Raw genomic sequence first — 57,671 nt, forward strand, 5'->3', positions numbered from 1 at the left:
TTTCCAATCGGACGGCGGCCGCTTGTCACGACGCCCCAACTCCCAACGCCCGTCGCCTGAGGCGTCGCGGGCGCGCCGTCGTCCGAACCTTTGAAGTCATCGTTAGCCGGCGCGCGCGAACGTGCCGGCGTGCGGCGTGGTGAACAAGCCACGGCCGCAAGCGGCCCCTGTAGCAGGGATACGGTTCGCGCCCGAAATGATCGCACGGCAGCGATCATGCCGCACTTTTTATTCCAGCGATAAGCCGATGACCGCGTATCGCTCGCGCTGATCGGCCTGATTGGAATCGCCGTGTGGTCCCTTCATGAGCGCCGATGTCATCCGTCCCGTACCTCAGGTAAACGGTTTCCGACAGCCAAGACGCCGGACTGGTCGTGTCGGACAAGCAGCCTGCACAAAATATCCTGAAATTTTCAGCGGAAGCTAATGAGAAAGCGCGCGGAAAGAACCAGGATAACCCCTAGCAACTCTGTCGAGTGACTTTTACTCGATCACTGTCTGCTGCGTTGGGAGCCTGACATGGCATTCGAATCTCGAACGCTTATCCCGCTAACTGTCGATCAGATTATAGTAAGAATAATCGTCTTGCTGGCCGTTTATGGAACGGTTCTCGTGTTCGGATTTCTTCTGTATTCTTCTTATCGCGACAGCAATGTCAGCAGGATATCGGTTTCGAAGTTGTCGGATCTTGACGAGGAATTCGAGGTCGGCGTTTCGAGTCTTCAGGTAAAGAATCCGAAATTCCTCAAGGTGTGTTTCGCTGGCGATTACGTTCATGCCCTGAAGGATGCGCAGCAGTGGTTTGCCGCCAAGGACACCGAATTCAAGGTCGCGCTTCGGGCTGCCGGCGGGCCGGCGGATGTGTTCAACGACGACGAACATTCATCCATTGTTCTGCTCTCGCATGATTCTGCGCTCATCCTGCAATTGAGCTGGCGGGCGGGTTTGTCCGTCGCAAATTTCGGATGCGCAAGCGTCGATGGTGCAGATATCGAACTGAAGCGCTACGAGACCAACTCCAGCGTAAGGCTATTTCTTCCAGGTGCAACGCCGAAGTCGCCGCGAGGACCGGGACAAGCGCGCGCCACATTGTGTGCACAAAAACTGGAGCGGTTCGTCGAGTCGATCGATGAATTTCTTGCCCAGGACCCTCCAACGCGATTCATGTCGGCAGCGATGAGGAGGTACCTGCCCGAAACGGGATGTCGCGTTGAAGAAGTGATCCGGATCGTAAGGGCGTCAAAGTTTCTTGTGCCGCTTCCCGAAAATCCTGCGAAATACAGCATCGCTTTTGACAACCTCGACTGGAGGATCGGCTTCGTGTTCGAAAAAAACACGGGGAAGATTACTGATCCTTACATCGGCTCGCGTCACCCTCCTCCCCCTCCATTTTCCTGACTAGAGAATCATCAAAGGCGCAGCTGGAGAAATTGTAGTTATGGCAGATCGAATCTATGTCACCTATACCCCGACCGGAGCTCCGGGAAGCTTTCACACGGCGATTCACTACGAGCGCACGAGTCTATCCGGCGAGTTAATCAAGCACGTTGTTGTCGAAGTAGCGCCGGAATTTGACAAACTGAGTGGACTGGAAAAGGCGGGCAACGTCATTGGAGAGATATTTCGGACGGGAAGCGCCCCTTCAAGCTTCGGTAGAATGAACGCGATGGTTCGCGACCTGAACGTGTTCGACAAGCAAAAAAGGGAAAGCGACGATCCAAATGCGCCTTATGAAGTAATTGCTGAGGGCGATGATCTCAGCGGTCATCTCGCGCGAATGCGCCTCTTTGCGGATGGCGTGAACCGCGCGGGGATCGCCTATCGTGGTCAGCATCAGAACAGCAATTCGTTTGCTGCCGCGGTCTTGCGAGCTGGTGAGCTCCCACCCGCAACGGGTGTGGCGCGTGATCCGCTGGGTCCTGCGGGGGAACTTCTGGATTACTTTACCCCAGGGTTGAACGAGCCGTTCGAAGCTCCGATTGGTCCTCGTTCAGCTGATCCGCCTGTTGATGTTTCGGAGGGCAAGGGCAATATCTTAGGGGGCCGTCCTATTCGCCACCTCGAACGGATGATTGCTGATGAGCCGCCGAGCGACCGCTTCGGAAACTGGACCTCTTCGCCTGTCGGCATGACGCCGCGTAATCCGAACCTGCCTCTGCCGCAGGCTGAACCGGGCTGGCCGCCTGGGATATCCAGCGGCAAGCCGATGCCGTTGTGGACGACACCACCACCGATCCGGGGATCGACAGACTTTTCCGAAGCGCCTGGCATCGGCACCAAGCCGATGCGGTATGTCAGCCGGCGGGATGGCAATCCGCCGCCGGCGTCCGTTTTCGACACCGGCGCTCCGGCCGCGCAGTTCGTTCTTCCCGATCAACTGAACGCCTCTAGCGGCCGCACCGACTGGGCCGCGGCTCTGGCGGGCCTCGATCCGGTACATCCGATGCGGGCGGCGCCGCCGCCGCAACGCCGAAACGCCTTCGTCAGCGGAAACGATGCCTTGTCCCGCGCAGCCGGTGGAAGCAGCTCTTCGTCCAGGCCGGGGCAATCCCAGGGTCCAACGGCCTCCACGTTGTTGGAGTACATTCAACATCTGAACCAGCTGAGCGCCAACGAACCGCAGGCTCCCATATTCGAGCGTGGCGCACCGGGAGCATCGCTCGCTCCCTCGGACAGTCCAAGCCCGATGGGTGGCCTTGCAGGTCGGATCGCGGCACTTACGGGCTTCGATCCCGACAATCCGGATGCGCCGCCGCCCGGCGGGCTGCTCGCGCGTTTGCTTGCCGCGCAGCAGCGATAGTCTTGAAGATCAAAATTCCCGTCGGCTCGCGCCTTATTGTCAGGCGAGTCCTGTCGCATCGATGTTCCCTGATTTTTCGCAATTGATTGACGGCCTGAAAAAGAATTTGACACGTCGGGCAAATCACCGGCTGAATATCATCATCGCGAAAATCATGCAGAGCCCGGGCGGAGAAATCCGCCGCGGGCTTTTTGTTTGAAATTTCCAATCGGACGGCGGCCGCTTGTCACGACGCCCCAACTCCCAACGCCCGTCGCCTGAGGCGTCGCGGGCGCGCCGTCGTCCGAACCTTGAGATCATCATCAGCCGGCGCGCGCGAACGTGCCGGCGTGCGGCGTGGCCAAGGTCACGACCGCAAGCGGCCCCTGTATCAGGGATACGGTTCGCGCCCGAAATGATCGCACCCCAGCGATCATGCCGCGCATATATTTTCAGAGAGAAGCCGATGACCGCATATCTGATATCGCTCGCGCTGATCGGCCTGATTGCAATCGCGCTATGGGAGGATCCCTCATGAGTGCCGAAATCATCCAGTTCATCCCGCGCCCCAGGCATGATCATGAACAGACCGATTTCCCGACGATCGCGTTCCGCTCCGCGGTGCACGAGCCTGCGGCGGACCCGACCGACCTTACGCGGTGCGAATACGTCGCGGCAGATCATGACGAGACACGGTGAGGAAACCCTTGGCAGACATCCGCTCACTGGCACGGAGCCAGACCAAGACGGCCATCAACGTCCTCGTCAAAATCATGCAAAGCAAGGATGCGACGCCTGCGGCGCGCGTCTCGGCGGCCAACGCCGTCCTCGATCGCGGCTGGGGCAAGGCCGCGCAACCACAGGAGAGCGGCAATGAAGTCCCGGGCGGGCCTCCCCAACGCATCGAACGGCACATCGTCAATCCTGAAAATCCCGACAGCGAAGGTATTTGAACCGTTGCTTCGGCCCAGCAGGTACCGCGGAGCCTTTGGCGGCAGAGGCTCCGGAAAATCGCATTTTTTCGGAGAGCTGCTGGTTGAGACGTGTCAGGCCGAACGCGGCACGCTCGCGGTCTGCATTCGCGAGGCGCAACGGACATTGGCGCAGTCGAGCAAGCGGTTGATCGAGAGCAAGATCGCCGCACTCGGCATCGGCAGCGGTTTCAAGCTCTACAGCGACAAGATCGAAACGCCCGGAGACGGCATCGTCATTTTTCGAGGGATGCAGAGCTATACATTCAAAGCAGTGATCACTGTAATTGTCACCGGATTTGTCGGTGCGGTCTGGCTCGGCATCAAGGCTACGCTTGGCAAGTGATCGCGGAGCTGCGCCACGACCGGGGTATCTTGAGCGTATGTTGCGTAGCCACGCTCATCGATGTGGTGTCCAGATTCATTGCTGACGGTTTGCTGAATGCGATCCGACGATAACTCAAATTTCAGCATCAGGTGGGTAGGGCCAATGTACCGGATTCGTGAGGTTGACGGGCACGACGATGAGATAGCTGACACGCTCCTGGAACTTCATCGGCTGACATTCTTGGATTGCGCCCCCATACCAAAGTTCGATCATGGGCATTGGTGGCTCGCTCGTGACGAGACGGAGCCGGTTGGCTTTGCGGGAGTTGTCCCTTCGACTCACGTGTCCAATGCCGGCTATTTCTGCCGGGTTGGAGTGCTGAAAAAGCACTGGGGACGCCGGTTGCAACTTCGTTTGATGGGCGCCGTGGAGGGGCGTGCGCGGCTCAACGGATGGTGCTCGGTTATTTCGGACACGACTGACAATCTGTCGTCTGCCAATAATTTCATTCGCGCCGGCTACCGGCTGTTTCAGCCGCCAGTCCCATGGGCTTGGCCAAATACGCTTTATTGGCGCAAGCTCATTGGATAGCCAGCGTCCAGCGTTCTTTCGAAGTACTCCTCGCCCGGTGGCCTGACGGCCGCCGGGTTCTTTTTCGTTTCTAGCGTTGGCGCAGAGGTTGCCGCAGCCCAAATTGGCGGAAGAGCCATGTTCCGCGCGCCTTGATCATTGGCGGTGAGGCGATAGACTGACCAGGCTCAACCGCTTTAGGTTCGCAACGACGGATTGGGCAGGGAAGCGCTAATGGCAGGGGACGGCCGCAGGCCAGATGCAAGTTCGCTCGCGGGACCGGGTACGGACAGCTATGCCGCTGTGGTTGCCCGCGCCAGAGCACTGATCCCGAAACTGCGGGAGCGTGCCGCCCGGACTGAAGAACTGCGGCGTTTGCCACCGGAGACCGAGCGAGATTTGCACGATGCCGGCCTGTTCCGGATCGTACAGCCCAAACGCGTTGGCGGCGCCGAACTCGACTATGTTGCCCTGGTCGATTGCGCCGATGCGCTGGGGCAGGCGGATGCTTCCGTAGCGTGGAACTTTGCCAACCTTGCCAGCCATCACTGGATGCTGGGCATGTTTGACCGGCATGCGCAGGACGCCGTCTGGAACAAGGGTGCCGATGCGTTGATCGCCTCGTCATTCATCTTTCCAGCCGGCCGGGCCAGAAAAGTCGATGGCGGTTATGTGCTCAATGGCCACTGGCCGTTTTCCTCAGGCGTCGAATCCTGCGATTGGAACATGCTCGCCAGCGTGGTTTCGTCCGACGACGACGCCGATGGCATCGAATACCGGCTCTTCCTGCTCAACAAGAGCGACTACAAGATCAACGATACCTGGAACGCGACCGGCCTGTGCGGGACCGGATCGAACGATGTCAGGGTCACGGACGCCTTTATCGCGGAGCAGATGACGATCGCCGTCAGCGATCTTGGCGGCGGGCTAACCCCGGGGAGTGCCGTCAATCCAAACGCCCTTTATGCGCTGCCGGTATTCTCGTTGTTCCCTTATGTACTATCAGGCGTCGGTCTGGGTAATGCACAGGCCTGTTTGAATGATTATGTCGAATTCGCACGTCATCGTGCCTCGACCTATAATCGTGCCAAGCTCAGCGATATGCAGACGACCCAGATCAAGATCGCGGAAGCCTCCGCCAAGATCGACGCGGCGCGGCTGGTCATGCGCACGAATTGCATCGATGCCATGGCGGATGCTCGACGTGGCCACGTTCCGGACATAGCAGACAAGACGCGGTTGCGGCGTGACGGCGCGTTTTCTGTCAACCTCTGCACTGACGCCGTGTCGCTGCTGTTTGCTGCAAGCGGCGCACGCAGTCTGTTTACGTCAGGTGCGTTGCAGCGGCAATTTCGCGATGCCCACGCGGTGAATTCGCACCTCGCGTTCAATTTCGATGCGGCGGGAACCAATTATGGACGTGTAGCGCTTGGTCTGCCGTCCGAAAACCTGACGCTCTGAGGCGAGGTGGATGTCCGACGCACCCAAACATCCGGCCGATCCCGCTAACGAACTCGCCAGCGACAACTCGGCGATCGATCCCCGGGATTTTCGTAATGCGCTCGGTACGTTCGCTACCGGCGTCACGATTGTTACAGCGATGGCGGCGGACGGAAAGCCATACGGCGTGACCTGCAACTCCTTTGCCTCGGTCTCGCTGAATCCGCCGCTGGTCTTGTGGAGCCTCGGCATGTTCTCGCAGGGCTTGACCATCTTCCAGAACGCCAGCCATTTCGCAGTCAATGTTCTCGGTGCTTCTCAGCAGACGCTGGCCTCGCAATTCGCAAAATCCTCCGGCGACAAATTCGCCGGCGTGAGCTGGGCGCCGGGGCTCGGCAACGCGCCGGTGCTTGCTGACAGCGTTGCAAATTTTCAGTGTCGTGCCGCCAATCGATACTACGGGGGTGACCACATCATCTTTCTGGGAGCCGTCGAGGCCTATACTTATAATGGGCAGGAGCCGCTGTTGTTTGCACGCGGCGGATTCGGCCGATTCCTTGCCGGCGACGACGGCAAATCCTGATGAGCAGAAAAGGTCAGCCCAAACGTGCTGGCACCAAGCAAAGGCGCCTCTCACCCGACGATCGTCGCCGGGAAATTGTTGCGAAGGCGACCGAATTTTTCTCGGAAGAAGGATTTGGCGGTGGAACGCGGGCACTGGCGCGGCGGCTTGGTGTAACGCAGCCGCTGCTCTATCGTTACTTTCCAAGCAAGGACGACTTGATCAAGGAGGTCTATCGCACGGTCTATCTCGACCCGCTCGAAACCGGCTGGGAGAAACTGCTGACCGACCGCTCGCGGCCGCTTCGCGACCGGCTGCTGGAATTCTATTGCGCCTATACCGACGCGATCTTCACCCGGAAATGGCTTCGCATCTATCTCTATTCGGGCTTGAAAGGTCTCGACATCAATCGCTGGTATGTCGGCATGGTCAAGGACAAGATCCTGACCCGGATCATCCGGGAGTGCCGTCATGAGGCCGGGCTTATCGTGCAAAACAAGCCGAGTGCGACCGAACTCGAACTGGCCTGGGTCTTTCACGGCGGCATCTTCTATTATGGCGTCCGCAAATACATCTACGAATCGCCGGTGCTCGAAGACAAGGATCGCATCATCAGCGATGCGCTGGATGTTTTTCTGGCCGGCTTCGAGTGGGTCAATGAAACCTCGCCGGACGTCCGCCGCGCACCTATCAAGGTGGTGGGATAAGCCCGCCGTTATTTTCCGGCTGTTTCCGCGCGATACCAGTCGCCGATCTCGCTTGCGGTCATCAGTGCCACGCCGTCATGGCTGATGACGTAGTCCAGCAGCGCTTCCAGATATTTGATGCGATGCGGAACCCCCGTAATATAGGGATGGATCGAGATCGCCATGATCCGCGCGTTCGATTCGCCTTCGAGATAGAGCCGGTCGAACTGATCCATGCCACGCTTCAGGAATTGCTCGGAGGGCTGATGTTGCAGCGCATGGACGACGATGTCGTTGGTTTCGACCGAATAAGGGATCGTCGTGATGGTGCCGTGGGGCGTGGCGATATCCTGCGGCAGATCGTCGATGACCCAATCCGCCAGATATTCGATGCCGTTGAGACGCAGAAGATCGAGAGTTTCCTCGGTCTCGGTTAGGCCAGGGCTCTCCCATGATCGCGGTGATTTGCCGGTAAATTTTGCGATTGTTTCGACGGAGCGCTTGATCGCATCGGCTTGATTGTCGAGCTTGTGCATCGGCCCCTGCAGGAATCCGTGGCCCATAAACTCGAAGCCGGCTTCGAGCGCGGCGGACGCAACGCGCGGATAGGAATTGCAGACATTGGCATTCAGGGCCAGCGTTACCGGCATCTTGCGGTCGGTCAGCGCCTTGAACTGCCGCCAGAAGCCGGCCCGCATGCCGTATTCATGCCAGGACCAGTTCGGCACGTCAGGCAGCAGCGGCTGTCCCATCGGCGGGCTCAGCACCGTCCGCGGCATCGCGTTCTCGATCCGCCATTCCTCGACATTGAGGATCACCCACACTGCGAGCTTCTTGCCGCCGGGAAGCGTCAGCTTTGGTCGATCGATTTGGGCCTGATAGGGGATACGATCACTAAGTGCCACGGTGGATTTTCCCTGTATGAATTGATCTATCCGGACGGCTTCCCGGACATATCCGTATTGATGCGCGGCATGACTTTTTCGGCCATCAGGATCATCGACTGGCGTCCGAGCTCACGATCCTTCCAGTCCTTTCCGGCATAAAGGAGCGTGCCAAAGGGCCCGGTCTCCTCTTGAAAACCCAACAGTTGGTCGGCCACGCTATCGGGCGTGCCGTAAATGATGAGTTTGTCGCAGATCGACTCGAGCGTCACTTCCTCGTCGGGCTGATCGCGGCGTGTTTTGAACAGTTCGATACGGCCGCCGCGCTTCAACTTGGTGAATAGCGAACGGTAATAATAGACATACGGCCCGTTCGGATCCGTGGCATAGGCTTTTGCCGTGGAGGCGTCCTTGGCGACAAATATGCTTTTGGCGACCCGCCAGTTCGCCGTCTCTGCGGGGCGGCCGGCGCGTTCGCAGCCTTCAACGTATTTCGGCCAATGGCTGTTGACCCAAGCCGGCATCAGAAAGTTCGCCGAAATCGGATCCCAGCCGCGTGCGGCGGCTTCGGTCACACCTTTCGAGAACGGCGCCACCGCCGTGACTACGATCGGCGGATGCGGCCGTTGTAGCGGGCGGGCGATAAACCCCTGACCAATGTCCTCAATCAGCGTCTTCTGCACCGATACATTCCAGTACTTGCCCTGGAGGTTATACGGTGGCTCGCTTGCCCAGATATCAAGGACCTGATTGATGGCCTCCAGGAACATCGCGTTGCGATCTGCGTCGAGATTGCCGAAGACTTCGGCGTCCGACAGTAGCCCACCGGGGCTGATACCGAAGATCAGGCGGCCGTCGAGCATGTGATCGAGCATCGCGATCGAGGCTGCAAGCGCCGCCGGATGGATGTTAGGCATGTTGATGGTGCCGGTTCCGAGCTGGATTTGCTTGGTCGCCGCGGCAAGCCAGGCGATGAATGCGATGCAGGATGTGATGTTCTCGGCTTTGTCGGTGACGTGCTCGCCGACATAAGCTTCGCTGTACCCGAGTTCGTCGGCCAGCAGGAAGGCTTCGCGATCCTCCTTGAGAGACAGCCGCCAATCCTTGTCGACAGGATGGATGGGCATCGTGAAGAACCCAAGCTTCATGGTCTGCTCCTCCCCAAGGGCAGGCGTTTCGTTTGGTGGGAAACGTGCTTCGACCGCAACATGATAACAAGTCCTAAAGTTGCAGGCACCGAAATAATCACTCGATAAACAAACTTGACCTTTGAAAATTGTCGCCGTCTAATCCAAAGAAAATGCCGATATGCTGCCGGGGGAGGTTGCGTCGAAATGAAAGCCTCGGCTTTCGCTTACGCCCGCGCTACCAGCGTCGTGAATGCGCTGGAATTGCTGGCTGTATATGGCGACAAGGCCAAGGTGTTATCCGGCGGCCAAAGCTTGATGCCGGCAATGAATCTGCGCCTGATCTCTCCCGAATTCATTGTCGATATCGGTGAATTGGCTGAGCTTCGCGGGATATTTGTGAAAGGCGACGTCATAACAGTTCGTGCGCTGACGCGTCACGTGGACGTCCTGAGATCTCCCGAAATTGCGACCCATGCCCCTCTGTTGAGGGACGCTACCTCTCATGTCGCGCATCCGGCGATCCGCAACCGCGGCACGCTCGGCGGCAGCCTTGCGCACGCGGATCCGGCCTCTGAATTGCCGGCTTGCATGGTGGCGCTGGGCGCAACCGTCATTGTTTGCGGGCCACAGGGCGAGCGACGAGTCCCTGCTCAAGAATTCTTCACCGGCATTTACGAGACGGCACTTTCGCCACAGGAACTGCTGGTTGCCGTCGAACTGCCTGTCGCGCGGAAAGATTCCGCGCACTTCTTCCATGAATTCGCCCGCCGTCACGGCGACTATGCCATGGTCGGCTTGGCGGCCCAGTCGACCATCGTAGGCGGGCAGTTCACTGATCTCCGCCTCGGTTTCTTTGCCGTGGGCGACCGGCCTTTGCTCGCCGGGGCCGCCGGGAAACTCGTTAACGTCGCGGTCACGCCGGAAGTCCTGGCCAAAGCCTCCGTGATACTGGGCGAGGAGCTGGATCCCCAGGAGGATCAGCAGGCTACCCCGGCCATGCGGCGGCACCTCGCGCAAGTATTACTTCAGCGTTGCGTGTCCACGCTGCTTTCCCGTCCCGATCTGCAGGGGTTACCCGCGCGATGACCCCTGTGCCCATTTTCCTCGAAGTCAATGGCGAGCGTATCGACACCCATGTGCTGCCGCGGCTGAACCTGGCCGACTTCCTGCGTGAGCATCTGAAATTGACCGGCACGCATGTCGGGTGTGAGCACGGGGTTTGCGGTGCCTGTACGGTGCGTCTCAATGGCGAGATCGTGCGCTCCTGCCTGATACTGGCGGTACAGGCCCACGAAGGCTCGGTCGAAACGATTGAGGGTTTATCCGACAGCGGTGAAATTGCGGATCTGCAGGCTGCGTTCCGCGATCGCAACGCTCTGCAATGCGGCTTCTGCACACCGGCAATGTTGATGGCGGCGCAGGATCTGCTGAAACAGAATCCAGAGCCGGATCGGGAAGAGATTCGTGAGCACCTTTCCGGCAACTATTGCCGTTGCACCGGCTATCAAGCGATTATCGATGCGATCGAGACGACGGCGCGGTTGCGCGCGGAACGCGCGCCATGACGCGTACACCTGAGAATCGCGACGCGTTTTCGGTACTCGACCGGCCGAACTCCTATATCGGCAAGACCGTGCCGCGGCCGAACCTCGACCGGCTGATGCAAGGACGCGGGCAGTATGTCAGCGACATCGAACTGCCGCGCATGGCGCATGTTGTGTTCCTGCGGTCGCCGTACGCTCATGCAAAAATCACTGGTATCGACGCAGCAGCGGCAAAACGCATGCCGGGTGTAATTGCCGTCGTCACCGGTCAGGAAATTGCCCCGGTTATCACGCCGTGGGTTGGGGTGCTTTCGCACTTGAAGGGTCTCAAATCTGCGCCGCAAAGCGCGATCGCGGTTGATCGGGTGTGCTGGCAGGGCGAAGCCGTTGCCGCAATCATCGCCACTAGCCGCGCCGCTGCCGAGGATGCGGCAGAACATATCTCCGTCGCGTATGAGGAGCTCGACGCTGTGACGGACATGCAAACAGCGCTCGATCCCACAACGTCTGTGATCCATCCTGCGCTCGGCGACAATCTGGCCTTCGAGCGTAATCATGATGCAGGCACCGTCGACGCGGCCTTTGCTGCCTCCGACGAGGTGGTGGAAGCAGAGTTCATTTTTGGGCGGCACACCGGCGTGACGCTGGAGCCGCGTTCGGTAGTTGCCGACTGGAACTCTGCCGAAGGGCGACTCACGATCTATCAGGGCACGCAGGCGCCGCATATGGTGCAGAATATTGCGGCGCTGCATCTCGGTCTTCAGGAGTCCCAGGTCCGCGTGGTCTGCAAGGACGTCGGCGGCTCCTTCGGTATCAAGGTCCACATCTACGCCGACGAAATGGCGACCTACGCACTGTCGAAACTGCTGCGGCGGCCGGTCAAATTCGTCGCCGACCGGGTCGAGAGTTTTAACACCGATATCCATGCGCGCGATCATCGCTGCAAGGGAAAGATCGGCGTCAAATGTGATGGCACCATTACGGCGTTCGAGATCGACGATCTCACGGGTATCGGGCCGTACTCAATGTACCCGCGAACCAGCGCCATCGAGGCCAATCAGGTCGTCAACCTGGTCGGTGGGCCCTATGCGACCAAGAACTACCGCGCCCGTGCCCGCGTCGTGTTCCAGAACAAGAACGTCATGTGTCAGTATCGCGCGGTCGGGCATCCAATCGCCTGTTCGGTAACCGAGGGTCTGGTCGATCTGGCGGCGATGAAGATCGGCATGGATCCCGTCGAAATTCGCCGACGCAACCTGATTGCGGATGACGCTTACCCCTGTGCTTCGCCTTCGGGTTTGCGTTTCGAGCAATTGTCGCATCATGCCGCGTTGGCGAAACTCATCAAGATGATGGACTATGACGCGCTGCGCGCGGAACAGACGACGTTGCGAGCCAGAAACATTCATCGCGGCATCGGCATCGCCAGCTTTATCGAAGTCACCAATCCCAGCGCGGCATTCTATGGCGTCGGCGGCGCCAAGATATCGTCGCAGGATGGCGTTGCGGTGCGGCTCGATGCCCAGGGAGCCGTGGTCTGCCAAACCAGCATCACCGAGCAGGGGCAGGGATCGGAATCGCTCACGGCCCAGATCGTCGGCAGCGTGCTCGGTGTCTCGATGGACCGTGTGCGCGTTATCCTCGGTGATACCGACAATACACCCTATGGCGGCGGCACGTGGGCTTCGCGCGGCGCTGGCATCGGCGGTGAGGCCGCGCTTCAGGCCACCAAGGTCCTGCGCAAGAACATCCTCGATGTCGCCGCCGCCATCCTGCAATCGTCATCCGGCGAACTCGACATCGTCAACAATAATGTCGTGAACGTCAGCGATAGCGCGCCGCGCATTGAATTGAGTGAGCTGGCCAGGATCGTTTATTTTCGCCCCGATACGCTGCCGCCCGGCATTCAGGCCGAACTGATGGCGACACGGCATTTTGTCCCGCGAGAATATCCCTTCGCCTTTACTAACGGTGTCCAGGCCTCGTGGCTGGAGGTCGATACCGACACCGGCTTCGTCAAATTGTTGAAGCACTGGGTGGTCGAGGACTGCGGCACGATTATCAATCCGCAGCTGGTTGACGAGCAGATCAGGGGCGGGGTGGTGCAGGGGCTTGGCGCCGCGCTGTTCGAAAAATGCATTTATGACGAGCGAGGCCAGCTCACCAACGCCAATTTGGCCGATTATCTGGTGCCGATGTCCGGCGAAATGCCGGATATTGATGTTGGCCACGTGGTCTCGCCGACGCTGGAGTCGGAATTAGGCGCGAAAGGCGCCGGCGAGGCCGGAACGGCGGGAGCGGCGGCCGCGGTAACCAATGCAGTCAATGACGCGCTCAGCCCTTTTGGGACGATCATTACGGAAATTCCACTGACCCCCCAAATTATCCTGACTGCATTGGGCCGAATCTGACGAACGACGAGCTAAGCCAGTGTTCACTCGGCTGCTGCGCTCGCGATCGAACTCGCTTTCGGATTGGTAACGACCACCTTGATCGCATCGTCAACACGCTCACGCGCGTATCTTAGCGCAGTCGGCAGGTCGGCCAGCGGAAATGTGTGTGTATGGATTTTCGTTGCATCGAAGCGCTTTTCTGCCATCAGCGCCATAGCGCGGCGGGTCGCGCTGCGACCTTCGCCGCGAATGCCGTAGGCATAGATGTTGTTCTTTACGAGATGCGCGATATCCATCGTGACGGGATCATGCGGAAACGCCGCGAGGCAAATTTTTCCGCCACGATTGGTCATATGAATAGCTTGATTGATTGTGGCCTCATTCCCGGCGCATTCCACCACATAGTCGGCGCCAATACCGCCGGTGAGTTGTTTGACGACCTCGACTGCGTCTTCGTCGTTGATATTGACGACGCGGTCTGCGCCCAGATCTTTGCCGATCGCAAGCCGCCCGTTGCGCGTTCCCGTCAGTATCACCGGGCTGGCGCCGAGCGCCTTGGCGACGGCAACCGCGAGCAATCCGATCGGCCCCGGGCCGATCACCACGACGCTCTCGCCGGCCACTAACCCTCCCAATTCAGTCAGGCCATACATCGAGGTGCCGGCGGTGACGACCAGCGTCGCCTCCGCATCGCTCATGGTGTCGGGCACCCGCGCCAGCGTATTGATGTGGTTGACGGCATACTCCGCAAAACCGCCATCGGTAGTGAATCCATTGGCGCGGTGACCCTTCTCTGGTTTGCCGTAATTCAGGCATGAGGTGTACATGCCCTGGCGACAGCGCTTGCACTGGCCGCAACCGGCGTGGATCTCCACGCTGATCCTTTCTCCAATCGTGAATTCATCGACGTCAGGCCCGAGAGCTGCGACGGTGCCCATGTATTCGTGGCCCGGCGTAAAATTCTTGTTGAAGGGCAGGCCGCCCTGAATGCTCGCGGGCGAACCTGAATGAATGATCTCAAGGTCGGTCGCGCAGATCGCGACTGCATCGATCCGGACCAGGACTTCAGCCCGTGCGGGAACGGGCACCGGCTTGTCCCGCAAGATGAGTTGATCCGGGTCGCCGAGAACCCAGGCTTTCATGCGATCGGGGATGAGCAGTTTGGGTGAAGTTCTGACGCCGGTGGGCTGATACATGCAGCGGATCCTCTCACGCGCGAGCCTAGCGGAAATCGCAGTTGGGCGAAATTGCCGGATGCTTGAAGCGATGCGGCAGCCATTTGCTGCATAGCAAAATGGTTTGTCGCAAATCCTTCATCTGCGGCCTGTACTTGGTCCCCGGTTGGTGCTGAAATCCTTTCACGGCCTCACTAAATCGGAGTTTTCCATGAAGACCGTCCGCTTTGTTCTTGCCTTGCTGGCGCTATCGCTAGTCGCGCCCGGGCAATCCGCCAAAGCGGCCGACGTCATCTGCTACAATTGTCCCCCGGAATGGGCGGACTGGGCCTCGATGCTCAAGGCGATCAAGGCCGACCTCAATTACGATATTCCGCACGACAACAAGAACTCCGGTCAGGCGCTGGCTCAGATATTGGCCGAGAAGAGCAACCCCGTCGGCGATATCGGCTATTTTGGCGTCACCTTCGGCATGAAGGCCAAGGCGCAGGATGCCCTCGAGCCTTATAAGCCCGCCAACTGGGATCAAGTCCCCGCCGGCCTGAAGGATACCGATGGCTTCTGGACCACGATTCATTCGGGCACGCTTGGCCTGTTCGTGAACAAGGATGCGCTTGGTGGCAAGCCGGTGCCGGCCTGCTGGAAGGACCTCCTGAAGCCCGACTACAAGGGTATGGTCGGCTATCTCGATCCGTCTTCGGCCGCAGTCGGGTATGTCGGTGCAGTCGCGATCAACCTGGCGCTTGGCGGCTCGGCAGCCAATTTTGATCCCGCGATCAGCTTCTTCAAGGACCTGAAGAAGAATGACCCGATCGTCCCCAAGCAGACATCCTACGCCCGCGTGGTTTCGGGCGAGATGCCGATCCTGCTGGATTACGATTTCAACGCCTATCGCGCGAAATACTCGGAGAAAGGCAATTTCGAATTTGTGATCCCTTGCGAAGGTTCTGTGGTGTTTCCTTACGTCGTTGGCCTCGTCAAGAACGCGGCGCACAAGGACAAGGCGAAAAAGGTTCTCGACTATCTTCTGTCCGACAAGGGGCAGGCTATTTGGACCAACGCCTATCTGCGTCCCGCGCGGCCGATCGAACTGCCTGAGGCCGTGAAGAAGAAGTTCCTGCCCGACAGCGACTATGCGCGCGCGAAAAATGTCGACTGGGGGCAGATGGAAAACATGCAAAAAGGCTTCGTCGACCGCTATCTCGCCGAGGTTCGCTGAGGCAATATGGCGTCCGGTTAGAGCGTTTTCGAGCGAAGTGGGTACCGGTTCGCGTGAAGAAAACGCGTCGATAAAGTAGAGCTTCGGTTCTGATTCGTCAGAACTGAAGCTCCGGGGCGCCTTCTGCTGATGTCGCATAGATCCTTTGTCTGGTTGTGCCTGCTGCCGCTTGCGGTGGTGACGGCGGCGTTTTTTCTGCTCCCGATGGCGCGGCTGGTCGTGACCGGGGCGGAAGGTCCGCAAGGCGTCGCGGGCTATCTGGCGATCCTGACCGAGCCGCGTTACCGCGCGACCTTGATCAATACGGTGGCGCTGGCAGCCGCGACCACCATTGTGACGCTGATCGTGGCGACGATTGCTGGAATGTTCCTGCAGAGGCATCGCTTTCCCGGCCGCGCCGTACTGATTGCGATGCTGACTTTTCCGCTGGCGTTTCCCGGCGTCGTTATCGGCTTCCTGATCATCCTGCTCGCCGGGCGCCAAGGGCTGATCGGCGATCTTTCCAACCGCATGCTTGGCGAAAAGCTGGTCTTTGCCTATTCGATCTACGGGCTGTTCCTCGGCTATCTCTATTTCTCGATCCCGCGCGTCATCCTCACCATCATGGCTGCGGTGCAGAAGCTCGACGTCGGCCTCGAGGAGGCCGCCCGTTCGCTGGGCGCGAGTCCATGGGCGGTGCAGCGCGATGTCGTGTTGCCGGCGTTGGCGCCGGCCTTCGTCGCTTCCGGTGCGATTGCCTTTGCGACGGCGATGGGCGCGTTTGGCACGGCGTTTACGCTGGCGACCAACATCGATGTGTTGCCGATGCTGATCTATACCGAGTTCACGCTGGCTGCGAATTTTTCGACGTCGGCCGCGCTGTCGGTCGGGCTCGGCATCATTACCTGGTTCATCCTGGCGCTGGCCCGCTCCTTCAGCGGCAGCGCAGTTGCGGCGGCTGGATGAGCCATGCGTGATCGTCTGATCTTCACCGGCCAGCTAATTTTTACATTGATCGTGGCCGCATTCCTGGTGGTGCCCGCAATCCTGTCGATTTCCGCCGGCGTTACCGTGAACTATTTTCGCGGTATCCAGTCCGGCGTAACCCTGCAATGGGTTGTCCAGGTCTGGCAGCTCTATGCCGGCACTATCTTGCTGTCATTCGTGATCGCCTTTGCAACTCTCGCCGTGACGCTGGCCATAGGTGTTCCCGCAGCCTACGCCTTGCATGTGCGGGGAGGGAGGCTGTCGCGCCTCGTCGAGGAGATCATCACGCTGCCGCTGGCGATACCAGGTCTGGCAATTGCCCTGGCGTTGCTGCTCACCTACCAGGGCTTCAGCGATTTCCGCCGTTCTTGGCTCTTCATCCTGGTGGGGCACGTCATTTTCACCATGCCCTTTATGGTGCGGTCGGTGATGGCGGTATTTGCCACTGTCGATATCAAGACGCTCGACGAAGGTGCGGCGTCACTCGGCGCATCACCATGGCGGCGTTTCCGTGACGTGATCGTGCCGAATGCCGTGCCGGGGATACTTGCCGGCAGCCTGATGGTGGTGACGCTTTCGCTTGGCGAATTCAACCTGACCTGGATGCTTCATACGCCCCTGACCAAGACGCTGCCCATCGGGCTTGCGGACAGCTACGCCTCGATGCGGCTCGAGGTCGCGTCGGCCTATACGTTGATATTCTTCGTAATGATCATCCCGCTGCTGGTGGCCATGCAATTCTTTGCCGAGAAGGAACAGAAGAGATGAACGCGTCAGCCGGACATGGCGCCTCGGTGCGTATTGAGGCCTGCGGCAAGACGTTTATTGATGGAACGCGCGCGCTGGAGCCCGCGACGCTCGATATTGCGCGCGGTGAGACGCTGGTGTTGCTAGGTCCGTCCGGCTGCGGCAAGACCACGATGCTTCGTATCATCGCGGGCCTCGAATTGCCTGATCCCGGCGGCAAGGTACTGTTCGACGGCAAGGATATGACATCGGTACCAATTGAACGGCGCAACGTCGGTATGGTGTTCCAGTCCTATGCGTTGTTTCCCAACATGAGCGTATCTGACAACATCGGCTACGGCTTGAAGATCCGCGGTGTGCCGGCCAAGGAGCGTGCGGCGCGCGTCGCCGAACTGGTCGCGCTGACCAACATTGCCGGGCTGGAGAATCGCCGCATCGACCAGCTTTCCGGAGGGCAGCGCCAACGCGTGGCACTGGCGCGAGCGGTTGCGATCCGGCCGGGTATCCTGCTGCTTGATGAACCCTTGACAGCGCTCGATGCGGCGCTGCGCGATCGGTTACGCGGTGAACTCAATCGTCTGCTGCGCGCGCTTGGCATCACCACGATCTACGTGACACATGACCAGGCCGAAGCGATGGAACTCGGCGATCGTGTCGTTGTCATGCAGAAGGGAACGATTGCCCAGATCGGTACGCCGCGCGAGATCTACTTCACGCCGCAAAGTCGCTTCGTGGCGGAATTCATCGGTGCTGCGAACATTATCGAGTCCCCGATCGAGAATGGTCACCTTGTTTTACTCGGGGGGCGGCAGGCGATTGGAGGCGGTGCAAGTATGCCGGCGGCGGTCGCCATGATTCGTCCCGAAACGATCCGCGTAGTAGAGACAGGGAGTGCCCCGCTTTCCGGCGTCATCGACAGCGTCAGCTTTATTGGCGACCGGCAACGACTGGTGATAAGCGGAGTATCCAATAGGCTATTTACTGTTGATGCGCCGAATACGGTACAAGCCAAGGCCGGCGAACGGGTCGGGCTGTTGATTTCGCCGGATGCGGTCCGTTTGCTGCCGTCCAATAATTGAGAACGTTGATGTCACCAAATCCGGTCCGTATCGCCCAAATCTCCGATCTGCATATCAAGCCGCCGGGCTCGCTCGCCTATGGCCGGGTCGATACGGCCCGGGCCCTCGAACATTGCGTTGCGGCGTTGAACGAATTTCAGCCGGCGCCTGATTTTGTGGTGATATCGGGTGATCTGGTAGATACGCCGACGGCTGAGGAATATCAGCACCTCAAGTGGCTACTGACGCCATTGAAAATCCCATTCGCCGGCATTCCGGGCAATCACGACTCGCGTCAGCTGATGCGCGATGCGTTTCCCTCCGCACCATATGCCTTGGCGTCTGGGGCGCTCAATCAGAAGATTGAGATCGGCGGGCTGGATCTGCTGCTGCTGGACTCAAGCGTACACCAGAAGCCGCATGGCGAACTCGAAGAGCCCACGCTGCGCTGGCTTGACGCGGCGCTGGCGGCTTCGCCCGATCGGCCGGCGCTGCTGTTCCTGCATCATCCGCCGTTCAAGGCCGGAATCTGGCACATGGATCGCCAGAATCTCCTCAACGCCAGCGAACTCGCCCCCATCGTTCGGCGTCATCCGCGCATGCAACTTATCGCCACCGGTCATGTGCACCGCGCCGCTTTGACGATGTTTGCGGGTGTGCCGACCACAATCTGTCCGGCGCCGAACCACGCGGTCGATCTTGACCTTGCTGAACTCCGCGCGCCCTCGTTCAAGGTGGAGCCGCCGGCCTTCCACCTCCACACCTGGTTTCCGGGCGAGGATTTCGGCAGCATCGTCACCCATCAGGTGCCGATTGGGACGTTTGACGGTCCGCACCCGTTTTTCGGGCCAGATGGGAAATTGCTTTAGGAGGCTCCTAAGCCTACCCTTCGGCGGCGTTTTCGAAAGTTGTCGCTCCGCCATCGATGGCTTCCCTCGTGCCGGGCCATTCTCCTTGCCTCGCATGTCGATTGACGCGCTGGCTCATTCTTCATTTCGTCGCCGACCAGATTGCCATGCTGGATGTGGAGGAGCAATCATTCTCCGGAAGAAGTGGCCCATATCCCAAATGCTGACCGCCGGCGGAGAATCATGAAATGCGCCTGCTCCATTCGTTGATTCCGGCGCTCGCGCTGCTCCTCAGCCCTAATGCGATCGCACAGACGTCCTATCCGGACCGGCCCATCAAGATGATTGTGCCGCTGGCTGCAGCGAGTGCCGTCGATGTCGCGGCGCGGATCGTGACGCAGAAAATGGCCGACAATATGGGCCAGCAATTCGTGATCCTGAATCAGCCTGGCGCGTCAGGCATGATCGGGGCGGAGCAGGTCGCGCGGGCTGAACCGGACGGCTACACGATCGGAGGCTTCAACGACAGCATCATGACCATGGTGCCCAACCTGCAGTCCAAGATGCGCTGGGACATATTGAAGGATTTCGAACCGGTATCGCTGGTTGCAACCGTGGAGTGGGGGCTGGTCGCCAGCAATCGGGCCAGCTTCAAGAGCGCGGCGGATCTGATCGCAGCCGCGAAAGCAACGCCTGGCAAGATCGATTATGGCTCGGGTGGCCCGGGAAGCCCGCAGCATTTGGCCATGGCGATGTTTGCTTCCGCGGCCGGCATATCGCTGACCCACGTGCCCTATAAGGGCGCAACGCAGGCTGCAACCGATGTCGCCGCAGGCCAGATTCCTGTCGGCTTCCAGGGGCTAGGTACGGTCGCTGCCCTGGTGCGCGGCGGCCAACTCAAACTGATCGGAGTGACTACCGAGAAAAGATTGGCGCAATTCCCTGACGTGCCGACCGTCTCTGAATCCGGCTTGCCGGGATTTTTCTTCAACTCATGGTTTGCGATACTTGCACCTGCCGGCACGCCGAAGGCGATCATCGCTCGGTTGAACGCCGAGGCGCTGAAGGCGGTCGGTGATCCCGAAGTACGCCGCAAGCTGGAGGAACTGGGATTTGCGGTGCGCGGCAGTTCGTCGGAAGAATTGCGTGTCATGACGCGTGATCAGCTTGCCAAATATGCGCGCGTGATCAAGGAAATGGGAATCGCGAACGAATAAGCCGGAGCGAAGCGGTCGGAGCTGCGTTGCGTCGCCGAAGTCTGTTGCAGGCCCGAAATTGGTGCCTCAATGGCGTCCGGCTATTTCCGCGTGACGGGATAGCTGGATGTCCGTACCATCCGATGGCGGGTTCCAAGGTTATCGGAGCGTTAATGCCTGGGCTACCTTCGTGTTTTGGCCGCTAAATCGACGCAGTAGGATGCTTTCCGGTTGAAAAGCCAACCGGCGTTGATTACGGAAGAGCTACATCCCGAACAGTTTCTGGAGTTTGACTGGCGTGCCTCAGCAAAGGACGGGTGAAGCTCAGGGATTTTCGAGCAGCAAACTGTCGGTTTTGCGCAAGCATCCCTATTTTGTCGACCTCGAGTCCGAAGCCTTCGATCAACTCTGCCGTTACGCCAAACACGTCACGCTGAAGCGGGGGGCGACGATCTTCGCCAAGGGAGATCCCGGCAACAGCCTGTTTGCCGTTATCTCCGGCACGGTGAAGATCAGTATTTCTTCGCCCGACGGCCGCAACGCAATCCTGAACCTGATCGGGGCGGGGGAGATTTTTGGCGAGATCGCGCTGCTTGACGGTTCTGCCCGCTCTGCAGACGCGACCGCGAACACCGCTTGCGAGCTCTTCACGATCGACCGGCGCGAGTTCATCCCCTTCGTACGCAGCCAGCCAGGCCTTGCGATGAAGTTCATCGAACTGTTGTGCACGCGGATTCGCTGGACCAGCGATCAGGTCGAACAGGTTATCCTTCAAAATTTGCCGGGTCGGCTGGCCAGCGCGTTGCTTCGCTTAACCGAGAAACACAAGCTTGAACCGCAGGGCCGAACTATTGCGATTACCCAGCAGGAAATCAGCGAGATGGTCGGTATGACGCGAGAAAGCATCAACAAGCAGTTGCGGGCCTGGGCGGCGCGCGACTGGGTACGGCTAGAGCACGGCGCGATCGTTGTACTGAAGGCCGAGCCGCTGCAGGCTTTGGCCGAAGCCGGATCTGGCGACGAAGGCGAATAGCGGCGAGCCGCCGGCTATTAATTCTCCGGCGCGTTTCGCGATATTATTTTCACAGGTCGAACACGGCCACAGCGCGGATCGGGGAGGCGGTGCCTCCGCGCCACTTCATCGGCAGGCCGATGAAGGTGAACTGGCCTTTGCCGAGCAGCGCTTCCAGATTGCACAAGCTCTCGATGTGGGTGATGTCGAGGTCGAGACAGGCCTTGTGAACGAGCGCGTTCACGTCGCCTTCGGGACCGGGCCGCATCGAGTCTATGCCAAAATGCACGACGCCCTGCTGTGCGAGCCATTCGGTCGCGGCGACATTCACACCGGAATTATCGTTCGAATATTCCTTGCGCGGGAATGTGCGTTCGTGGTGGCCCGTGCAGAGCAGTACGGTGCCATCCCTCGGTACCGGCACGCCGGCCTTTGTCACGGCGACCTCGAGATCGGCAGGAGTGATCTCCGCGCGCGGCGCGATGTGGCGCAGGTCGAGGCAGATACCCGGCACAATGCATTTCTCCAGCGGATACTGATCGATCGGTATGCCGCTCTTGCCGAAATGCCGGGGCGCATCGATGTGGGTGCCGGCGTGATCGACCATTGAGATGAACATCGATGCAAGTCCGTGCACGTTACCGGACTCGGCAAGGGATTCTTCGTGGGTCTTCCAGACGCCGTGGATGACAGGTGGGTGGCCAGGATAGCTCGGGGTGCGATGATAGAGCTCTCGGCTCAGGTCGATGATTTTCACGATAGAACCCTTTGGGGAGGATGCGGCTATTTCGGAATGCTGATAAACCCTGCGCGGTCGCGTTGTTCTTGTTGCCCTGCGCCGACCAGCAAGTCGATCAGCTGCTGCGCCTGGGGAGCGTGGGCAACTTTGGTGGCGATGCCAGCTGTGTACATCGTTGCGAGTTCGCAGCCGGGTGGCAGCGTCCCGGACAGGCTGACGCCATTGGTGCTGATGATCTCGGTCGATTGCGTGCAGCCGATCGGACGTCGCGCATCGGATGCCGCCATTTCGCGCATGGCGGTCGCGCCATTCGGAAAAATCTTGAGCCGTGCGGCGACTTCATCGGTGATGCCGAGTTGCGCCAGCACCTTCGCGACGTGAATGCCGGCGGTCGAGGCTACCGTGTCCGGCACATAGATCGCATCCGATGCAAGCAAGCATTCGCGTAAGCCGACGGTATCCTTGACCGCAACAGAGGGATCGCCGGCGCGGACGGCGAGGGCGGTCTCTACCAGGCCGACATTTGCGATCGATGAGGTGGCCACCAGCTTCTCCTCGGCAAGCTTGGCCACGATCGCTGCGGTCAAAATGACGATGTCGGCCGGTATGCCGCTGCGCAATTTGTCGGCCATGGCGCCAACCGCGCCAAACTCTCCCGCGATATCGAAACCGGTCTGCGCCTTGAATTTCGAAGCCAGGCTGCCGACCAGTCCCTGTGCTGCGCCGCCGCTCAGGATGTTCAGGTTGCTCATGGGGCCTGCTCCATGGCGGCGATGATGTTTTCGCGCGTGATTGGAAGATGGCGCACGCACACGCCGAGCGCGTCGAACACGGCGTTGGCAATGGCCGCCGAGACCGGGCCATGGGCAGCTTCGCCGGCACCGACCGGGTCCATCTCCGACCGCTGGATCAGTTCGACTTCGACTTCCGGAACCTCGCTGAAGCGAAGGATCGGATACTCCGTCCAGTTGGTGCTGGTGATGCGTTGCCGGTCGAAGCGGACGCGTTCCTTCAACACCCAGCTCGTGGCCTGGATTGCGCCGCCTTCGATCTGATTGATGACGCCATCAGGATTGATGGCTTCACCGACATCGACCGCCAGGGTCAATTTTCGGACGCGGATATCGCCGGCCCCCTCAATCTCGGCGACCGCGGCACAATAGGCGCCGGTGTTCTTGTAACGCGCAAAGGCGATGCCGTAGCCAATGCCGGGTTGCTTCTCAGGCTTCCACCGGGCGCGCTTCGCAGCAGCGCGGATCACGTCCTTTGCCCGCTCATCCGTCAGGTGACGCAGCCGGAATGCGACCGGGTCTTCGCCGCGCTCGGCGGCGATCTCATCAAGGAAGGATTCAATCGCGAATACATTGCCCTGCGCGCCAAGTGTCCGCAGCGCGGAGGTGCGGATCGGCATGGTCGTCAGGCGATGGCTTTCGATCTGCCAGGATGGGAAGTCATAGAGCGGTACGGCATTGCGATCGCTGCCACCGCCATTGGCCTGCGGTGGATTGGTCGAGATCATCCGCGGAAACGGGTTTTCCACCTCGAATCCCGCCAGCAGTGCCGGCTGCGCCGCGCGACCGGGCCGTGCTACATGGCCGTTGCTCCAGATGGAATGGCGCCAGTCGATGATTTCACCCGCTGCGTCGAGATCGGCTTCAATCTCGATCGCCATGGCCGCGCCAAACGGCGCGTCCGACATCTCGGCTTCGCGCGACCATTGTACCCGCACCGGCCGGCCGCCGGTGGTTTTGGCGAGCAACACAGCGTCGAGTGCAACGTCGTCGGCCGCGTTATGTCCATAGCAGCCGGCACCCTCCATATGTTCCACTATGATATTCTCGGCCGGCAGTTTGAGAACCAGCGCCAGATCGGTGCGCAGGAGATAGACGCCCTGGCTGTGGGTCCAGACGTGGACGCGGTCGCCGTTCCACTGCGCCATGGCGCAGGAAGGCGCGATCGAGGCGTGGGCGATATAGGGGCGGGTATATTGCCGTCGAAGCGTCCGCTTCTTGGCACCGGGCGACGATGCTGTTCGCTTGTCGATGATCGTCGTTTCCGAGGGGGCGGCCTTCAGGAATGCAGCCAGATCGCTTTCGTCGGGAAGGGGCTCGCCGTCGGCCCAGACCGCGCCCTTGCGCAGGGCTTGCAGCGCAGCTTCCGCGCCATGCTCGGTTTCGCAGACGACGCCCGCGAAACTGCCATCGCGCACCACTGCGACGAAGCCGGCTATCGTCCGGACATTGCCGTCTTTCAGCCCGGTGAGTTTCGCGCGCGCGTTCTGTGGCCGCAACACGCGGCCGTGCAGCATTTCCGGCAATGCCCAATCGTGGATGAAGCGCGCCCGCGCGAATACCTTGTCGGGGATGTCGATCCGCTGCACCGAGTTTCCAGCGAGCGCGCGGCGTGTGGCTGGTTTAGGCTTCACATCGGGCGTCGCGTCGCGATCGAGCGAGACTTCTTCCGCAAGCTCCCAATAGCTCGTCGTGACATTGCCCGGCCCTGAAATGGTGCCGTCCTCGACACCGAGCGAAGCGATGTCGACACCCAGCCGTTCCGATGCCAGTTGAAGAAAGATCTGGCGTACCTCGGCGCAGGCATGCCGCATCGCGCGTCCGGATTGTTGCACGGAGAGGCTGCCTGAAGTCACGCCCTCGTTGGGGCTGGCAGCGGTCGACGCGCGGATCATCTGCACGCGGGAAATATCGATGTCGAGTTCGTCGGCGGCGATCTGGGCCAGGGCCGTTACAATACCTTGCCCGATCTCCACCTTGCCCGGCGAGACCGTCACCTGTCCCTGCGGCGAAAATTTCAACCAGGATGACAGTTTCGGGTTTGCCGCGAGATTCACCGGCAATTTGGGCGAGGACGGGCTCGGCGCTGGCTGGTTCATTCCGCCGCCATCTCGTCGGCTGCGCGCAGCACCGCCCGCACCATGCGGTTATGCGAGCCGCAACGGCAAAGGTTACCGTCGAGCGCTTCTTTCACTTCTCGGCTGCCGGGCTTGGGATTTCGTTTCAGCAGCGCGGCCGCGCTCATGAGAATGCCGGAGACGCAATAGCCGCATTGCAGCGCCTGCTCGGTGATGAAGGCGCGTTGCAATGGATGCGGTCGCTCAGGAGTTCCCAAGCCCTCGATGGTCGTAATGTCCTTGTCCGCCACCGACCACAGCGGTGTATCGCAGGCCGCCACCGCGCGATCGCCGATCATGACGTTGCAGGCGCCGCATTCACCCGCGCCGCAGCCGAAATGCGATCCGGTCATGCCGAGCTGCCCGCGCAAAATATCCAGCAGCGACCGATCGGGATCGGCGTCGACATCCATCTCGACGCCATTAAGGCGAAATCGAACGCTTGGCATTGGGCGAAGACCCTGGCTGGCGGTTCTTATTGCGGCTTGTCGAATTTCTTGACGACCTCAGCCCATTTCACAATATCGCCGCGCAGGAATTTGTCGAACTCTTCCGGGGTCATCGCCATGGGAACCGCGCCCTGCTGGGTCCAGAGCTTGACGATATCCGGCCGTTTCACCGCGGCGTTCACGGCGGCATTGATTTTGTCGATGACCGCCTTTGGCGTTCCTGCCGGCGCCATCAATCCCAGCCAGATGGTCGCCTCATAGCCGGCAACGCCGGCCTCGATCGTCGTGGGCGCGTTGGGCAGCACGGTGGAGCGCGTCTTGCCGGTGGTCGCCAGCGCGCGCACTTGGTTCTCCGCGACATTGGGCGCCATCGTCGGAACCGCATCAATCATCATCTGCACCTGGCCGCCAATCACCCCGCTACGCGCCTCGCCGCTGTTGCGGTAGGGCACATGCACGAGATCAACGCCGGCCATGGTTTTGAACAGCTCGCCGGCCATGTGATACGGCGTGCCCTGGCCGGACGACGCGTAATTCAGTTTGCCGGGCTGCGATTTGGCCAGCGCGATGAATTCCTGCAGCGTCTTTGCCTGAACGCTTGGGTGGATCACGATCACGAGGTCTGAATAGTTGACCGGAGCGATCGGCGCGAGATCACGCATCAGCTCATATTTGCGCTGCGGCACCAGGGATTCATTGGCGGTCTGGGTGTTCGACATCATCAGCAACGTGTAACCATCAGGCGGTGACTTGGCCGCCTCCAGCGTGCCGATGACGCCGCCGGCGCCGGTGCGGTTCTCGATCACGAAGGGCTGGCCGAAGTTTTCCTGCAGGATGCTGCCGATCTGACGGGCAGTGACGTCGGCAGGGCCACCGGCGCCGAACGGGACGATCACCCGAACCGGCCTTGAGGGATAGTCCTGCGCCAGGCCTGTTGTCCCAAGAACGGTCTGTGCCGCGACAAGCGTTGCCGCCAGCGCAAGCGCCCATCTCAAGCGCATCATTTCAACCTCCCGAACCCAGCCTTGTTCTGCTTGGCCTGTTGCCGGCCCAATCTGGCTTCAGGGAAGTCTAGCGATCCGCGCGATGACCGCTAGTACCCTCAGGTGCGACATTCGTCGCGCTGCTGGCCTGTTTGACCAATTGATCACCAGCCCTTTCCGGAAATGCCCCCGTCCTATTTGCCCCGTCCTATTTGACGTATTGCATCAATCAAGCCGCAACCATCTGCATCATCGACGCCACGCTGGCCGTGGCCAACGCAAACAGAATCATTGAGAGTGGAAAACTGATTGCTGATCCAGGACACCCCGTCGCGAGGAATGTGACATGAAGCTCTTCCCCTGCATGGCTGTTGCTACCCTTCTGCTCGCCGGCAGCAGCACCGTCAGCAATGCCCAGACCCTTCCGGCCTATATGGCGCCGATCTCGGGCAAATCGGCTGCAACCGCCTCGGATATCGCGACCAGGGATATGCTGGCGCTCAACACCGGCATGTTCGAGCTTTATGGCAATGCAGCAAAGATCTTCCAGAAGAACATCCTGGACAAGCATCCGGTGATTCTCGCCCTGTTCTCGGGCGCCGGCGGTCGGATGATCCTGTACCGGCCGGGAATGCCGCCAATGGATGCGCCGCAGGTGCCGATCGTCTATCAACTCCTCAAGTCGGTCGGCCACAGCACGATGGCGCTGGCCCAGGTCGTCGGCCCCTATGTCGACAATCCCGATGACAAATCCTGGCGCGGGGCGATGCTGGCCTATCGCAGCCGCATGCAATCGGCGCTCGATGGCCTCGACGCCACGCCGATGGAGCCCGGTTGGCGCGACAACAATCGGACCATCCTGCAGAACAACCTCGCGTTCATGGACGAGTGCGTCGCCAAGGGCGCCGTGCCGTTCGCCACGCTCGAAGCCTTCGGCAAGAAGCAGGCGCCGTATCTGGCGAAGAACGTGGCTTGGGCGGCGCAGACACAAGTCGGGCACTGGATGACCGTGCTGGCGGACTGGAAGAAGCAACTCGGCGCCGACTGGGACAAGACCTATGCCGCGAGCAACACGATCTATGTGGCGCGCCAGAACAACGTGCTGTTCAGCGTTCTCGCGCAATTCTTCGGCCCTGACGCGATCAACAGCCGCTTGCTGCTGATCGAGACGGTTTCGTTCACGACGACACCGGCGGACATGTTGGAATCCTTGACCCGCATCATTGCGGATCGCTCGGTCGGCTCGCTGTTCTTTGGCAACTATCATCTGATGGACTACGAGCTGATGGGGGGCGACGCGCGTGTCGCGATCGTTGCGGAAACCGGCAAGCGCGGCATGACGCCGTTCCTGCCGCCTGTCGTTCCGTTCGGCTCGAAGCAATGGCCGACATTGGTGACAACAGGGCCGGGCCCGGCATCGATTGCCGATCTGAAGTAGTTCGAGCAGCTATGACAGCCGGTTTGAGAGCCGGCTGCCATCACTATAGCGTTGACCAACAGGTAGGAACATGCGGCCTTCGCGGCGCGAGTTTGTGAAGTGGGTGTCGGCAAGCGGCATCGCGCTCAGCCTGTCACGCCTGGGATCGGCGGAAGCGGCCGGGTTGCCCCCACGTGCCTCTCTCCCGGGACGCGAGGGCTGGAATCCAGCGGCCAATGGTGCTGGCCGCATCGACGGCGTTGCCAAAGTCACCGGCGCAAAACTCTACGCGTCTGATTTCCGTGCGTCCGACCTGCCGGGCTGGCCGCAAAGCACCTCGCACGCGATCCTGGTTCGCGCGCCAGACGCCACGCATGTCTATGTCGGAATGGATCTCGCGCGGCTGAGCGGCGCGCTCAAGCCGTCGATGGTCGTGACCGCTGATGACCTCGACAAGATCGGCACCCGCGTTCCAGCATTCTACACCGGCGACCTGTTCTGTCCGGTCGGCAAGACGCCGATCTATATGGGACAGCCGGTTGCGCTGTTGATCTTCGAGACGTTTGACGCCTTCGACCGGGCGCGGTTGGCGTTGCGCGACGGGACCTTCGTCAAGTTCGGCGAAGAGACCGGCCCGGTCGCGATACCAAACTACGGTGCCTATCGCTTCACGCGGGTGGCCGGGCCAACGCCTGACGCGCCCGATGTCTATTCGCCGATCCAGGCGGGCTGGGTCAGCCCGGGACGCTCCCAGATCTCGCCACTCCCGGTGTGGTCGCCGCTCGCAAAGGACACGCCGGCGCCTTACTCCAAGGCCGCGGTCTACGGCGAACAAATTCGAAGCGAGCTCGCAGCGAAGAATTCCAATCTGCTGATGCTGGATCGCGAGTTTGAAACCCAATCCGTCGATCCGATGTTTCTCGAGCCGGAAGCCGGCATCGGCTGGTACAACAACAAAAGCGAAAGCCTGGAACTCGTCCTTGGCGTGCAGTCTCCCTACGAGGCGGCTGAATCGATTGAGCATATGCTCGGCAAGGCGAGCGCTCCATTCAAGCCGGCACGCATCAATGCCCAGTTCACCTATGTCGGCGGCGGGTTCGGCGGCCGCGACCACACACCGTTCGTCCTCTATGTGGCGCTGGCGGCGATGTTCTTTCCCGGCCGTCCGGTCCGGTTGGCGCATGACCGCTATCAGCAGTTTCAGGCCGGCATCAAGCGCCATCCCTTCAAGATGCGATCCCGGATCGGGGTCGACCGGACCACCGGCAAGATCACGGCCTTCGCCGCCGACCATGTGCTCGATGGCGGTGGTCTTGCCAATTTTTCTGTCAACGTGGCAACCGTTGCCGCGACTGCGGCGATCGGCATTTACGACATTCCGAAAGTCGATGTAACCACGGTTGTGGTGCACTCCCGTGGCGTCACGGCCGGATCGATGCGCGGTTACGGCACGCTGCAGTCCATGACGGCACTGGAAGTGCTGATCGACGAGGTGGCAACTGCCTTGCCACTCGATCCGATTGAATTCCGGCGCCGCAACGCGCTCAAGCCCGACGGCCGGACCATGAGCGGCAATCGCTACATCGTCTCGGTCCGCACCACGGAAATGCTCGACAAACTCGAGAAGCACCCGATCTGGCAGCAGCGCGCGCAGCAGAAGTCAGCCGCGCGGCCTGGCACCCTCGTTGGCACCGGGCTCGCCTGTGTGACCAAGGACTACGGCGCCGGCGCCGATTGTTCGCTGGGGCGTGTCGAACTCTCGCCCGAAGGCCGGATTACGATCTATTGCGACCATGTCGAGATGGGCAATGGTATTGGCACCGCGCTGGCCAACCGGGTGGCGATCCATCTCGGCATCGTCGCCGACGAAGTTTCGGTGGCACGCGTCGATAGCTATGATGTCCTCGGGCTGGTCACGTCGGGCGATCCCTACACGATGGATCAGAAGACGCAGGATCGGGCAGAGAAAGACCCGCGCTGGGTGCCCGCGATCAGTACGGCGACCAGCGCCTCGGTCGGCGCGCATGTGGGAACCCATTCGGCGGCCGAGGCGGCGCGCGTCATCTTCCGCTTCGGCTTGTGGCCGGCGGCGCTTGAATTGTGGAACATCGCCCCGAACGACCCGCGCGCCAAGGATTGGGCGAAGGCGCAATGGAAAGACGGGCAGCTTGTTATGTCCGGTCTTGCGGCGCTGCCCTTGCCGGCACTGGCCGCGAAGGCGCATGCACGCAACCTGGTGACCGGCGCCATGGCGCACAGCTTCTCCCGCTGGGAGTGGTCGCGTGCGCGCTTTCCGTTCAACGGCGAACAATACCGCGCCGAGATCGATGCGCTGGCGGTACGGAAGGGTAACGGAAAGTTCGCCCGGATCGATCGGGTCAGCGTCAGATTCCCGCCAGCCGTCAACAACCAGAGCGGGAACACCTATACCTCGATGTGCGGAACGCTGGTCCGCGTCGAAATTGAGCGCGCGACCGGTGTGCTGCGTATCGCCAAGGCCTACAACGTATTTGAATGCGGCCGCGCATTGGTGCCCGAAGTGGTGCTGGGCCAGGCGCAAGGCGGGTTTGCGATGGGCGTTGGTTATGCGTTGCTGGAGAACCTGCCACCCTACGAGGGGGGTCCCGGCAACGGCCAGTGGAATCTCGGGCAGTATCTTGTGGCGCGCGGGTCGGATCTGCCGCTGCATGACCTCGAAACCGAGATGTTGCCGCCACTTACGCCGGACGAGCCACCGAAGGGCATGGCGGAAGTCGTGATGGTTCCGGTGGTGCCGGCGATCCTGAACGCCATCTTCGATGCCACCGGCCGTCGCTTCCAATCCTTGCCGGTGACCGCCAGCCTGCTCAAGGGAGTGCTCGCGTGACCAGATTGAGCATCACGATCAATGGCCGCGCGCACGGACCGACGGATGTTCGCGACGATCTTTCGATGAACGATTTCCTGCGCGAGTATCTCGGGATGACCGGCACCAAGTTCGGCTGCGGCGCTGCGCAGTGCCTGAGCTGCGCCGTCATCATCGACAATCCCGACGGGACGAGCTTCACCAGCCCGACCTGCGTTGTCTCCGCGGTGAGTTTCGACGGCAAGTCCATCCGGACCGTCGAGGGGCATGCGAAGAATGGCGAGCTTACGACGCTGCAGAAGGCGTTTATCGAGCATTTCGCGTTCCAATGCGGCTATTGCACCGCCGGTTTCCTGAACGAAGGACAGGTGCTGCTGGAGCGCCTGGCGAAGGCTCCGGTCGCGCGCGCGGAACTCGAAAAAACCATCGCGGAAGCGTTCGACGGACACATCTGCCGCTGCACCGGCTATGTCAAATATCACGAAGCGGTACGTGACGTGATCCTCGCGGATTCCAAGCGCTATCTCGTGGCGAAGCAATGACCGGGCGCGAGGACCAAGCGACATGAAATCGAAACCGCGGTTTCAGATTCTCGTCTCTATCGCCACCGTGGCGACGAGCATGCTTGCGGGCTACGCGGTTTCCGAAACTGCGCCCCGGAATCTTGCCAGCCCTGAGAGCTTTGCATCCATTGCCGATACGAACGCGCGATCCGCTGCGATCTTCACTGAACTCGGCAAAGTGCTCACCCATCCACGCTGCACCAATTGCCATCCGGCGACTGACCGTCCGAGGCAAGGCGATGAGAGCCGGCTGCATCAGCCACCCGTCGCGCGCGGCATCGATGGCCACGGTCTTCCGGCGATGCGCTGCTCGATTTGCCATCAGAATGCGAACTTTGAGCCGGCTCGCATGCCGGGTCACCCGGAATGGCACCTCGCGCCGCGCGAAATGGCATGGGAGGGCAAGACGGTTGCCGAGATTTGCATGCAGCTCAAGGATCCCGCGCGCAACGGCGGTCGTAAGCCCGAGGATCTGATCCATCACATCGGCGAAGATACGCTGGTCGGCTGGGCCTGGGCCCCGGGTGCCGGCCGCAGCCCCGCGCCCGGTACGCAAAAGCAGGCCGGCGCGCTGGTCGAGGCCTGGGTGAAGAGCGGCGCGGCCTGTCCCGCGCAGTGATCGCGGCCGCTGGCCCTTGAAGGCGGACTCGTTTTGCTCACTTCGAGACCCACAGCGGACAGTTGGCCTTGTCGGACAGGGGCCTATTTTTCTGATAAGTAGACTGGGCAATTCGATTTCCCAGGGCTGAGGTGTACCTTGAACGACGAGCGCGTGGAACGGCGGCTCGCAGCAGTGTTGGCGGCGGATGTCGCCGGGTATAGCCGCCTGATGGGGGCTGACGAGGAAGGCACGCTGTCCCGGCTAAAAGCTGTGCGAAAGGGTTTCGTTGACTCCGCTGTAGCCTCCCATCGAGGTCGCCTCGTTAAAACGACCGGTGACGGCATGCTGGTGGAGTTTGCCAGTGCCGTCGATGCGGTACGCAGTGCGATCGAAATGCAGCGCAGAATGGCCGAACAGAATGCCGCCGTGCCGCAGGATAAAAGAATCGAATTCCGCGTCGGCATTCACGTCGGCGACATCATCATTGACGATAGCGATATCTTCGGCGATGGCGTCAATATCGCGGCACGCCTTGAAGGGCTCGCTGAGCCGGGTGGCGTCTGCATATCGGGTGCCGCATACGATCAAGTTCGCGACAAAGTGCCATTTTCCTTCGTCGATCTTGGCAATCAAACGCTAAAAAACATCGCACGCCCAGTAAGTGTCTACAGCATTGCGGCAAGGGAAATGACCAGGTCAGAGGAGACGATTGGACAACCGAACGCCGCCAGTCCGGAAGTCCATGATCGCTCTGACACTCCGGCTTCGGTTCATTCAGCCGGAGAACGCGGGACGCGCCCAAGTCTCGCGGTGCTTCCGTTTGATAACCTGAGCCATGACACCGAAATGGAAGGTTTCTGCGATGGCTTGGTAGAGGACGCCATAACGGCCCTCTCGAAGTTTCGGTGGCTGAATGTCGTCTCACGCAATTCCAGCTTTGCTCAGAAGGGACGTTCGGTTGATATCCGAAGGATCGCCCGTGACATAGGCGTACGCTTTGTAGTTGAGGGAAGCGTCCGGAAGGTTGGCACACGCATCCGCACCACTGCGCAGCTCATTGACGGAATTTCTGGCAATCACATCTGGGCAGATCGTTACGACCGCGACTACTCAGCTGCCTTCGATCTGCAAGACGAAATTGTTCGCGATATCGTTGCATCGCTTGAATACACGCTGTGGATCACGCTCGTTCGCGGAGATGTTGGTGCGCCAAACTCTGCAAGCTCGCCGCTGCGTGCAGCAGGATGGCATATCGCAGAATGCACGCACACAGGCAATCGCATTGCTATCGCCTGCGCCAACCGCGCTTTGGAGGCCAATCCAAAGAGCGTCGCAGCTTATCAATACCTCGCAAATGCCTATATCGTCGAGTTGATGACTGGCTGGTCCGAAGACCAGGCGGACGCCGGCCTCTTGTTGGAGGCGGCACGCAAGGCGACATCCCTCAGTCCCGGTGATCATCTCAGCCAAGGCCTTCACGCAGTCGGGCTGGCATTCGTCGGAGATCACGACGAGGCGTTGGCCTATGCGCGGCGTGCCTTGGCCCTCAATAGTAATTCGATCACCGTCTTAGGGCCGTGCGGAAACGTTCTATCGTTTGCCGGAGAGACTCGGGAGGCGAACGAAATCCTCGAGCGGATGCTTCGACTTGCCCCCGCACATTATTTTCGAGCAGGCTTCTTGTCGCAAATGGCGCTCAATTGGCTTTGTCTGGGCGATCCCGAGCGCGGTTCGCCACTGGTGAGCGAGGCATTAAAGCTAAAGCCGGAGGCAATTTGCTGCCACGTCACGCATGCTAAAATCTCGGCCTCGCTTGGCCGTCACGAAACCGCCCAAGCGGCAATTTCGGCCGTCTATCGATGTCGGCCAGATATAAACAGATCGCTTATCAATGTCATGTTTCCGCATCGAGACAGGTCCATTCCTAGCCAACTAGCAGGGTTGCTTGGAATCACTTGACGTAGGGGCTAAGCGGAAATGAGGCGATTTATGAGAACACGGCCTGGCTAGTTGGCTGCTTTTGACGCAAAGCGCGCTATTGCGCGGCGCCGCGGGTGCTTTTGCCGAATTCCGGGATGATGAAGAACTGCTACTGATTTGCCCGACGTGTCAAAATGTTTTTGCGGGTATGGCATCCATGCCAGCGACCCCTTTCTTTCCAAGGGGTTCCTTTCTTTGCATGGGGTTGTTTTCGCGATTTTTTATCTCGGGCCCTTCGGCGTAGTGCGTCGAAGACGAGCGGGAGCGCACTGGTGGAGGCTCTGGCTTCACGCCAACGGAGGGGCCTGCGTCGGCGCCCGATGCATGGCTTGCTTGCCGTTTTCGCCGGTGTACCCGTCGATAAAGCTACTCGGCGACGGCGGATTTTGATGTTACCTATCGGGGCATGAACCAGCATGCCAAGGTCGATATCCGCCACTCCACCTGTCCGCATGATTGCCCATCGGCCTGCGCGCTCGATGTCGAGGTGATCGACGGCCGCAGCATCGGCCGGGTGCGTGGCTCCAAGCAGCAGACCTACACGGCCGGCGTCGTCTGCGCCAAGGTCGCCCGCTATGCCGAGCGCATCCATCACCCCGACAGGCTGTTGCACCCGATGCGTCGCATCGGACCCAAGGGTTCCGGTCAGTTTGCGCGGATCTCGTGGGATGACGCCCTGGATGAAATCGCCGCGCGTTTCGATCAGGCTGAGAAGGAATTCGGCGCCCAATCGGTATGGCCGTATTATTACGCCGGCACGATGGGCCTGGTCATGCGCGACGGCATCAACCGTCTTGCCAATGTGAAGAAATATTCCCGTTTCTACTCGACGATTTGCGCGAACGTCGCCCGTATCGGATTTGCCATCGGCACCGGCAAGATCGCCGGCGTCGATCCGCGCGAGATGGGCGTGTCCGACCTTGTCGTGATCTGGGGCACCAATCCCGTGAATACCCAAGTCAACGTGATGACGCATGCGATGCGCGCCCGCAAGGAGCGCGGCGCCAAGATCGCTGCGATCGATGTTTACAACAACGACACCATGAAGCAGGCCGATATCAAGATCCTGCTTAAGCCCGGCACCGATGGTGCGTTCGCCTGCGGCGTCATGCACGTGTTGTTCCGGGAAGGTTACGCCGATCGCGAATATATGGATCGCTACACCGATTGCCCGAATGAACTGGAAGCACACCTAGCGAACCGTACGCCGGAATGGGCCTCAGCGATCTCGGGCGTGCCGGTCGAGGAGATCGAGGCGTTCGCCCGCCTGGTCGGTCAGACCAAGCGTTCGTTCTTTCGTCTCGGCTATGGCTTCACGCGCAGCCGTAATGGTGCGGCGCAGATGCATGCGGCGCTGTGTATTCCGGCGGTAACCGGCGCCTGGCAACACGAAGGCGGCGGCGCGTTCTTCAACAATTTTGCGATTTGGAAGTTCGATGAATCCATCATCGAGGGCCACGATGCGCTCGATCGCACCACCCGCTGGCTCGACCAGTCGCAGATCGGCCGTATCCTGACCGGCGACACGGAAGCCTTGAAGGGCGGGCCGCCGGTGAAGGCGATGCTGATCCAGAACACCAACCCGATGACGGTGGCGCCGGAGCAGGCGCTGGTGCGCCAGGGTTTTGCGCGCGAAGACCTGTTCATGGTGGTGCATGAGCAGTTCATGACCGAGACGGCTGTCATGGCCGACATCGTGCTGCCGGCGACCATGTTCATGGAGCACGACGATCTTTATTACGGTGGCGGCCATCAGCATATTTCGGTCGGCGCCAAGCTGATCGATCCGCCCGGCGAGTGCCGTTCGAACCACGAGGTGTTGCAGGGCCTCGGCAGTCGGCTTAACGCCGTGCATCCCGGCTTTACGATGTCGCCGCGCGAGTTGATCGACGCGACGCTGCAGAAGAGCGGTCATGGCGATATCGCGGCCCTGGAGGCGGATCTCTGGCGCGACCTCCAGCCGGATTTCCGTACCTCGCATTACCTCGACGGTTTTGCGCATGCGGACAAGAAGTTCCACTTCAAGGCCGACTGGGCGAACCCGCCCTTCGGCAACGCCTTGGGCCCCTGGGCACAGATGCCGTCGCTGCCGGACCACTGGAACATTATCGAGGAAGTGGATGAGGCCCATCCGTTCCGGCTCGCCACCAGTCCCGCGCGCAGCTTTCTCAACACCAGCTTCAACGAAACGCCATCGTCGATCGCGCGCGAGGGCAAGCCCTCGGTGATGATGCACCCCGATGATGCCGCTACGCTCGGGCTCGCCGATGGGGATGTCGTCACACTCGGCAACGTGAGAGGCGAGACGAATTTGACGTTAAAGCTGTTCGACGGGCTGCGACGCGGCGTACTGATCGCGGAATCCATTCAGCCGAACAAGGCCCATATCGGCGGTCGCGGTATCAACATGCTGACTGGAGCCGAGGCGATCGCCCCCGTGGGCGGTGCGGCGTTCCATGACAACAAGGTCTGGGTGAAGAAGGCCACGCTTTCGGCTTAAATCCTGCTTGCAGTCCGGCGTCATCCTGCCGCAAATGTTCGCCAACCCATGGCAAACAGGGCGAGCGGACAATGACCGACAACAGCAGCGTAATACGCGAAAAGCGCGGACAGGCGTTCTGGATTACCATCAACCGGCCGGACAAGCGCAACGCCATCAATGCCGACGTCGTCGCCGGCATCGCCAAGGGGTACCGCGACGCCCATGACGACAAGGAAGTGCGCGTCATCGTGCTGACGGGTGCGGGCGACAAGGCGTTTTGCGCCGGCGCCGACCTGCAAAACAGCGGTGCCGCCTTTGCGATGGATTTCTCCAGGCCGAATGTCGACTACGCCGATTTGTTGCGATTGTCGCAGAACGCCACCAAGCCTGCGATCGCGCGGGTAGGGGGCGTTTGCATGGCCGGCGGCATGGGCTTGCTGTGCATGACGGATATGGCGGTGGCCGCCGATCACGTGATCTTCGGGCTGCCCGAGGTGAAGGTCGGCGTGTTCCCGATGCAGGTGATGAGCCTGTTGCAATCGATGGCGCCGCCGCGCCTCGTTAACGAATGGGCGCTGACCGGCGAGCCGTTCAACGCCAAGGCTGCTCAGGCCGCGGGGCTGCTGAACTACGTGGTGCCGTCGGTCGAACTCGACGCCAAGGTCGATTGGCTGATCAGCCGCATCGTCGACAAATCGCCGACTGCGATCCGGCGTGGAAAATATGCCATGCGTGCCATCGCCTCGATGTCGTTCGACGAAAGCATCGCCTACACTGAAAGCCAGATTGCTTTGCTGGCCATGACGGAAGACGCCAAGGAAGGCCTCAAGGCCTTCAGTGAAAAACGCAAGCCCTCGTGGCCGGGTAAATAGTTCGGTTGTGGGCTCCTGGCACGACTGCTCGACGTGCGACCGCCGAGTCGAACGAACCCGACACTGTTGTCGATCAGCCAATCACGACGGCAGGCCCGGGCCGGGTGGGCCGAGGGGTCTTGATAAGGATCGCGCCATTTGGCACTCTGACGATGGATTTTTCCTGAGCGTCGATTTTTTCCAAAGGGGGTTTCATGCAAAGGCCATTGCTGACGATCGTGGCGGCGACCTTTGCCGCGGTTCTGCTTTCCGGCGGCAGCGTCCAGGCCGGTCCGTACGCTTTTGGAGATGCACCCTACCGACTGAACTGGTGGTACGATCCTGAGATCGAATCTGGCTGCTGGAAATGGAATTGGCAGCTGCACCAGTGGAACGACTATTGTCCACGGTATGTGCAGCCGAAGGCCTATATGTACCCGCGTTCCCCGCGGGTAGCGTTGCGTACCAAGGGCTAGCGCCAATTACGGCAGCCGGAGGCTGCGCGCCTGACTATTCTTCAGCCCATGACTGTTGGGCTCAAGAACGTATGGGCTCAAGAACGTATGGGCTCAAGAACGTAGAATGGTGCACGCAACCTGGTTGTGCTTTCCAAAGTTCAGCAAGGCGTTTTCCCGGAAGCCGTCGAGCCATACACCGTGCCCTGCGTACCGATAGCCCACGCCCATCGGGATCAGCCGAACGCGGGTTGCGCCGCGACGCCCCGTGTGGAGCGATGCCGTGACGACTTCGCCCACGACACTAACGGCGATCGGGCAAAGCGGGTACTGCCGGCCGTTCTCACAGGTGAAAACGATCTCCGAACAATTGCCGATGGAGCTTGGGCCTGATGTCATCAACCCCAAATCTGCGGCGTTTGCTGGAAGGCTGCCGACACAGGCGGCGAATACAAATGAAATTGCGATCGAAAAAAAATTGCTCAATACGGCGCGCATTGCGGCCCCCAAAAGTCGGAAAAACTGGAGATAACTGAGCAAAAATTGGCCATAGGGTCAAATAGATATTCCCTCGCTCCCCTGCATTGCGGGCTGGGAACGCGCAGTGGTTCGCGGCAAGTTCAACTCATGGCGACCGCAAACACCAGTGCTTTGACGGATACTGTGCAGGTGAACTTTGACAGTACCTTCGGCCAGGCCAAGCACCTGTGCGATCTCCTTGTTCGAAGCTCGGCGTTTCAGCATTGCAACGCTCTGCAGCGACGCAAATTCAGCGGCCACCGCCACGTGGCGTGGTTCAATGGGACCCCGCATCGTCAACGAAAACCCGAACACGCTCGATGCGTTCTGGTTGACCTTGCACCAGACCACGAATCTCACCGGTCGCGGCTAGTCTCGAGCCGGGTTGCAGGCAAGGTTCGATGTGCCGAACTTGCCTGCAAGCGTCCCGTTTGTCAGTTGCCCGGGATTTCCAGGCTGCGCGTGATCAGATCTTTTGCTGCGCACCCGCGCCCGCCACATTCACGGTGATTTTCTGGATCTCCGTGCGCCCACCGTCGAACCTGACCTCGATCGTCAAGACATCATTGCCCAGGAATTCCGGCGGCGATTTGTAGAAGGCGACATAGGCCGGCACTTCGAGTGCAAGGCAGGCCTTGTAATTGGTGGCCTTCACCTTTGCGGTCTTGACGACCACCTTGCCGGATGCCGGCGGGGTCACCAGCCGTATGGTCGGCAGTGGGCCGGACGTGCAGTCGGGAAGAACGTTGAGGTAGACGCCGATCTGGGTGTCCTTGTTTGGAACGGATTTGACCGTCCGCTCGACGACTCGGGATGGCTCCTGCGCCGAGGCGAGGCCGGCAAGACCAGTCAGCACGAAGGCTGCGGCAGAAGATAATACCTTCATTCCCTGTCCCCCGATCGCTGACGGCGTTGCCCAATTTAGGCAAACCGCTCATTTCAAAGACTTTTTCGTGGCAGTCCCGGCGCCACGGCAATTTACCACACCAGAACGAAAAACAGCAGTTAACCAATTGATTTTGTTGACGGTGGAACCGGTTAACAATAGCTTAATATGACAAAAGTTCAGAATATTCTTTGCAATCTTGAATTAAACGACAGTTATTTGACGGGGTAGTTTTATGAATGCGCAATTTCAGGTTGCACAGCTTTCTGGCGCGTCTACTTCCTCCAATACCGCTGCTCCACCCCGGGTTTTCAGACTGGCGAAGCCGCTCGGCGAACAGGCTGTCGTCGTCAATGTCGGATTTGACCAGAAGGTCAAGCTCGATTTTTCCGGGATCGCGAACGAGAAGATCACGCTGGTCCGCGTCGGCGAAAAGCTGATCATCCTGTTCGACAACAAGTCGACTTTGACCGTCGAGCCGTTCTTCGATTCAAGGCATGACGGCCTGAACAACATGGCCATCGAAGTGGCGCCGGGGCGCGAAGTCTCGACCAGCGAATTTGCAAGCCTGTTTCCGGTTACCACGGATCAGTCGGTTTTGCCGGCCGCCGGCACTGCAGGCGCCAATGGCAACGCGCAGGCCAGCGGCGCGAATTTCAGCGGTAACTCCGTTGATCCGTTTAGCACGGGTAACCCGCTCGATCTGCTTGGCCAGGAAGAGCTCGGCACGTTTGCCCTCGGCCCGCAGACCACGCTGCTGGCAAACAACTTTCCGACCATTTTGGCGAACGCGGCGATTGCGTTCGACGAAGACGGGTTGACCGGAGGCAATCTCGGCGGCATCGGCGACCTCGACCCGACCAGCAACGGGCCGATCGCGGCGGTCGGAGTGCTCGCGCATGAGTATGGCGCGGATGGCGCCGGCAGCACGCTTCTTCTCGGCACGGGCGCGCCAACGGGATTTACCTACGCGCTGAGCGCCGGCGGGACCGTTCTGACGGTCAGCCAGATCCAGAACGGCATCAGCGTGGCCGTTCTCCAGGTTACGCTCAGCGACACGATCGGCGGCGCATACACGGTCACGCAGTTGCACGCGATCGATCACACAACGGCCGGCAACGAAAACGATCAGTTCTTCACGTTCAACTATCGCGTTACCGACGGCAATGGCGACACCATCGACGGCACGCTCGCCCTGACCGTCAACGACGATAGTCCGGTGGTTTCGGCAAATGCTCCGATCAATTTCGACGAGGATGCGCTGGCCGGTGGCAACCTCGGCGGTACCGGTGACCTCAATCCCGGTACCAACGGCCCGATCACCGCGAGCGGGGTCCTCGCGCACAATTATGGCGCGGATGGCGCCGGGTCGCTGCTGCTGGTTCCCACGGGCGGCACTGCCGGATTTACCTATTCAGTGAACGCCGCCGGCACGGTTCTGACCATCAGCCAGTTTCAGGATGGCTCGAACGTCAGCGTTCTGCAGGTCGTGCTGACCGATCGGACGTCGGGCAATTACACGGTCACCCAGCTTCATGCGATCAATCATGCGCCGGGTCAGGACGAGAACAACCAGACCTTCACCTTCAACTACAACGTCACCGACCACGACGGCGACTCCGTTACGGCAACGGTGTCCCTGACGGTCAATGACGATACGCCGGTTGCCCTTTCGGGTACGCCTTCCGAAGGCCAGGAAGAGGGACCGGGTTCGTTTGGGACGGTGTACGAGGACGGACTGAACAACCTTCAATCCGTCGGCAATTCGGAAAGTATCTTCCAGACGACCGGGGTCGTGATCCACGCGGTGGATCTGCTGAGCTTTGTTTCCTTCGGCGCGGACAAGCCGGGGACGTTCGGTATCAATCCCGGCGCCACGGCGCCGCTTTTGTTCTCGCACGGCGTTCAGATTGTCTATTCGGTCAACGCAGGCGGAGACACGCTGACCGCTACCGCCGGCGCCCGGACCGTGTTCACGTTGCACGACAATGGCGATCAGACCTTTACATTCGTGCTCGCCGACCAGATCGACCATAACCCGCTGGATTCGGGTGGCGGCGATTTCGAGTCGATCAACATCAATCTTGCGTCGGCGTTCCTGGCGACGGATTTCGACGGCGACAGCGTGGTGTTGCAGGGTCAGATCAACATCCGTGTTGAAAACGACGTTCCGGTTCAGAATTTCTCCGCGACGCCCGTCACCGGCTCGGTTCAGGAAGATGCCCTGACCGATGCCAACTCCAACAATCATTCGGTCGGTAACGCCGAAGGCAGCAGCCAGACCACCGTTGCCGAAGGAGAATTGTCGTCTCTCGTGACGGTTGGCGCCGACGAGACCGGAACGTTCTCGCTGGTCTCCGCGCCGAGCGGGTTGCCGACGCTGACGTCAAAGGGCGGCACGGTCCTTTACTCCGTCGATGGCGATACGTTGACCGCGTATGTGGATGGCGGCGACGCCGGCTACCAGGCCGGAACAGATCGCGCCGTGTTCACCTTGCAGGTTTCGTCAAGCGGACACTACAAGTTCACGCTGCTCGACCAGATCGATCACGTGCTCAATTCGCCGGCTAACAGCGACGCCGAGACTCTCGTTCTGAACTTTGCCTCCGCGATCAAATTTACCGATTTCGATGGCGATTCCATCACGTTGTCGGGCGGGTTTAGCATTTCGGTCGAGGACGATATCCCGGTCCTGACGACGGCTTCGGTGTCGGCGAGTGTGGAAGAAGACGACCTCAACAATGCGCAGTCTGTCGGCAATAACGAGGACGCGTCGGTTGGCAAGACGGTCGCAACCGGTTCGCTGACGACGCTGGTATCGGTCGGCACCGACGAGCCGGGCACGTTCTCGCTCGATACGACGTTTGCGTCGCTGACCAGCCAGGGCCTGGCCTCTCATGGCCTCGCGCTGAGCTATAGTGTCGCCGGCGACACGCTGACGGCCAAGGCCGGGGCGCTGACGGTGTTCACCGTGCAGGTAACGGCGGGCGGAGATTACACCTTTACCCTGGTCGACCAGCTCGATCATGTGTCGGGCAACGGTGAGAACAGCCTGACCATCGACCTGTCGTCGATCGTGCGCTTTACCGATTTCGACGGCGATACCGTTTCGCTTTCCAACGAATTCAAAGTCACCGTGCAGGATGACATTCCGGTCCTGTCGACGGCTTCGCTGTCGGTGACGGTGGAAGAAGACGACCTCAACAATGCGCAATCACTCGGCAACAACGAGGACGCGTCGGTTGGCAAGACGGTCGCAACCGGTTCGCTGACGACGCTGCTATCGGTCGGCGCCGACGAGCCGGGCACGTTCTCGCTCGATACGACGTTTGCGTCGCTGACGAGCCAGGGCCTGGCCTCTCATGGCGTCGCGCTGAGCTATAGTGTTTCCGGTGACACGCTGACCGCCAAGGCCGGGGCGCTGACGGTGTTCACCCTGCAAGTGACGGCGGGCGGAGATTACACGTTCACCCTGGTCGACCAGCTCGACCATGTGTCGGGCAACGGTGAGAACAGCCTGACCATCGACCTGTCGTCGGTCGTGCGCTTCACCGATTTCGACGGCGATACCGTTTCGCTTTCCAACGATTTCAAAGTCACCGTGCAGGACGACATTCCGGTCCTGACGACGGCTTCGGTGTCGGTGACCGTGGAAGAAGACGACCTCAACAATGCGCAATCACTCGGCAACAACGAGGATGCGTCGGTTGGCAAGACGGTCGCAACCGGTTCGCTGACGACGCTGGTATCGGTCGGCACCGACGAGCCGGGCACGTTCTCGCTCGGTACGACATTTGCGTCGCTGACGAGCCAGGGCCTGACCTCTCATAACGTCGCGCTGAGCTATAGTGTTGCCGGCGACACGCTGACGGCCAAGGCCGGGGCGCTGACGGTTTTCACCGTGCAGGTGACGGCGGGCGGAGATTACACCTTTACTCTGGTCGACCAGCTCGACCATGTGTCGGGCAACGGTGAGAACAGCCTGACCATCGACCTGTCGTCGGTCGTGCGCTTCACCGATTTCGACGGCGATACCGTTTCGCTTTCCAACGATTTCAAAGTCACCGTGCAGGACGACATTCCGGTCCTGACGACGGCTTCGGTGTCGGCGACCGTGGAAGAAGACGACCTCAACAATGCACAGTCTGTCGGCAACAACGAGGATGCGTCGGTTGGCAAGACGGTCGCAACCGGTTCGCTGACGACGCTGGTATCGGTCGGCGCCGACGAGCCGGGCACGTTCTCGCTCGGGACGACATTTGCGTCGCTGACCAGCCAGGGCCTGACCTCTCATGGCGTCGCGCTGAGCTATAGCGTTGCCGGTGACACGCTGACGGCCAAGGCCGGTGCGCTAACGGTATTCACCGTACAGGTGACGTCGGGCGGAAATTACACGTTTACCCTGGTCGACCAGCTCGACCATGTATCGGGCAACGGTGAGAACAACCTGACCATCGACCTGTCGTCGGTCGTGCGCTTTACCGATTTCGATGGCGATACCGTTTCGCTTTCCAACGATTTCAAAATCGTCGTGCAGGACGATATCCCGGTCCTGACTTCTGCGCCGGCGATCTCGCGGGTCGTCGACGAAGACGACATCAATACCAACTGGTCGCAGGGCACCAGCCCGGGCGACGGCAGCGCCGACGGCTCGCTGACCGAAGGCTCCACCGGCGCCGCAATCGTTACCGGAACGCTGTCGGGCCTGGTTTCCGTGGGTGCCGACGAACCCGGCAGATTTGGATTCACGTCGACCGCGGTTGCCCAACTGACGGCGCTTGGCCTGTTCTCGAAGCAGACCGCGCAGGGCGACGGCGACAACGGCAAGCCATTATTCTATCTGACCTCGTCGAGTGGCAACGAAGTGGTCATCACGGGATACGAGCCGAACCCGCAGGGTAATCCGGTTTTCTCGCTGACCCTGAACACCGTCACCGGCGCCTATGAATTCCGCCTGTTCGACGAGTTGATTCATGCCGTCGACAACGGCGAAAACACCGCACTGCGCTCCGGCTTGCCGGGCGTCAACGGTCAAGCAACCGTTCCCTATCTCGATCTCGGCTCGATCATCAACTTTACGGACCGGGATGGCGACACCGTCAATCTGAGCGGCAAGTTCACGGTGACCGTCACCGACGATGTGCCGCAGGCCGATATCGACCTGGATGGCGGCTCGGTTACGATCGACGAAACGGCCGGCAACCAGGCCGACGACACCACCTCCAGCAGCGTCAGGGCGCTGTTCGCCAACCTCGAAGCTTCCGGCATTGTCGGTCACGATCCCGACGTCCCCGGCAATCAAGGCGGCGTATTCCCCAACGACCACAATGGCTCCGTCGCCGGCTATGGCGCGCTGGCCTACGCCCACAGCGATGGCGCGGTGGTTACCGACGATTCCATCATCGGCTCGGATTCTCCTGCGTACCCGCATCAGTATTCGCTGAGCATCTCCGGCGGCGCAGCGTCCGGACTTTTCATAACTGACGGCAGCCCGATCAATCTGTCTGTCAACGCGGGCGGCCTCGTGATCGGCACCGTCGGCGGTGCAGGGCCGTTTGCCGGCAAGGTCGCCTTTGCGATCGCCATCCATTCCAACGGTGAAGTCAGCGTCGCGCAGTATCTGTCGATCAGGCACGACGATCCCGGCGATTCGAATGAATCGAATGATGCCAACGACAACAATTCCTCGACCAACCTCCAGACGCTGAGCGGCAAGATCGTCGCCACGCTGACGGTGACGGATTCGGACGGCGACCAGTCCGCGAACTCGGTCAATATCGGCAATCTCATCAACTTCCTGGATGACGGCCCCTCGGTCTCGTCCAACGACCGCGTCGTGCTCGAGGATGATGACCTCGCCAACGGCATCGACGGCGGTCCGAACGACGACAGCGCGCCGCAGAATGCGTCCGGCACGCTCGAGCACGCCTACGGCGCCGACGGACCGGGCAGCACGCTGCTGACCGGCGTCAACCTGCCGTCCGGACAGGGATTCACGTCCACCGTGGCCCCTGACGGCCTGTCGCTGACGATCAAGCAGAATGGCGTCGATGTCCTGCTGGTCACCCTGACCGATGCGACGAGCGGCAACTATACCGTTACCCAGCTTCACGCGATCGATCATCCGACGCTGAACGGCCAGAACGGCGACGATACCGAGAACAACGTCATCTTCACGGTGAACTACCGCGTCACCGACGGCGATGGTGACACCGTCAACGGCTCGATGGAAGTGAACGTCGACGACGATTCGCCGGAGCCGAACTTTGTGCTGCAGTCCGGCACGCTCGTCGTGGTCGACGAAACCGCAGGTCCGCAGAGCATCACTGCGACGCCGTCAGTCCCCGGCGACGCCAACGACAACGACATCACCAATCCGTTCCCGGTCAGCGTCACCAATCCCGGCGTTCCCGGAACCGACTCGACCCTGTTTGGCGCCCCGCAGGTTTCGCAGAGCGTCGGCGCCGTGGTTGCGGTTACGCCGAACTACGGCGCCGACGGTGCCGGCTCGGTGGTCTATTCGATCGACGTTCCCAACAGCAGCGTGGCGTCCGGCCTCACGACGACTTCGGGCCATCCGATTACCCTGTTCGAAGTGAACTCGACGCTGATCGTCGGCCGCTACGACGTCAATAATGGTAGCGTCGGCGCCAACGATCCAGCCGCCTTCGCCATCTATATCAACCCGACCACGGGCGTGATGTCGGTCATCCAGTACGTCCCGATCATGCACGACGATCGCGGCGACTTCGATGAAGACAATGACAACGGCAACAACGCCAACGATGCGGCGCCGAACGATCCGCTGACCGCACAGCAGTGGATCACGAACAGCGCGCTGCGCGTCACCGCGACGGTCACCGACCACGACGGCGATTCCGTCGACCAGAGATTCGACATCGGCAACAAGATCCGCTTTGAGGACGATGGTCCGAGCCTGACCGTCACCGCGCCGGCTGCGATCAGCGGTCTCGATTTCGGTACCTTCGTTCCCAATGGCAACGCTTGGGGTACCGACAGCGGCACTGCGACCGGCACCAACGGCGGCTGGACCATTGCCGATGCCAACCAGGGCCACACTGGTGGTGCTCTGCTCGGAAATACCGGCCCGGGCGCCGTTCAACTGGAGCGTGTCGGCGACGGGTACCTCGGCTTGCACTCGTCGACCAACGGCTTCATGGTCGATCTCGATGCGTCGGCGCGCGACGTCAACATCAGCCAGGTCGTGAACGGTCTGGCCGTCGGCCAGACCTACGATTTGCGTTTTGAAGCAGGCTCGCCGTCGCCCGGAACCTCCCATCTCGAAGTCTGGTTTGGCGGCGTCAAGGTTGGCGACATCACGCCGACCGGGCAGATGCAGCAATATGCCATCACGCTGACCGGTGGCTCAGGCGATGCCAGCAATCGTCTCGAGTTCCGTGAGACCGGTACGCCCGATAATCACGGCACGTATCTCGCCAACGTCTCGGTCGGCGATATCGTCATCGATGAAACCGCTGGAATCCAGGCCTATCCGGATTCGAATGAGGTTGCGGCCAACACGCTGTTCAATGCGATCGCGCAAAAGGGGACGGACCCCGACATGGCGCCGCAGTTTGCGGCGGGAACGTCTCCTGCGGTCTCCGTGGCCGCGAGCTTCGGGGCGGACGGTCCGTTTGGCGGCTCGGCCGCGACGGGGACCTCCTATTCGGTGTCGACGACTGGCGGAACAAACCATGTCAATTCCGGTTTGACCACGACTGCCGGTCAGCAGATCTACCTGTTCAACGAGACCTACGCAGGCATTACCTACGTCGTTGGACGTTACGATTCCGACGGTGTCGGCGGGGCAAGCAACGCCGGTTATGCCAACGGAACGGTGCAGGATGCCGCGGCTTTCGCCTTCTCCATCGACAGCACCGGGCACATTCAGGTTGTGCAGTATGTCTCGCTGTATCAGCCGAACACCGCCAGCAACGATGAAGGCGTGTTCCTGAAGGCGGGTTCGCTCTCGGTCAACGTCACCGTCACCGACGGCGATTCCGACAGTCTGACCAAGAGCGCCGATGTTTCCGCGAGCATTCGGTTTGACGATGACGGCCCGACGCTGATTTCCGGAACGTCCGTTAAGGCGGAGGTGGATGAAGACGGTCTGCATTTGCCCGGCTTCTCCAACTCGAACGCGGATGGTTCTCCGCTTCTGCGCGATGGAGAGGTGACCGGCACCAATTCGGCTACGGCGAGTTCCGTGACCTATGGCGAACTCGATGCCCTCGTCAATTTCGGCGCGGACGGCTTCGGCAGCTTTGGCCTCAAGGCGATGAACAGTCCGGTCGACAGCGGATTGAAGTCGAAGGACGGCCAGATTCTCATCATCACCGATGCAAACGGGCTGCACGGCTACGTCGACAATGGCACCGCCGGATTCGACCCGACGCCGGTGACTGGCGACCGCGAAGTCTTCACGCTGACGGTGAATACCGACGGTTCCTACACGTTTACGCTGAAGGACCAGATCGATCATTCGGTTCTCGACGGCGAGGGCGTCGGCAACAACGAGAATACGACGTTCATCGACCTGTCGACCTATGTCGTCGCCACGGACGGCGACGGCGACAGCGTGCCGCTTGGGGCCGGGTCTTTCACCGTCAAGGTGGTCGACGACATCCCGGTCGTCACCGTGCGCGCTCCCGAACAAGAAGTCCATGTCGACCGCGAGACCCTGAGTTTTGATCTCAAGGGCGGCAACGATGTCGTCGGCGGCGTGTCGACAAACTCGATCAAGGGAATCTGGGCGACCGGCGTAGACCTGACCGACAACGACGACACGGCCAACACCAGCAACAATTCCATCGGCATTGGCGACGGCCAGAGCATCGATGGACTTGGCCACCAGGGCCAGAAAACGACCGGTCCCGAGATTCTCACGCTTGAGTTCTTCGAGAACGTCAACATTCCGAACGGCAACGGACAGCCGACGCACGGCGCCGCGTACGATGTCAATGTGTTCCGGTTCTCGATCGACGCTGCCGAATCGCAGCAGAATGATGATGCTGTCGTATTCGTCAGCGTGTTGAACAACGGCTCGGTTGTTTCACCGAACGACTACGTCGTTACGATCAACGGCGCGGCGCCCTCGACGGTCGCGATCGTCCACAACGTCTATGACAACGGGACGTTGATTGGTTACGTATTCGAGAATGTTCCGGACGACGCGGACTTCCAGATCACGAGCGCTTCGGGCTTCGACACTGTCAAGGTCGGGAATTACAACGGCTTTGCGTTCACGACGGACAACAATGCGAGCGAGACGGTCAGCACCGGAAATTCGTTCAAGGTCTATGGTTTGGAAGCCGACATCCTGACGGAGGTCGTAACCCTCGAAACCTTCAAGGTCAGCCACGACGAAAGCCCGGGCGTCAATACTGCCGCCGATCCGAATGCGGCAAATGACATCGCTGTCGACAACGACGCCAATACGCCGGCGCCTGCGGCGCCATCGGCCATCTTCGACGCCAATGCGATTGGCTACGCCAGGTCCGAGATCAGCGTGACCTCGCCCGGCTCCCTGTTCGCCGGCACCGTGGGCGCCGACGAGAACGGCACCTGGTCGTTCAAGGTCACCTCCGCCAACGGCGGCGCGATCAGCAACCTCGATTCCGGGCTGCAGACGCTCGACGGCACCCACATCATGCTGTCGACCGAAGCCAGCGGGGCTGTCGTCGGTATGGCGAACCAGACGGCAGTCTTCAGGGTCTATGTGGATGCAGACGGATTCGTCTGGGTGGCGCAGTACCAGGCGATCCAGCATGATGTGGCCGGTTCCGACCAGGCTGCGTTCGACGACATCGCGATCGTCACCGCTGCTCTGCACATCCAGGGCACGCTGACGGATTTCGATCACGACGCGATCACCAAGGTGTCTCCGGTCGCGCTCAACGTTCAGTTCCAGGATGATGGCCCGCTCGCCGTCGCGGAAGGATCGCAGACCGTCGTTGAAGGTTCTGCGCCTCTTCAGGGTCAGCTCGACTTCAATGCGGGCACTGACGGCGCGACCGTCACGCAGGTCAACGGGCAGAACCTGATTTTCGGTATCGATGGCTATTCCCAGGCCATCAGCACCAGCCACGGCAGCATCCAGGTCACCGCCAGCGGCGCCTACAAGTTCACGCCCCAGGCCGACGATTTTCACCAATCCGGAGGCGCGTCCAACTTCACCTACACCGTGACCGACGGCGACGGCGATACTTCGGGATCGACGGTGGCATTCGTGGTCACCGACGACACCGACGTCACCACGGTGACGCTGAACGACAGGATGGTGAATGAAGGCGCCGGCACGGCGACGATCACCGCCAGCGTCGACCATGCCCCGCAGGGCAGCAGTCTCGTGTTGTCGCTGAGCAATGGTGCGACGATCACGATCCTTGCCGGCCAGACGACGGGCACCTCGACCCCGTTTGCCGTGCAGGGCGACGACCCCTATATCGACAACCAGACCTACACTGTTTCGATCACCGGCTCGACCGGCGGCAACTACGAGTCGTTGAACAAGGCCGACACGGCGACGGTGACGATCAACGACACGATCGACCCGACGACGGTGACGCTATCCGCCTCGACGGTGCTGGAAGGATCGAACGCGAGCTACGTGTTCACCGCGACGCTGTCGAACGCCTCGCACGGTACCACCACGATCACGACCGACCAGGGCGTGATCACGATTCTCGATAACCAGACCACGGGCACGCTGACGGTTGCTCCTAATCCGGCGAACGTCGAGGATCCCTATGTGGATCCGACCCAGCTGACGGCGACGGTCACCGCGGTGAGCGGCGGCAACTTCGAGAACCTGACGGGGATCGGAGCCTCGGCGACCGCGCACATCAACGACACGACCACGACCAATTTCGTAACGCTGGACAATGTGGTGGTCGCCGAGAACCAGACGTTCGTCTATACGGCGCACCTGGATTATGCGCCGATATTGACGCCGTTCACGGTGACGCTGAGCAACAACGTCACCATCACCTTTGCGCCCGGTCAGACCCTGGCCACGTCTGCGCCGCAGTCGGCGCAGGGCGATGACGTGTATCTGGATGGCCAGGTGATCCCCGTCTCGATCACCGGCGCCTCGGGCGGCGGTTTCGAGGCCGTCAACTTCACGACTTACGGCAATGCCACGGTAACGATCAACGACACGGTCGACCCGACCACGGTGACCCTGACCGCCTCGACGGTGTCGGAAGGCCCCGGCGCGAACTATCTGTACACGGCGACGCTGTCGAATATCTCGCATGGCACCACCACGATCACGACCGACAAGGGCGTGATCACGATCGGCGATGGCCAGACCACGGGCACGCTGACGGTGAACCCGGTTCCGGTGAACGGCGAAGATCCCTATCTGGATGCGAGCCAGCTGACGGCGACGGTCACCGCGGTGAGTGGCGGAAACTTCGAGAACCTGACGGGGATCGGAAACTCCGCGACGGCGCATATCAACGACACGACCGACCCGACGACGGTTAGCCTGAGCGCCTCGACGGTGTCCGAAGGTCCCGGCGCGAGCTACCTGTTCACGGCGACGCTGTCGAACGCCTCGCAGGGCACCACCACGATCACGACCGACAAGGGCGTGATCACGATCGGTGACGGCCAGACCACGGGCACGCTGGCGGTCAACCCGGTTCCGGCGAACGGCGAGGATCCCTATCTCGACAGCAGCCAGCTGACGGCGAACATCACCAATGCGACCGGCGGCAATTTCGAGAACCTGCAGGTGCTGCAGGCCTCGGCGACGGCGCATATCAACGACACGACCGACCCGACGACGGTGAGCCTGAGCGCCTCGACGGTGTCGGAAGGTCCCATCGCGAGCTATTTGTTCACGGCGACACTGTCGAACGCCTCGCAGGGCACCACCACGATCACGACCGACAAGGGCGTGATCACGATCGGTGACGGCCAGACCACGGGCACGCTGACGGTCAACCCGGTTCCGGCGAACGGCGAGGATCCCTATCTCGACAGCAGCCAGCTGACGGCGAACATCACCAACGCGACCGGCGGCAACTTCGAGAACCTGACGGTGCTGCAGGCCTCGGCGACCGCGCATATCAACGACACGACCGACCCGACGACGGTGAGCCTGAGCGCCTCGACGGTGTCGGAGGGACCGAGCGCGAGCTATTTGTTCACGGCGACGCTGTCGAACGCCTCGCAGGGTACCACCACAATCACGACCGACCAGGGCGTGATCACGATCACGGACGGGAATACGACCGGGACACTGGTCTTGCCGGCCGGCAATGGCGAGGACGTCTACTTCGACGGGTCGAGCCTGACCGCGACGATCACCAACGCGACCGGCGGCAACTTCGAGCAGATCAACATCGGCACGGCGACCGCGACTTCGAATGTCAATGACACCATCACTCCGGTGACCGTGAGCCTGTCGACGAGCAACGTGCAGGAGAATGTCGCCAACGTCACCTTTACTGCGACGCTGTCGAGCGCCTCGCAGGGCAATACCATTGTCCACACCAGCCAGGGCGATATCACGATCGGCGACGGCCAGACCACGGGCACGCTGCTCGTTGCGACCAGCAACAGCGAGGACGTCTACGTCGATCCGTCGAGCGTTACGGCGACGATCACCAGCGCAACCGGTGGCAATTTCGAGCAGATCAACATCGGCACCGCGAGCGCCACGGCGCAGGTCACCGACACCACAAATCCGGTAACGGCGACGCTGACCACGTCTGCGACGACGATATCGGAAACCGGTGGCTCCATCACCTACACGATCACGCTCAGCGGCACGCCGGGATCGATCGATCCTGACAACAATCTGGTGTTCACGCTGACCAACGGCGAGCAGATTACGGTTGCGGCCGGGGCGACCAGCGGTTCGTTCACGAAAACTTACACCGACGCAGAGATCACCAGTCAGGCGTCCATTTCAAACTCGATCTCGACCGTGACCGGTGGAGCGGAGTACGAGCAGTTGCTCAAGACGGGCACCACTTCGGTCCCGGTCGACTACAAGCCCACGGTAACGGACAGCGCTTCCGCGTTGATCGTCAACGAAGCTGCGCTCGACACCACGCAAGCGGGGTCTGACCTGGCGGCGGGTGTGAAGACTGGTTCGCAATCGAACCTGACTTCCGAGACCGCCGTCGATACCAACGGCCTGACCTTCAAGGCGGGGTCGGAGAGCATTACGTCGATCAAATTCGCAGATCCGAACAATGTCCTCGACGCATACGCGACGCCATCTTTCGCCAACCTCGCCAGCGGCACAGCACAGTGGTCGCTGTCGGACGACGGGCGGACTCTGACTCTGGCATTTGCCGGGCAGACCGCGCTCATAATGGCATTGACCGGATCGTCGACACTGGCTGCGAATGCCACCGGAGCGGTCACGGTGACGACGACGCTGGTCGACCGTTTCGCGCATCTCGTGCCGTCCAGCGTGCTCGATGTGATCCTGGGTGGGGTCAAGGTGGTCGCTACCGACACTTCCGGTGATCAGGTTGCCGGAACGGTCACGGTCAATATCGTCGACGACGTGCCGTTGGCGGTTGCGGACCCGACCGCCCTGACGGTTCTGGAGACCGCGGGGCAAACCATAGGGACGAATCTACTTAGCAACGATAGCCTTGGCGCCGATGGTGCCACGGTGACTGCGGTTGATATTGGCGCCGGCTTCCAGAACATTGGGACCAGCGGGACCACGGTACTGTCGAACGCCAACGGGACTTACACGTTCCAGGCCAACGGCACATGGACGTTCGATCCTAACGTCAATGCCTCTGCATCGAACCAGACCGGCAACTTCACCTACCAGATCACCGACGGCGACGGCGACACCTCGACCGCGACGCAGGCGGTCAATATCACCAACGTGTCGAGCCCGCTTCTGCTCGTCGGTTCGGACGCCGGCGATCAGACCGGCGAGGGCACCGATCATACCGTTCCGAATCCGCAAGGATTGGCCGATGGCGTGCTGCAGGGCGGTGACCTTGCTGACAAGATCGTGGGCGATCCAGGTGCGGTAACTGTCCAGCCAGGGCAGTCTGCGAACATTGTGCTGGTGCTCGACCGCTCGCCCAGCATGACCGGCGATGACGGCGAGATCGACGGCGGGACTACCCGGCTGGAAGCGATGAAGGATGCGGTCCAGGCGCTGATCAACAGCCTCGGCTCGTCAGGTGCGCAGAATATCCGCGTGCATGTCGTGCAGTTCGACGGGGATGCTCAATCTCTTGGAACATTTGACATCGTCGTGAGCGGCGCCGGCGTTCCGGCTACCATAACGACCGTCAACACCGCGGTCGAGAACATGCTCACTGCGGAACAGCCGGGCGGTACGGGTCCTGGCGGCACGAACTATGAAGCCGGCCTCTATCAGGCTTACAGGTGGATCAACGGCGAATTGGGCAACGCCCCGCTCGCTGGCGCGCAAGTCAATCGAGTTGTGTTCATTTCGGATGGTGAGCCGAACATCTACATGACCGGTGAACATGGATCGTCGACCACAAGTACCTCGAGCGCGTCGACGGCCATGGCTCATGTTCTCGGCACCCTTCCCGGAACCGATGTGTCGAACGAAGTGACGATGATCGAGAATCATTCGAGCTTCACTGGCGCAAGCAAGTTCCAGATCGAGGCCATCGGCATCGCCATCAGCGACCTCAGCAACCTGAATGACGTCGAGGACGGTGTTGGCGGCGCGACGGGCGGCGGTACCGCCACGAATGTGACAACGGCATCACAACTGGTATCGGTCGTCAGCGTACTTGGCGGTTCGACCGCACTGGCCGCCGCCGGCAACGACACGATCAATGCCGGTGATGGCAACGACATCGTCTTCGGCGACGTGCTGCACACAGATTCCCTGGCGACGGCTCGCGGGGTTTCCGTGCCCGCCGGTTCTGGATGGGCCGTATTCCAGACCCTTGAAAACAGAGCAAACAACGAAACTGACGATCCTGCAGGTAACGGCGCCGATTGGACCCGCGCCGACACGGTCGCTTACATAGCTGCCAATCATCTGTCCTTGTCCGCCGAAAGCGGTCGCGCCGGTGGCAACGACGTGATTGACGGCGGCGCCGGGGACGACATCATCTATGGCCAGGAAGGCAACGACGTCATCACCGGTGGTACCGGCGATGATACGATGTCGGGCGGCAGCGGTAACGATACGTTCAACCTTGCCAACGGTGACTTCGTCGCGACCGAGTCCATCGACGGCGGGTCTGGAACCGACACTATCGTCTTGACCAATGTGATGACGGTTGATTTCAACATCGGGACGGTCATTGGCATCGAAGCGCTAACCGGTAGCAGCGGAAATGATATCGTAACGCTGTCCGGCTCGCTCTCGGCGTCTCTGGGTACGATTGATCTCGCTGGAGGCACCGACAGCTTGACGCTGGCCAATGCCGCCAACACGCTGACGGTAAGCAACACCGAGACCATCACGGGAGCCGCCGGGAATGATGCGATCACGTTAGGTACGGCTCAGGCTTCGGGCACGATCAATCTCAATGGTGGTACCGACAGCTTGACGCTGGCCAACGGCACCAACGCGTTGACGGTGAGCAACACCGAGACGATCACGGGCGGTACCGGGAATGACGCGATCACGCTGGGCGCAGCTCAGGCCTCTGGCACGATCGACCTTGCCGGCGGCACCGACAGCTTGACGCTGGCCAACGGCACCAACACGCTGACGGTAAGCAACACCGAGACGATCACGGGCGAGACCGGGAATGACACCATCACGCTCGGCACTGCACAGACATCGGGCACGATCAATCTTGGCACCGGCACGAACGCCCTAAATCTCGCGGCCGGCACCAATATGTTGTCGATATCGAACGTAGGCACTGTCACGGGTACCGCCAGCAGCGACATCCTGACGCTGACTGCCGCCTTTACCGGCGGTACGATCGACCTCGGCGGCGGCACCGGCGACGTGCTGAACTTGGGTAACTTCACCAACACGCTGACGGTGAACAACACCGAGACCATTGTCGGCGGTACCGGCGTCGACACGATCACCGCGGACGGTGGTAGCAGCACGATTACCGGCGGTGCTGGCGCCGACGTGCTGGCGGGCGGGGCAGGCAACGACACCTACGTCTACGGTGCTGCGGATGCGGCTGCCGGTGAGAATATCGTCGAGGCCGCCGGTGGCGGGATCGACATTATCCGTACCACGGCAACGACTGACTTCAGCGCCCTGACTGTCAATGGCGGGACCGATCTTTCGGGAGCAGGTTCGCTCGGCATCGAACAAATAATCATTGCGGGTAGCACCACGGCGACCTTCAACGGTGCGCAGTTGACCGGAAACGCGATAGCGATCAACGAATTTGCGGAGGCTACGACAAGTTTGGTCATCAACGTCGCCTCAGGCGCGACCGGTGACTTCTCCAACCTTACGTTCGGGGCAGTAGGTGCCGGAAATGCCTTCGACGAGGCAGATAACATAACCATCAACGGAAGCACCGGAAATGAAATCATCACCGCCACTACTCTCGGTGCCACGGTTAACGCAGGCGCCGGCATTGATCGGGTGGTTATCGAGGCAGGTACAAGCGCCGCATCGTGGAACATCAATTTAGGGGCGGGCGATGGGGCAGTCGACACGATCGTCTTCAAGCATGCCGGGATAGGCCTAGGTCATGATACGGTCGCCACCGTTTCCGCCTTCGCTGTGGCGAACGATCGGGTTGCAATCAAATTTTCCAACACGGACGTAACCGGTACCAGTTTCGCGGAGATCACGACGGATGGTACCGCGATCGCCGGGACGCAAGTTGTTGAAGTCAAGATTGCTGCCCGTGTGACTTCTAATCTCACCGACGACTCTAACAGCGGTGACATTGAAGACATTATTGCTGCGGCCACCAATAGCATCGCCGCCGGTAACTACACGTTTGTCATTTACTCATCGACATTAGCTAACGCGGATGCGGGTGTCTATTCGGTGAACATTACTGATCCTACGAACCCCAACACTGGCTCGATGACGGTCGAGCACATCATGACACTCAGTGGCGTTGGGTACGGGAATTTGACGACGTCGAATTTCGTGGCAGCCGGTGCCGACCCAATCGTCCTCGATCTCGATCAAAACGGAATCTCGTTCAGCTCCATCGGCGAAGGCGTCCAGTTCGACATTAACCACGATGGCGTCCCGGACCAGCTTGCCTGGACCGCCAACGGCGGAGACGGCATCCTCGCGCTAGATGTCGACGGTTCAGGCAAGATCGAAGGTGGCAAGGAGCTGTTCACGCCGGTCTTCAATGGCGGCAACTTCGCTGATGGTATCGCCGCGCTGGCGAGCCTCGACGGCAACCATGACGGCGTGATCGACAACAAGGATCAGGCGTTCGGTGAGCTCGTGGTCTGGCAGGATGCCAATCACAATGGCATCAGCGAAGCGGGTGAACTGGCCAAGCTCGGCGATCTCGGCATCAAGAGCATCGAGCTTGCGACCACGGCTGGCGCTCCCATCGACGGGCAGAATATCGCCGGCGTTGGGTCGTTCACGTACGCCGATGGCGCCAAAGGCACGTTCGTCGAGGTCGATCTCGATGCCTCGCTCGGCACCGCGCCGGCGCAACCGTCGGCCGAGGCGGCCGACGCCAATCATCCGACCCAGGCTGCCGAGGTACACGACCTGCCGATGACCGCGGCGGCAGCGGCCGACATCGTCGTGGAGTTCGATCACGGCGGCCGCGATATCGACCTCAACGCGCTGCTGGGAGCGGTCGCTCCGGCGCCGCAGCAGATGCCGAGCGGCGAGGCCCATCCGCCGCTGCTGGATGCAGTCTCAACGCCCGCTGCGATCACGCTCATGCATGAGCAGGCACAGCTTGCCATGCAGCTTGCGGCTCACTAGCCGCGGCGTCATTAGACGAGAAATCCGCCGGCTTCGCGCCGGCGGATTTTTTTTGGAAAATGCTTCGGTGAGCGACAGGGCCGCCCGCGGCCCATTTCTATCCTTGCATGGGTTGGTTTCGCGATTGTGCGTCCTCCTCGGCCGTGTGCCGCGCTCACATCAGTAGCGGCAAACCACCAGTCCAGGATGGCGTTGCAATCTCCGCCTCCGACCCCGTCCAGTCGACTGTGGTCGCGCCCGCCGAAGCCGCCGGCGAAGTCGCGCTTTGCCCGTCCGGCACAGCGCGCTTGGCATAGGGCGCCGCGAACAGGTGGACACCCTGGTGGTTGATGGCGAACAGCGGCGTGAAGTTCTTGGCGTCGGAGTCGTCCGTCAGCGTGGAGAAACGGTTGTCGAGCAGCAGCCACCGGCCGTCCAGACGCGCGGCCAGCACGGCGTGGTCCTGGCGGACCGAGCGATCGCGAACCAGTACGAGCTGGAGATCATCGCGGGAGAAACCCGCGGCGGTCAGCGCAACATACTTGGCGATCGCATAATCCTCACAGTCGCCCTTGGCGGTCGCAAACGTTGCGAGCGGCGTACTCCA

The 57,671-nt window shown here is 60.7% G+C and carries 40 protein-coding genes (1 of these 40 running past the window's edge); 27 read left to right on the top strand and 13 right to left on the bottom strand.

From position 1 onward, the window contains the following. The first annotated feature begins 585 nt into the window (after positions 1-585). Both JQ641_RS18425 and JQ641_RS18430 read left to right on the top strand, forming a co-directional pair. Complete coding sequence (locus JQ641_RS18425; RefSeq protein WP_211997406.1) at positions 586-1,398, top strand: hypothetical protein; 813 nt, start codon at positions 586-588, stop codon at positions 1,396-1,398. A 40-nt stretch (positions 1,399-1,438) separates the two neighbouring features. Continuing rightward, a complete protein-coding gene (locus JQ641_RS18430; RefSeq protein WP_211997407.1) occupies positions 1,439-2,800 on the top strand; it encodes a hypothetical protein in 1,362 nt (453 codons plus the stop codon). A 123-nt stretch (positions 2,801-2,923) separates the two neighbouring features. On the opposite strand, the gene JQ641_RS18435 is transcribed toward JQ641_RS18430, so the two are convergent. Further along, positions 2,924-3,361, bottom strand: coding sequence for a hypothetical protein (locus JQ641_RS18435; protein ID WP_211997408.1), 438 nt, complete (start codon positions 3,359-3,361; stop codon positions 2,924-2,926). Between the two features lie 125 nt (positions 3,362-3,486). Here JQ641_RS18435 and JQ641_RS18440 point away from each other — a divergent pair, with 125 nt between their 5' ends. The 6 genes from JQ641_RS18440 (at position 3,487) to JQ641_RS18465 (ending at position 7,357) form a co-directional block, all read left to right on the top strand. Then, the gene (locus tag JQ641_RS18440) at positions 3,487-3,732 is read left to right on the top strand and encodes a hypothetical protein (RefSeq protein WP_249150531.1); all 246 of its coding nucleotides are present in this window, start codon (positions 3,487-3,489) and stop codon (positions 3,730-3,732) included. After that, the gene (locus JQ641_RS18445) at positions 3,653-4,096 is read left to right on the top strand and encodes a phage terminase large subunit (RefSeq protein WP_211997410.1); all 444 of its coding nucleotides are present in this window, start codon (positions 3,653-3,655) and stop codon (positions 4,094-4,096) included. Before JQ641_RS18440 ends, JQ641_RS18445 begins: the two co-directional genes overlap by 80 nt. A gap of 144 nt (positions 4,097-4,240) precedes the next feature. Further along, positions 4,241-4,669, top strand: coding sequence for a GNAT family N-acetyltransferase (locus tag JQ641_RS18450; RefSeq protein ID WP_211997411.1), 429 nt, complete (start codon positions 4,241-4,243; stop codon positions 4,667-4,669). Positions 4,670-4,882: 213 nt separating this feature from the next. Next, positions 4,883-6,109 (top strand): acyl-CoA dehydrogenase family protein, encoded by a 1,227-nt coding sequence (locus JQ641_RS18455; protein ID WP_211997412.1) that lies wholly within the window; start codon positions 4,883-4,885, stop codon positions 6,107-6,109. A 10-nt stretch (positions 6,110-6,119) separates the two neighbouring features. Next, positions 6,120-6,671 (top strand): flavin reductase family protein, encoded by a 552-nt coding sequence (locus tag JQ641_RS18460; protein ID WP_211997413.1) that lies wholly within the window; start codon positions 6,120-6,122, stop codon positions 6,669-6,671. Further along, entirely contained in the window at positions 6,671-7,357 is a 687-nt protein-coding gene (locus tag JQ641_RS18465; RefSeq protein WP_211997414.1) for a TetR/AcrR family transcriptional regulator, read from the top strand. The genes JQ641_RS18460 and JQ641_RS18465 overlap by 1 nt, the downstream gene beginning before the upstream one ends. Positions 7,358-7,365: 8 nt before the next feature. Here JQ641_RS18465 and JQ641_RS18470 read toward each other — a convergent pair whose 3' ends face one another. Together JQ641_RS18470 and JQ641_RS18475 are read right to left on the bottom strand one after the other, a co-directional pair. Beyond that, on the bottom strand, positions 7,366-8,241 hold the full coding sequence (locus tag JQ641_RS18470; RefSeq protein ID WP_211997415.1) for a polysaccharide deacetylase family protein: 876 nt from the start codon (positions 8,239-8,241) through the stop codon (positions 7,366-7,368). 26 nt (positions 8,242-8,267) lie between these two features. Next, positions 8,268-9,368 (bottom strand): LLM class flavin-dependent oxidoreductase, encoded by a 1,101-nt coding sequence (locus JQ641_RS18475; RefSeq protein WP_211997416.1) that lies wholly within the window; start codon positions 9,366-9,368, stop codon positions 8,268-8,270. Between the two features lie 186 nt (positions 9,369-9,554). Between JQ641_RS18475 and JQ641_RS18480 the strand changes: the two genes are divergently transcribed. Genes JQ641_RS18480 through JQ641_RS18490 form a run of 3 tightly spaced genes read left to right on the top strand, consistent with a single transcriptional unit; the run spans position 9,555 to position 13,305 of the window. Next, positions 9,555-10,436 carry an FAD binding domain-containing protein gene (locus JQ641_RS18480; protein ID WP_211997417.1) on the top strand — a complete coding sequence of 294 codons (882 nt, stop codon included), beginning with the start codon at positions 9,555-9,557 and terminating at the stop codon, positions 10,434-10,436. After that, entirely contained in the window at positions 10,433-10,915 is a 483-nt protein-coding gene (locus JQ641_RS18485; RefSeq protein ID WP_211997418.1) for a (2Fe-2S)-binding protein, read from the top strand. The genes JQ641_RS18480 and JQ641_RS18485 overlap by 4 nt, the downstream gene beginning before the upstream one ends. After that, positions 10,912-13,305, top strand: coding sequence for a xanthine dehydrogenase family protein molybdopterin-binding subunit (locus tag JQ641_RS18490; protein WP_211997419.1), 2,394 nt, complete (start codon positions 10,912-10,914; stop codon positions 13,303-13,305). Before JQ641_RS18485 ends, JQ641_RS18490 begins: the two co-directional genes overlap by 4 nt. Before the next feature lie 23 nt (positions 13,306-13,328). Here the strand turns inward: JQ641_RS18490 and JQ641_RS18495 are convergent, their stop codons facing one another. After that, positions 13,329-14,483 (bottom strand): zinc-dependent alcohol dehydrogenase, encoded by a 1,155-nt coding sequence (locus tag JQ641_RS18495; RefSeq protein ID WP_211997420.1) that lies wholly within the window; start codon positions 14,481-14,483, stop codon positions 13,329-13,331. A 190-nt stretch (positions 14,484-14,673) separates the two neighbouring features. On the opposite strand from JQ641_RS18495, the gene JQ641_RS18500 reads away from it, so the two are divergent. The 7 genes from JQ641_RS18500 (at position 14,674) to JQ641_RS18530 (ending at position 21,529) form a co-directional block, all read left to right on the top strand. Then, positions 14,674-15,681 carry an ABC transporter substrate-binding protein gene (locus tag JQ641_RS18500; protein ID WP_211997421.1) on the top strand — a complete coding sequence of 336 codons (1,008 nt, stop codon included), beginning with the start codon at positions 14,674-14,676 and terminating at the stop codon, positions 15,679-15,681. Positions 15,682-15,810: 129 nt separating this feature from the next. Then, positions 15,811-16,626 carry an ABC transporter permease gene (locus JQ641_RS18505; RefSeq protein WP_211997422.1) on the top strand — a complete coding sequence of 272 codons (816 nt, stop codon included), beginning with the start codon at positions 15,811-15,813 and terminating at the stop codon, positions 16,624-16,626. A gap of 3 nt (positions 16,627-16,629) precedes the next feature. Then, positions 16,630-17,415, top strand: coding sequence for an ABC transporter permease (locus tag JQ641_RS18510; protein ID WP_192738636.1), 786 nt, complete (start codon positions 16,630-16,632; stop codon positions 17,413-17,415). Beyond that, entirely contained in the window at positions 17,412-18,473 is a 1,062-nt protein-coding gene (locus tag JQ641_RS18515) for an ABC transporter ATP-binding protein (RefSeq protein WP_211997423.1), read from the top strand. Before JQ641_RS18510 ends, JQ641_RS18515 begins: the two co-directional genes overlap by 4 nt. Positions 18,474-18,481: 8 nt before the next feature. After that, complete coding sequence (locus JQ641_RS18520; protein WP_211997424.1) at positions 18,482-19,321, top strand: phosphodiesterase; 840 nt, start codon at positions 18,482-18,484, stop codon at positions 19,319-19,321. A gap of 227 nt (positions 19,322-19,548) precedes the next feature. Next, the gene (locus JQ641_RS18525; RefSeq protein ID WP_211997425.1) at positions 19,549-20,517 is read left to right on the top strand and encodes a Bug family tripartite tricarboxylate transporter substrate binding protein; all 969 of its coding nucleotides are present in this window, start codon (positions 19,549-19,551) and stop codon (positions 20,515-20,517) included. 277 nt (positions 20,518-20,794) lie between these two features. Beyond that, positions 20,795-21,529: a Crp/Fnr family transcriptional regulator gene (locus JQ641_RS18530; RefSeq protein WP_211997426.1), complete on the top strand. Its 735-nt coding sequence runs from the start codon at positions 20,795-20,797 to the stop codon at positions 21,527-21,529. A gap of 49 nt (positions 21,530-21,578) precedes the next feature. Here JQ641_RS18530 and JQ641_RS18535 read toward each other — a convergent pair whose 3' ends face one another. Genes JQ641_RS18535 through JQ641_RS18555 form a run of 5 tightly spaced genes read right to left on the bottom strand, consistent with a single transcriptional unit; the run spans position 21,579 to position 26,605 of the window. Beyond that, positions 21,579-22,265 (bottom strand): cyclase family protein, encoded by a 687-nt coding sequence (locus tag JQ641_RS18535; RefSeq protein WP_211997427.1) that lies wholly within the window; start codon positions 22,263-22,265, stop codon positions 21,579-21,581. A gap of 26 nt (positions 22,266-22,291) precedes the next feature. Beyond that, the gene (locus JQ641_RS18540; protein WP_211997428.1) at positions 22,292-22,999 is read right to left on the bottom strand and encodes a molybdate ABC transporter substrate-binding protein; all 708 of its coding nucleotides are present in this window, start codon (positions 22,997-22,999) and stop codon (positions 22,292-22,294) included. Next, positions 22,996-25,137 (bottom strand): xanthine dehydrogenase family protein molybdopterin-binding subunit, encoded by a 2,142-nt coding sequence (locus JQ641_RS18545; protein WP_211997429.1) that lies wholly within the window; start codon positions 25,135-25,137, stop codon positions 22,996-22,998. Before JQ641_RS18545 ends, JQ641_RS18540 begins: the two co-directional genes overlap by 4 nt. Continuing rightward, entirely contained in the window at positions 25,134-25,604 is a 471-nt protein-coding gene (locus tag JQ641_RS18550) for a (2Fe-2S)-binding protein (protein WP_211997430.1), read from the bottom strand. Before JQ641_RS18550 ends, JQ641_RS18545 begins: the two co-directional genes overlap by 4 nt. Positions 25,605-25,630: 26 nt before the next feature. Further along, entirely contained in the window at positions 25,631-26,605 is a 975-nt protein-coding gene (locus JQ641_RS18555) for a tripartite tricarboxylate transporter substrate binding protein (protein ID WP_502754971.1), read from the bottom strand. Between the two features lie 328 nt (positions 26,606-26,933). Here JQ641_RS18555 and JQ641_RS18560 point away from each other — a divergent pair, with 328 nt between their 5' ends. From JQ641_RS18560 to JQ641_RS18595, 8 genes are all read left to right on the top strand, one after another. Then, the gene (locus JQ641_RS18560; protein ID WP_211997432.1) at positions 26,934-28,025 is read left to right on the top strand and encodes a hypothetical protein; all 1,092 of its coding nucleotides are present in this window, start codon (positions 26,934-26,936) and stop codon (positions 28,023-28,025) included. A 70-nt stretch (positions 28,026-28,095) separates the two neighbouring features. Further along, positions 28,096-30,870 carry a xanthine dehydrogenase family protein molybdopterin-binding subunit gene (locus tag JQ641_RS18565; protein ID WP_211997433.1) on the top strand — a complete coding sequence of 925 codons (2,775 nt, stop codon included), beginning with the start codon at positions 28,096-28,098 and terminating at the stop codon, positions 30,868-30,870. Then, on the top strand, positions 30,867-31,391 hold the full coding sequence (locus JQ641_RS18570) for a (2Fe-2S)-binding protein (protein WP_211997434.1): 525 nt from the start codon (positions 30,867-30,869) through the stop codon (positions 31,389-31,391). The genes JQ641_RS18565 and JQ641_RS18570 overlap by 4 nt, the downstream gene beginning before the upstream one ends. A gap of 22 nt (positions 31,392-31,413) precedes the next feature. Then, a complete protein-coding gene (locus JQ641_RS18575; RefSeq protein WP_211997435.1) occupies positions 31,414-32,031 on the top strand; it encodes an Isoquinoline 1-oxidoreductase subunit in 618 nt (205 codons plus the stop codon). A 138-nt stretch (positions 32,032-32,169) separates the two neighbouring features. Further along, a complete protein-coding gene (locus tag JQ641_RS18580; RefSeq protein WP_211997436.1) occupies positions 32,170-33,972 on the top strand; it encodes an adenylate/guanylate cyclase domain-containing protein in 1,803 nt (600 codons plus the stop codon). Positions 33,973-34,399: 427 nt separating this feature from the next. Beyond that, positions 34,400-36,493: a molybdopterin oxidoreductase family protein gene (locus JQ641_RS18585; protein ID WP_211997437.1), complete on the top strand. Its 2,094-nt coding sequence runs from the start codon at positions 34,400-34,402 to the stop codon at positions 36,491-36,493. A 71-nt stretch (positions 36,494-36,564) separates the two neighbouring features. Beyond that, on the top strand, positions 36,565-37,347 hold the full coding sequence (locus JQ641_RS18590; RefSeq protein WP_211997438.1) for an enoyl-CoA hydratase/isomerase family protein: 783 nt from the start codon (positions 36,565-36,567) through the stop codon (positions 37,345-37,347). Positions 37,348-37,541: 194 nt separating this feature from the next. Continuing rightward, entirely contained in the window at positions 37,542-37,802 is a 261-nt protein-coding gene (locus JQ641_RS18595; RefSeq protein WP_211997439.1) for a hypothetical protein, read from the top strand. Between the two features lie 93 nt (positions 37,803-37,895). On the opposite strand, the gene JQ641_RS18600 is transcribed toward JQ641_RS18595, so the two are convergent. The 3 genes from JQ641_RS18600 to JQ641_RS18610 all read right to left on the bottom strand — a co-directional run bounded on the left by JQ641_RS18600 (position 37,896) and on the right by JQ641_RS18610 (position 39,186). Then, positions 37,896-38,279, bottom strand: a complete 384-nt coding sequence (locus tag JQ641_RS18600; protein ID WP_211997440.1) for a hypothetical protein — start codon at positions 38,277-38,279, stop codon at positions 37,896-37,898. Positions 38,280-38,336: 57 nt separating this feature from the next. Next, positions 38,337-38,594 (bottom strand): LuxR C-terminal-related transcriptional regulator, encoded by a 258-nt coding sequence (locus tag JQ641_RS38885; protein WP_502754972.1) that lies wholly within the window; start codon positions 38,592-38,594, stop codon positions 38,337-38,339. Positions 38,595-38,766: 172 nt separating this feature from the next. Then, the gene (locus tag JQ641_RS18610; protein ID WP_249150533.1) at positions 38,767-39,186 is read right to left on the bottom strand and encodes a hypothetical protein; all 420 of its coding nucleotides are present in this window, start codon (positions 39,184-39,186) and stop codon (positions 38,767-38,769) included. A 235-nt stretch (positions 39,187-39,421) separates the two neighbouring features. Between JQ641_RS18610 and JQ641_RS18615 the strand changes: the two genes are divergently transcribed. After that, entirely contained in the window at positions 39,422-57,085 is a 17,664-nt protein-coding gene (locus JQ641_RS18615; protein WP_211997442.1) for a T1SS-143 repeat domain-containing protein, read from the top strand. A 154-nt stretch (positions 57,086-57,239) separates the two neighbouring features. On the opposite strand, the gene JQ641_RS18620 is transcribed toward JQ641_RS18615, so the two are convergent. Beyond that, positions 57,240-57,671: the 3' end of a transglutaminase-like cysteine peptidase gene (locus tag JQ641_RS18620; RefSeq protein ID WP_211997443.1), read on the bottom strand. It continues 594 nt past the right edge of the window; the window shows 432 of its 1,026 coding nt (coding positions 595-1,026); the start codon falls outside the window, past its right edge; it ends in the stop codon at positions 57,240-57,242.

The organism is Bradyrhizobium sp. JYMT SZCCT0180, assembly GCF_018130165.1.
In the GTDB taxonomy this organism is placed as follows: Bacteria; Pseudomonadota; Alphaproteobacteria; order Rhizobiales; family Xanthobacteraceae; genus Bradyrhizobium.

What these genes read in the sequence shown, in the direction of transcription:
- JQ641_RS18495 (WP_211997420.1), bottom strand. Translation starts at nt 14,483, where the DNA reads ATGTATCAGCCCACCGGCGTCAGAACTTCACCCAAACTGCTCATCCCC.
- JQ641_RS18500 (WP_211997421.1), top strand. Translation starts at nt 14,674, where the DNA reads ATGAAGACCGTCCGCTTTGTTCTTGCCTTGCTGGCGCTATCGCTAGTC.
- JQ641_RS18505 (WP_211997422.1), top strand. Translation starts at nt 15,811, where the DNA reads ATGTCGCATAGATCCTTTGTCTGGTTGTGCCTGCTGCCGCTTGCGGTG.
- JQ641_RS18430 (WP_211997407.1), top strand. Translation starts at nt 1,439, where the DNA reads ATGGCAGATCGAATCTATGTCACCTATACCCCGACCGGAGCTCCGGGA.
- JQ641_RS18600 (WP_211997440.1), bottom strand. Translation starts at nt 38,279, where the DNA reads ATGCGCGCCGTATTGAGCAATTTTTTTTCGATCGCAATTTCATTTGTA.
- JQ641_RS18455 (WP_211997412.1), top strand. Translation starts at nt 4,883, where the DNA reads ATGGCAGGGGACGGCCGCAGGCCAGATGCAAGTTCGCTCGCGGGACCG.
- JQ641_RS18595 (WP_211997439.1), top strand. Translation starts at nt 37,542, where the DNA reads ATGCAAAGGCCATTGCTGACGATCGTGGCGGCGACCTTTGCCGCGGTT.
- JQ641_RS18485 (WP_211997418.1), top strand. Translation starts at nt 10,433, where the DNA reads ATGACCCCTGTGCCCATTTTCCTCGAAGTCAATGGCGAGCGTATCGAC.
- JQ641_RS18545 (WP_211997429.1), bottom strand. Translation starts at nt 25,137, where the DNA reads ATGAACCAGCCAGCGCCGAGCCCGTCCTCGCCCAAATTGCCGGTGAAT.
- JQ641_RS18515 (WP_211997423.1), top strand. Translation starts at nt 17,412, where the DNA reads ATGAACGCGTCAGCCGGACATGGCGCCTCGGTGCGTATTGAGGCCTGC.
- JQ641_RS18560 (WP_211997432.1), top strand. Translation starts at nt 26,934, where the DNA reads ATGAAGCTCTTCCCCTGCATGGCTGTTGCTACCCTTCTGCTCGCCGGC.
- JQ641_RS38885 (WP_502754972.1), bottom strand. Translation starts at nt 38,594, where the DNA reads ATGCGGGGTCCCATTGAACCACGCCACGTGGCGGTGGCCGCTGAATTT.
- JQ641_RS18480 (WP_211997417.1), top strand. Translation starts at nt 9,555, where the DNA reads ATGAAAGCCTCGGCTTTCGCTTACGCCCGCGCTACCAGCGTCGTGAAT.
- JQ641_RS18565 (WP_211997433.1), top strand. Translation starts at nt 28,096, where the DNA reads ATGCGGCCTTCGCGGCGCGAGTTTGTGAAGTGGGTGTCGGCAAGCGGC.
- JQ641_RS18550 (WP_211997430.1), bottom strand. Translation starts at nt 25,604, where the DNA reads ATGCCAAGCGTTCGATTTCGCCTTAATGGCGTCGAGATGGATGTCGAC.
- JQ641_RS18590 (WP_211997438.1), top strand. Translation starts at nt 36,565, where the DNA reads ATGACCGACAACAGCAGCGTAATACGCGAAAAGCGCGGACAGGCGTTC.
- JQ641_RS18490 (WP_211997419.1), top strand. Translation starts at nt 10,912, where the DNA reads ATGACGCGTACACCTGAGAATCGCGACGCGTTTTCGGTACTCGACCGG.
- JQ641_RS18540 (WP_211997428.1), bottom strand. Translation starts at nt 22,999, where the DNA reads ATGAGCAACCTGAACATCCTGAGCGGCGGCGCAGCACAGGGACTGGTC.
- JQ641_RS18450 (WP_211997411.1), top strand. Translation starts at nt 4,241, where the DNA reads ATGTACCGGATTCGTGAGGTTGACGGGCACGACGATGAGATAGCTGAC.
- JQ641_RS18585 (WP_211997437.1), top strand. Translation starts at nt 34,400, where the DNA reads ATGAACCAGCATGCCAAGGTCGATATCCGCCACTCCACCTGTCCGCAT.
- JQ641_RS18575 (WP_211997435.1), top strand. Translation starts at nt 31,414, where the DNA reads ATGAAATCGAAACCGCGGTTTCAGATTCTCGTCTCTATCGCCACCGTG.
- JQ641_RS18445 (WP_211997410.1), top strand. Translation starts at nt 3,653, where the DNA reads ATGAAGTCCCGGGCGGGCCTCCCCAACGCATCGAACGGCACATCGTCA.
- JQ641_RS18525 (WP_211997425.1), top strand. Translation starts at nt 19,549, where the DNA reads ATGCGCCTGCTCCATTCGTTGATTCCGGCGCTCGCGCTGCTCCTCAGC.
- JQ641_RS18460 (WP_211997413.1), top strand. Translation starts at nt 6,120, where the DNA reads ATGTCCGACGCACCCAAACATCCGGCCGATCCCGCTAACGAACTCGCC.
- JQ641_RS18520 (WP_211997424.1), top strand. Translation starts at nt 18,482, where the DNA reads ATGTCACCAAATCCGGTCCGTATCGCCCAAATCTCCGATCTGCATATC.
- JQ641_RS18510 (WP_192738636.1), top strand. Translation starts at nt 16,630, where the DNA reads ATGCGTGATCGTCTGATCTTCACCGGCCAGCTAATTTTTACATTGATC.
- JQ641_RS18465 (WP_211997414.1), top strand. Translation starts at nt 6,671, where the DNA reads ATGAGCAGAAAAGGTCAGCCCAAACGTGCTGGCACCAAGCAAAGGCGC.
- JQ641_RS18435 (WP_211997408.1), bottom strand. Translation starts at nt 3,361, where the DNA reads ATGATCATGCCTGGGGCGCGGGATGAACTGGATGATTTCGGCACTCAT.
- JQ641_RS18475 (WP_211997416.1), bottom strand. Translation starts at nt 9,368, where the DNA reads ATGAAGCTTGGGTTCTTCACGATGCCCATCCATCCTGTCGACAAGGAT.
- JQ641_RS18555 (WP_502754971.1), bottom strand. Translation starts at nt 26,605, where the DNA reads ATGCGCTTGAGATGGGCGCTTGCGCTGGCGGCAACGCTTGTCGCGGCA.
- JQ641_RS18610 (WP_249150533.1), bottom strand. Translation starts at nt 39,186, where the DNA reads ATGAAGGTATTATCTTCTGCCGCAGCCTTCGTGCTGACTGGTCTTGCC.
- JQ641_RS18615 (WP_211997442.1), top strand. Translation starts at nt 39,422, where the DNA reads ATGAATGCGCAATTTCAGGTTGCACAGCTTTCTGGCGCGTCTACTTCC.